55 protein-coding genes and 1 riboswitch (1 of these 56 running past the window's edge) are annotated in these 57671 nt (G+C 50.0%); of the genes, 21 read left to right on the forward strand and 34 right to left on the reverse strand.

Features of this window, described 5'->3' with window-relative positions; all coding sequences use genetic code 11:
- Together Q0V82_RS01205 and Q0V82_RS01210 are read left to right on the forward strand one after the other, a co-directional pair.
- Positions 1–2506, forward strand: a 2506-nt coding sequence (locus Q0V82_RS01205; protein ID WP_297572017.1) for a pilus assembly protein, incomplete at its 5' end; no start/stop codon positions are given.
- A 1-nt stretch (position 2507) separates the two neighbouring features.
- Entirely contained in the window at positions 2508–2930 is a 423-nt protein-coding gene (locus Q0V82_RS01210) for a type IV pilin protein (RefSeq protein WP_297572019.1), read from the forward strand.
- Positions 2931–2979: 49 nt separating this feature from the next.
- Here the strand turns inward: Q0V82_RS01210 and Q0V82_RS01215 are convergent, their stop codons facing one another.
- Positions 2980–4125, reverse strand: coding sequence for a patatin-like phospholipase family protein (locus tag Q0V82_RS01215; RefSeq protein ID WP_297572021.1), 1146 nt, complete (start codon positions 4123–4125; stop codon positions 2980–2982).
- Positions 4126–4432: 307 nt separating this feature from the next.
- Between Q0V82_RS01215 and Q0V82_RS01220 the strand changes: the two genes are divergently transcribed.
- Positions 4433–5119, forward strand: coding sequence for a thermonuclease family protein (locus Q0V82_RS01220; RefSeq protein WP_297572023.1), 687 nt, complete (start codon positions 4433–4435; stop codon positions 5117–5119).
- Positions 5120–5554: 435 nt separating this feature from the next.
- Here Q0V82_RS01220 and Q0V82_RS01225 read toward each other — a convergent pair whose 3' ends face one another.
- Positions 5555–7822: an alkaline phosphatase gene (locus Q0V82_RS01225; RefSeq protein WP_297572025.1), complete on the reverse strand. Its 2268-nt coding sequence runs from the start codon at positions 7820–7822 to the stop codon at positions 5555–5557.
- 357 nt (positions 7823–8179) lie between these two features.
- Here Q0V82_RS01225 and fumC point away from each other — a divergent pair, with 357 nt between their 5' ends.
- The gene (gene fumC, locus Q0V82_RS01230) at positions 8180–9574 is read left to right on the forward strand and encodes a class II fumarate hydratase (protein ID WP_297572027.1); all 1395 of its coding nucleotides are present in this window, start codon (positions 8180–8182) and stop codon (positions 9572–9574) included.
- Between the two features lie 277 nt (positions 9575–9851).
- Here the strand turns inward: fumC and Q0V82_RS01235 are convergent, their stop codons facing one another.
- From Q0V82_RS01235 to Q0V82_RS01275, 9 genes are all read right to left on the reverse strand, one after another.
- On the reverse strand, positions 9852–9992 hold the full coding sequence (locus Q0V82_RS01235) for a hypothetical protein (RefSeq protein ID WP_297572029.1): 141 nt from the start codon (positions 9990–9992) through the stop codon (positions 9852–9854).
- 141 nt (positions 9993–10133) lie between these two features.
- Positions 10134–11375: a DEAD/DEAH box helicase gene (locus tag Q0V82_RS01240; RefSeq protein WP_297572031.1), complete on the reverse strand. Its 1242-nt coding sequence runs from the start codon at positions 11373–11375 to the stop codon at positions 10134–10136.
- Positions 11376–11928: 553 nt separating this feature from the next.
- The gene (locus Q0V82_RS01245; protein ID WP_297572033.1) at positions 11929–13248 is read right to left on the reverse strand and encodes a hemolysin family protein; all 1320 of its coding nucleotides are present in this window, start codon (positions 13246–13248) and stop codon (positions 11929–11931) included.
- Between the two features lie 107 nt (positions 13249–13355).
- Complete coding sequence (locus Q0V82_RS01250) at positions 13356–14036, reverse strand: Fe2+-dependent dioxygenase (protein WP_173533568.1); 681 nt, start codon at positions 14034–14036, stop codon at positions 13356–13358.
- 548 nt (positions 14037–14584) lie between these two features.
- Positions 14585–16801, reverse strand: coding sequence for a TonB-dependent siderophore receptor (locus tag Q0V82_RS01255; protein WP_297572036.1), 2217 nt, complete (start codon positions 16799–16801; stop codon positions 14585–14587).
- 171 nt (positions 16802–16972) lie between these two features.
- Positions 16973–17392 (reverse strand): biopolymer transporter ExbD, encoded by a 420-nt coding sequence (locus tag Q0V82_RS01260; protein WP_297572038.1) that lies wholly within the window; start codon positions 17390–17392, stop codon positions 16973–16975.
- 88 nt (positions 17393–17480) lie between these two features.
- A complete protein-coding gene (locus tag Q0V82_RS01265; RefSeq protein ID WP_297572040.1) occupies positions 17481–18143 on the reverse strand; it encodes a MotA/TolQ/ExbB proton channel family protein in 663 nt (220 codons plus the stop codon).
- Positions 18144–18148: 5 nt separating this feature from the next.
- On the reverse strand, positions 18149–18862 hold the full coding sequence (locus Q0V82_RS01270; protein WP_297572042.1) for an energy transducer TonB: 714 nt from the start codon (positions 18860–18862) through the stop codon (positions 18149–18151).
- 499 nt (positions 18863–19361) lie between these two features.
- Positions 19362–19568: a hypothetical protein gene (locus Q0V82_RS01275; RefSeq protein WP_226763615.1), complete on the reverse strand. Its 207-nt coding sequence runs from the start codon at positions 19566–19568 to the stop codon at positions 19362–19364.
- 277 nt (positions 19569–19845) lie between these two features.
- Between Q0V82_RS01275 and purB the strand changes: the two genes are divergently transcribed.
- From purB to Q0V82_RS01300, 5 genes are all read left to right on the forward strand, one after another.
- Positions 19846–21216: an adenylosuccinate lyase gene (purB, locus tag Q0V82_RS01280; RefSeq protein WP_297572044.1), complete on the forward strand. Its 1371-nt coding sequence runs from the start codon at positions 19846–19848 to the stop codon at positions 21214–21216.
- Between the two features lie 66 nt (positions 21217–21282).
- Positions 21283–22734, forward strand: a complete 1452-nt coding sequence (locus Q0V82_RS01285) for a YdgA family protein (RefSeq protein WP_297572046.1) — start codon at positions 21283–21285, stop codon at positions 22732–22734.
- 274 nt (positions 22735–23008) lie between these two features.
- A complete protein-coding gene (earP, locus tag Q0V82_RS01290) occupies positions 23009–24145 on the forward strand; it encodes an elongation factor P maturation arginine rhamnosyltransferase EarP (RefSeq protein WP_297572048.1) in 1137 nt (378 codons plus the stop codon).
- A gap of 161 nt (positions 24146–24306) precedes the next feature.
- Positions 24307–24870: an elongation factor P gene (locus Q0V82_RS01295; RefSeq protein WP_297572163.1), complete on the forward strand. Its 564-nt coding sequence runs from the start codon at positions 24307–24309 to the stop codon at positions 24868–24870.
- A gap of 160 nt (positions 24871–25030) precedes the next feature.
- Entirely contained in the window at positions 25031–25489 is a 459-nt protein-coding gene (locus Q0V82_RS01300) for a DoxX family protein (protein WP_297572050.1), read from the forward strand.
- Positions 25490–25597: 108 nt separating this feature from the next.
- Here the strand turns inward: Q0V82_RS01300 and yiaY are convergent, their stop codons facing one another.
- From yiaY to Q0V82_RS01320, 4 genes are all read right to left on the reverse strand, one after another.
- A complete protein-coding gene (gene yiaY, locus Q0V82_RS01305; RefSeq protein WP_297572051.1) occupies positions 25598–26749 on the reverse strand; it encodes an L-threonine dehydrogenase in 1152 nt (383 codons plus the stop codon).
- 240 nt (positions 26750–26989) lie between these two features.
- A complete protein-coding gene (locus Q0V82_RS01310; RefSeq protein ID WP_297572053.1) occupies positions 26990–27493 on the reverse strand; it encodes an aromatic acid exporter family protein in 504 nt (167 codons plus the stop codon).
- Positions 27494–27599: 106 nt separating this feature from the next.
- Positions 27600–28400 (reverse strand): MOSC domain-containing protein, encoded by an 801-nt coding sequence (locus Q0V82_RS01315; RefSeq protein ID WP_297572055.1) that lies wholly within the window; start codon positions 28398–28400, stop codon positions 27600–27602.
- A complete protein-coding gene (locus Q0V82_RS01320) occupies positions 28397–30733 on the reverse strand; it encodes a DNA internalization-related competence protein ComEC/Rec2 (protein WP_297572056.1) in 2337 nt (778 codons plus the stop codon). Before Q0V82_RS01320 ends, Q0V82_RS01315 begins: the two co-directional genes overlap by 4 nt.
- A gap of 75 nt (positions 30734–30808) precedes the next feature.
- Between Q0V82_RS01320 and Q0V82_RS01325 the strand changes: the two genes are divergently transcribed.
- The gene (locus Q0V82_RS01325) at positions 30809–31990 is read left to right on the forward strand and encodes a UbiH/UbiF family hydroxylase (protein ID WP_297572058.1); all 1182 of its coding nucleotides are present in this window, start codon (positions 30809–30811) and stop codon (positions 31988–31990) included.
- A 50-nt stretch (positions 31991–32040) separates the two neighbouring features.
- Positions 32041–32769, forward strand: a complete 729-nt coding sequence (locus tag Q0V82_RS01330; RefSeq protein ID WP_297572060.1) for a DsbC family protein — start codon at positions 32041–32043, stop codon at positions 32767–32769.
- An 82-nt stretch (positions 32770–32851) separates the two neighbouring features.
- Here the strand turns inward: Q0V82_RS01330 and bioH are convergent, their stop codons facing one another.
- From bioH to bioF, 3 genes are all read right to left on the reverse strand, one after another.
- Positions 32852–33649, reverse strand: a complete 798-nt coding sequence (bioH, locus tag Q0V82_RS01335; protein WP_297572062.1) for a pimeloyl-ACP methyl ester esterase BioH — start codon at positions 33647–33649, stop codon at positions 32852–32854.
- A gap of 266 nt (positions 33650–33915) precedes the next feature.
- The gene (locus tag Q0V82_RS01340) at positions 33916–34770 is read right to left on the reverse strand and encodes a Rossmann-like and DUF2520 domain-containing protein (protein WP_297572064.1); all 855 of its coding nucleotides are present in this window, start codon (positions 34768–34770) and stop codon (positions 33916–33918) included.
- A 16-nt stretch (positions 34771–34786) separates the two neighbouring features.
- The gene (gene bioF / locus Q0V82_RS01345) at positions 34787–36007 is read right to left on the reverse strand and encodes an 8-amino-7-oxononanoate synthase (RefSeq protein WP_297572066.1); all 1221 of its coding nucleotides are present in this window, start codon (positions 36005–36007) and stop codon (positions 34787–34789) included.
- Positions 36008–36292: 285 nt separating this feature from the next.
- Here bioF and Q0V82_RS01350 point away from each other — a divergent pair, with 285 nt between their 5' ends.
- Positions 36293–37567, forward strand: coding sequence for a nitronate monooxygenase (locus tag Q0V82_RS01350; RefSeq protein ID WP_297572068.1), 1275 nt, complete (start codon positions 36293–36295; stop codon positions 37565–37567).
- Positions 37568–37651: 84 nt separating this feature from the next.
- On the opposite strand, the gene dapA is transcribed toward Q0V82_RS01350, so the two are convergent.
- Entirely contained in the window at positions 37652–38515 is an 864-nt protein-coding gene (gene dapA, locus Q0V82_RS01355; protein WP_297572069.1) for a 4-hydroxy-tetrahydrodipicolinate synthase, read from the reverse strand.
- A gap of 82 nt (positions 38516–38597) precedes the next feature.
- Positions 38598–38820: riboswitch (Lysine riboswitch) on the reverse strand.
- 96 nt (positions 38821–38916) lie between these two features.
- On the opposite strand from dapA, the gene Q0V82_RS01360 reads away from it, so the two are divergent.
- Positions 38917–39897 (forward strand): type II secretion system F family protein, encoded by a 981-nt coding sequence (locus Q0V82_RS01360; protein WP_297572071.1) that lies wholly within the window; start codon positions 38917–38919, stop codon positions 39895–39897.
- An 83-nt stretch (positions 39898–39980) separates the two neighbouring features.
- On the opposite strand, the gene Q0V82_RS01365 is transcribed toward Q0V82_RS01360, so the two are convergent.
- Together Q0V82_RS01365 and Q0V82_RS01370 are read right to left on the reverse strand one after the other, a co-directional pair.
- Complete coding sequence (locus Q0V82_RS01365) at positions 39981–40295, reverse strand: AzlD domain-containing protein (RefSeq protein ID WP_297572072.1); 315 nt, start codon at positions 40293–40295, stop codon at positions 39981–39983.
- Positions 40295–41020, reverse strand: a complete 726-nt coding sequence (locus Q0V82_RS01370) for an AzlC family ABC transporter permease (protein ID WP_297572073.1) — start codon at positions 41018–41020, stop codon at positions 40295–40297. Before Q0V82_RS01370 ends, Q0V82_RS01365 begins: the two co-directional genes overlap by 1 nt.
- A 115-nt stretch (positions 41021–41135) precedes the next feature.
- Here Q0V82_RS01370 and Q0V82_RS01375 point away from each other — a divergent pair, with 115 nt between their 5' ends.
- The 4 genes from Q0V82_RS01375 to Q0V82_RS01390 are packed head-to-tail and all read left to right on the forward strand — an operon-like array spanning position 41136 to position 44042.
- Entirely contained in the window at positions 41136–41684 is a 549-nt protein-coding gene (locus tag Q0V82_RS01375; protein ID WP_297572075.1) for a chorismate lyase, read from the forward strand.
- The gene (gene ubiA, locus Q0V82_RS01380; RefSeq protein ID WP_297572076.1) at positions 41684–42568 is read left to right on the forward strand and encodes a 4-hydroxybenzoate octaprenyltransferase; all 885 of its coding nucleotides are present in this window, start codon (positions 41684–41686) and stop codon (positions 42566–42568) included. Before Q0V82_RS01375 ends, ubiA begins: the two co-directional genes overlap by 1 nt.
- Positions 42565–43392: a hypothetical protein gene (locus Q0V82_RS01385; protein WP_297572078.1), complete on the forward strand. Its 828-nt coding sequence runs from the start codon at positions 42565–42567 to the stop codon at positions 43390–43392. The genes ubiA and Q0V82_RS01385 overlap by 4 nt, the downstream gene beginning before the upstream one ends.
- Positions 43393–43394: 2 nt before the next feature.
- Positions 43395–44042: a glutathione S-transferase N-terminal domain-containing protein gene (locus Q0V82_RS01390; protein WP_297572079.1), complete on the forward strand. Its 648-nt coding sequence runs from the start codon at positions 43395–43397 to the stop codon at positions 44040–44042.
- A 144-nt stretch (positions 44043–44186) separates the two neighbouring features.
- On the opposite strand, the gene Q0V82_RS01395 is transcribed toward Q0V82_RS01390, so the two are convergent.
- Entirely contained in the window at positions 44187–45725 is a 1539-nt protein-coding gene (locus Q0V82_RS01395) for a S41 family peptidase (RefSeq protein WP_297572080.1), read from the reverse strand.
- A gap of 206 nt (positions 45726–45931) precedes the next feature.
- Complete coding sequence (locus tag Q0V82_RS01400) at positions 45932–47467, reverse strand: S41 family peptidase (RefSeq protein ID WP_297572081.1); 1536 nt, start codon at positions 47465–47467, stop codon at positions 45932–45934.
- Positions 47468–47827: 360 nt separating this feature from the next.
- On the opposite strand from Q0V82_RS01400, the gene Q0V82_RS01405 reads away from it, so the two are divergent.
- Complete coding sequence (locus Q0V82_RS01405; RefSeq protein WP_297572082.1) at positions 47828–48556, forward strand: YebC/PmpR family DNA-binding transcriptional regulator; 729 nt, start codon at positions 47828–47830, stop codon at positions 48554–48556.
- A 296-nt stretch (positions 48557–48852) separates the two neighbouring features.
- Here Q0V82_RS01405 and Q0V82_RS01410 read toward each other — a convergent pair whose 3' ends face one another.
- Positions 48853–49416: a DUF4339 domain-containing protein gene (locus Q0V82_RS01410; RefSeq protein WP_297572083.1), complete on the reverse strand. Its 564-nt coding sequence runs from the start codon at positions 49414–49416 to the stop codon at positions 48853–48855.
- A 353-nt stretch (positions 49417–49769) separates the two neighbouring features.
- Positions 49770–49913 (reverse strand): hypothetical protein, encoded by a 144-nt coding sequence (locus Q0V82_RS01415; RefSeq protein ID WP_173533534.1) that lies wholly within the window; start codon positions 49911–49913, stop codon positions 49770–49772.
- A gap of 151 nt (positions 49914–50064) precedes the next feature.
- Between Q0V82_RS01415 and rph the strand changes: the two genes are divergently transcribed.
- Together rph and Q0V82_RS01425 are read left to right on the forward strand one after the other, a co-directional pair.
- On the forward strand, positions 50065–50781 hold the full coding sequence (gene rph, locus Q0V82_RS01420) for a ribonuclease PH (protein WP_226763587.1): 717 nt from the start codon (positions 50065–50067) through the stop codon (positions 50779–50781).
- Between the two features lie 202 nt (positions 50782–50983).
- A complete protein-coding gene (locus Q0V82_RS01425; protein WP_297572084.1) occupies positions 50984–51430 on the forward strand; it encodes a YkgJ family cysteine cluster protein in 447 nt (148 codons plus the stop codon).
- A 34-nt stretch (positions 51431–51464) separates the two neighbouring features.
- Here Q0V82_RS01425 and Q0V82_RS01430 read toward each other — a convergent pair whose 3' ends face one another.
- From Q0V82_RS01430 to cyaY, 5 genes are all read right to left on the reverse strand, one after another.
- A complete protein-coding gene (locus Q0V82_RS01430; RefSeq protein WP_297572085.1) occupies positions 51465–52067 on the reverse strand; it encodes a hypothetical protein in 603 nt (200 codons plus the stop codon).
- 44 nt (positions 52068–52111) lie between these two features.
- Positions 52112–52516 carry an FKBP-type peptidyl-prolyl cis-trans isomerase gene (locus Q0V82_RS01435; protein ID WP_297572086.1) on the reverse strand — a complete coding sequence of 135 codons (405 nt, stop codon included), beginning with the start codon at positions 52514–52516 and terminating at the stop codon, positions 52112–52114.
- Positions 52517–52695: 179 nt separating this feature from the next.
- Complete coding sequence (locus tag Q0V82_RS01440) at positions 52696–54138, reverse strand: M48 family metalloprotease (RefSeq protein WP_297572087.1); 1443 nt, start codon at positions 54136–54138, stop codon at positions 52696–52698.
- Positions 54139–54175: 37 nt separating this feature from the next.
- Positions 54176–54610, reverse strand: a complete 435-nt coding sequence (locus Q0V82_RS01445) for a YqaA family protein (RefSeq protein ID WP_374758516.1) — start codon at positions 54608–54610, stop codon at positions 54176–54178.
- Positions 54582–54896 carry an iron donor protein CyaY gene (cyaY, locus tag Q0V82_RS01450; RefSeq protein ID WP_297572090.1) on the reverse strand — a complete coding sequence of 105 codons (315 nt, stop codon included), beginning with the start codon at positions 54894–54896 and terminating at the stop codon, positions 54582–54584. The genes Q0V82_RS01445 and cyaY overlap by 29 nt, the downstream gene beginning before the upstream one ends.
- Positions 54897–54989: 93 nt before the next feature.
- Between cyaY and Q0V82_RS16545 the strand changes: the two genes are divergently transcribed.
- Positions 54990–55157: a lipoprotein gene (locus Q0V82_RS16545; protein ID WP_374758512.1), complete on the forward strand. Its 168-nt coding sequence runs from the start codon at positions 54990–54992 to the stop codon at positions 55155–55157.
- 117 nt (positions 55158–55274) lie between these two features.
- On the opposite strand, the gene Q0V82_RS01460 is transcribed toward Q0V82_RS16545, so the two are convergent.
- From Q0V82_RS01460 to Q0V82_RS01475, 4 genes are all read right to left on the reverse strand, one after another.
- Positions 55275–55928, reverse strand: coding sequence for a Crp/Fnr family transcriptional regulator (locus tag Q0V82_RS01460; protein ID WP_226763579.1), 654 nt, complete (start codon positions 55926–55928; stop codon positions 55275–55277).
- Positions 55929–56081: 153 nt separating this feature from the next.
- Positions 56082–56735, reverse strand: coding sequence for a Crp/Fnr family transcriptional regulator (locus Q0V82_RS01465; RefSeq protein ID WP_297572093.1), 654 nt, complete (start codon positions 56733–56735; stop codon positions 56082–56084).
- Between the two features lie 10 nt (positions 56736–56745).
- Positions 56746–57177 carry a hypothetical protein gene (locus tag Q0V82_RS01470; RefSeq protein ID WP_297572094.1) on the reverse strand — a complete coding sequence of 144 codons (432 nt, stop codon included), beginning with the start codon at positions 57175–57177 and terminating at the stop codon, positions 56746–56748.
- 46 nt (positions 57178–57223) lie between these two features.
- On the reverse strand, positions 57224–57671 hold the 3' end of the coding sequence (locus tag Q0V82_RS01475) for a Tim44 domain-containing protein (protein WP_297572095.1). 482 nt of this gene lie beyond the right edge of the window; only the last 448 of its 930 coding nucleotides appear in the window; its start codon lies beyond the right edge, outside the window; it ends in the stop codon at positions 57224–57226.

A 57671-nucleotide genomic window follows, 5' to 3' on the forward strand; every position in this document is an offset into this window, starting at 1 on the left:
GGCAATCCGCTACTTTAAAAACCTCGGCAATGTGGCGAGTTATTCCACTTTATCCGGCAATAGCAATCAAAAATATGAGCAAGCCGATGGCTTTCCGGTGATTACCCGCTGGGATGATCCGATTAAATACTGGTGCCAAAAAAACGTTATTTTAGGGATTGGTGACGTCAATACACACCGAGACAAAAACTTGCCTGGTAGCAGCAATAGCAGCGGTGAGCCTGCCATGCCAAGCGAAGTGAGTGATGACAAAACCATTAATGTCGTGACCGCAACGAAAAAAATAGCGGATTTAGAAGGCATTAACATAAATGCTAATGCGCAATTTACTGGTCGCGACAACTCGGCGTTTATCGCCGGTTTAGCCTATGACGCCCACACCGTGGATATGCGGCCCGAAGGCAGCACCAGCAGTAGCGAGCTACTCAAACGCATTAAAGGCAAACAAACCCTATCAACGTATTGGGTTGATGTGCGTGAAGGTGGCTCTTTGGCCAACCGCAGCAGCAATCAATATTGGTTGGCGAGTAAATACGGCGGTTTTAAAGTCCCTAACGACTTTAAACCCTACGATAGTCAAACCACCAGCATTGCCGATGCGCTGTGGTACACCACCAAAGACATCTTATCGACAGGCGACAAGCGCCCGGATAATTTCTTTGTCGCCAGTGATGCGCAAAATATGGTCTCGGGCCTGACTAAAGCCTTTGCCAGTATCAGCGCGGAGCGAACCAGTTCGGCCGCTGCGCTCACTTCGTCGAGTAATAAAATTGAGCCCGGCGTAGCGGTATTTCAAACCACGTTTTCTAGCTCTAGCTGGAGCGGTGATTTAAGCGCTTACGCCATCAATCAAACCACGCAAAAACCAGAAACCACGCCGTTATGGAGCGCCGTTGCCGCGCTACCTAAGCCAGCGGATCGTAAAATTTATTTTAATAAAACCCCACAAGCGGCCTCAGGCAAGACTGAATTCAAATCTGGCGCCAGCGGTTTAGATTCAAATATATTTACTGCCAATATCGTCAATTATTTGCGCGGTGATCGTAGCCAAGAAGGTACGGATGGATTGCGAATACGCACGAGTGCACTGGGTGATATTGTTAATTCAGCGCCAGTGTATGTCGGCAGCCCGAATCCTCGCTTGTATCCCAAAGAAGCCGGTTATGCACAATTTGCTACCGACAAAGCCAATCGCACGCCGATGGTGTATGTCGGCGGCAACGATGGCATGTTGCACGGGTTTAACGCCAAAACCGGCGTTGAAGTGTTTGCGTTTATTCCCAATGCCGTACTCAATCAGCAGCTGGCCAACACGGCCTCACCTGATTACAGCCACCAATACTTTGTCGACGGCGAAATCACCGTGGCCGATGTGTATGTCGGTAGTCGTTGGAAAACCATCTTAGTCGCCAGCCTAGGCCGAGGCGGGCGCGCGACTTTTGCGCTAGACGTGACCGACCCCAACAATATGTTGCCAATGTGGGAAAACAATCCGCAACGGGCACCAAGCATTGGCCAAGTACTGGGTAAACCCGTGATTGCGCAATTGGCCAAAGGCAGTTGGAGCGCCATCATGGGCAACGGCCTTAACAGTACTGGCGACAAAGCCCAATTGATGATGATTGATATCGAGAGCGGTGATGCCAAATTTGTCGACACCGGCATTGCAGGCAATAACGGCCTGTCTGCCGCCGATGTGTGGGATACCAATAGCGATGGGATTCATGACACCGCCTACGCCGGCGATCAACTGGGTAATCTGTGGAAGTTTAATCTGACAAAAAACAACCCCACTGCCATCAAGCTGTTTAGCGCCACCAGTAGCTCCGGCGCCCAAGCGATTAGCGCTGCGCCAATTGCCGTCGTGAACCCCAAAACCAAAGTACGCTGGGTGTTTTTTGGCACCGGCCGTTTTTTAAATACCAATGACTTAAGCAATAAAGACGTGCAAAGTTGGTATGGCATTATCGATAGCAATCAAGCGGTGGAGCGCAGTAGCTTGATGGTGCGAAGAATCCTCAAAGATGGCTCGACCACCAATGGCTCGATTCGCGTGATGTCCACGCCCAGCGCCAATGATATGCAAGGCAAATCGGGCTGGGTGATTGATTTTAAAGGCTCGGGCGTGGCGATTGAAGGCGAGCGAATGTTGCTGCCGAATCAAATTCGCGGCAATACTTTGATCGGCACCAGCCGGATTCCAGACGGGAGCGATCCTTGCTTACCCGAAGGTCGCGGCTACACCATGGCCATCGATCCATTTAGCGGCGCGAGTTTAGAGCAAGGATTTTTTGACCTTAATGGCGATGGCAAAGTCGACGAAAAAGACCAGATTGACGGCGCGTATGCCAGCGGTGTTGGCTTTGACAGCAGCCCCAATGCGCCCATTTTTGTGGGTGACGGCATGATTTCCAGCTTAGAAAACGCTGGCACTTCACACATTAAAACCCAAGGCAAATTAGGGCGCATCGTTCGCACCTCTTGGCGTGAAATTTTAGGAGTTTAAGTTGAAAATCAAATCCCCGCGCCGCGCTGTGCATGGCTTTACGCTGATTGAAATGATGATTGTGGTGGCCATTATTGGTATTTTGGCCGCCATCGCCTATCCCTCTTACACGCAATACGTGGTGCGCAGCCATCGTGCGGCCGCTAAAGCGTGTCTTTCTGAGCAAGCGCAATTGATGGAGCGCTATTACACCACGCATATGAATTACACCGGCGCATCCCCAACGCTGGCTTGCCAAACGGAGAGCGGCATGGCAACGCGCTATCAATTTACGACTAATATTGCCAGCGCACGCCGCTACACCGTCACCGCCACCCCGCTTGGTACGCAATTGAGCCAAGACACGCAATGCGGCGCGCTCAGCATCGATTCTCAAGGTGGTAAAACCGCCAGCGGTAGCGGCGGCGCAGCCGCTTGCTGGTAAAAAAAACGGCGCTGCAAATCAGCGCCGTTTTTTTATCTTGCCTGCCCGCTCAAACTGGGCACAAGGTCTGCATCTCTTCACCGCGTAACGTATGCACGGCCGTGCCAAAATGCGCCGGTTTCACATGCTGCGTCCACGGCGACTTGGCCAAGGCGTTTTGCATATCGGCATAACCGGCATTGCGCCGCTCTAAAATCGACGGTCGAGAAAATTCAGCATCGGAATCGGCAATCTGCTCACCGCTAGGCTGATACACCAAGTGCACAATATCAAAGTGGGCATTGCCATTGTGCGCGCTCAGATTCAAATCATCGCTCACCGCACTAATATCGACATTAGCGCCTTGCGAGACATGATGCATCGCGCGGCGATGATTATGTTGCTTGGCCAAGGTATCAATATGCTGCCGAGTTCGGCTGGCGTATTGAATCTGTTTTTGTCGCCACGCCACACTCTCCATATTGCGCGGTGCTGGGCCGTGTGCATCCCATAAATCAATCATAAACACCAAAGTGTTGCCATCAAGCTCACTTTGAAAAATCGCGTCCAATGGCGTATTAGACACACAGCCGCCATCCCAATACAGCTCACCATCGACCTCAGTGGCCGGAAAGCCTGGTGGCAATGAGCCACTGGCTAAAACATGCTCGGGGCCGATGGTTTGCCGATGATTATCAAAAAAAACCAAGTCGCCGGTGGTGACCTTGGTCGCGCCCAACACCAATTGCGCGCCTTGATGATTGATCAAATCAAAATTAGCCAAACGCTGCAATGTGGCCCGCATTGGCGATGTATCGCAAAAACTGGCGGTCTCGGGCGACATATCATTCAGTAACAAAGGGCTAGGAAAGCGTGGCTGCCAAAAATTGGGCTGGCCCATGGTGACCGCTTCCATAAAGCTCAATTTGTTATACATTCGCCGCCAATCGCCCTGCAAATATTCGCCACTCATATTTTTACGCGAAATATCCGACCATAAGGCTTCAAGCTGGCTTAAACGATCTTCAGGGGTATTGCCCGCTAAGATGCAGGCATTAATGGCCCCGATCGAGATACCCGCAAAAAAATCCGGTTCTAAGCCAGCCTCATGCAAAGCTTGATACGCGCCAATATGATAAGCCCCTAAGGCGCCACCGCCTTGTAGCACCAAGGCAATTCGCGGTTTTTGAGATGATTTTTTTTCTGCCACAGCCATCAATCGCTCCTTAATCCAATAATCAGCAAACCGGTTTTATCTTTTGCATTAGGATAATCACGCTATTGCAAAAAACATTGCTGCGCCGCAGCAAATAAAGCCTAGTCGATGAATGGCGCGTTGGCATTATTTTTAATGATCAGTTTCACACTGCGCTATTGATCAAGATCCTGAAAGTATTTAATTCAAAAACTTACAACTATCTGTACAATCCCTCGCACAAAACTGGTCTGCCAAAGTAAAACCACGCGACAAAAAACCTTTGTCGATCGACACCCTATTTGATTCATCCTGCCAAGGCCTCAAAATGCTGCGTTTTTTTCTAGTTTTATTACTCATGACCTCGGCACACGCCGAAACCCTGAGCGGCCAAATTATTGGCATTAACGATGGCGACACCGCCACACTACTCACTACTGACAGAAAGCCAGTCAAAATCCGCCTGTGGCAAATCGACGCGCCCGAACGAGACCAAGCTTTTGGCGAAAAATCCAAACAATCTTTGTCGGATTTAATTTATCGAAAAGACGTCACCGTGCAGGTCGACACCCAAGATCAATATGGTCGCAGCGTCGGCAAAGTGTTTGTTGGTGGGATGGATGTCAATCTGGAGCAAATCAAACGCGGCATGGCTTGGTTTTATACCCAATACGGTAGCGATGAAAAATACCGCGCAGCCGAGAAACAAGCCAAGGCGGCTAAATATGGCTTGTGGATCGACCCTGCAGCTGAAGCGCCATGGCAATGGCGCGCCAGTGGTAAAACCAGCCGCCCAACCGCAGTTAACCCACCGGCCTCCAACCTACCTGCACCAAGCAAAACGGCCACCAGCAACCCACCCGCCATCGTCAGTAATTACCGCTGTGACGGCCGACAACTCTGCTCACAAATGAGCTCTTGCGCAGAAGCGATGTATTTCATCAAAAACTGCCCCAATGTCAAAATGGACGGCAATAACGACGGCATTCCTTGCGAAAAACAATGGTGTAAATAAACGCGATTCATTGCAGCGTTAAACATCCAAAATCCAACGCAGAGGCGCAGAGACGCGGAGGAAACCAGAGCAAAAACATCAGCAAATCACGGCTTAAATCGTGTTTGCTAAGTTCTGATTTGGCCTTTCTCCATGCCTCTGCGTCTCTGCGTCAAAAGGTTTTTCTAAAATTCAACGCAGAGACGCAGAGCAAACCAAGCAAAACATCAGCAAAACATGGTTTAAATCATCGTGTTTGCTCCATTCTGATTTGGCCTTTCTCCGTGCCTCTGCGTCTCTGCGTCAAAAGGTTTTATTGCGTTTAGGGTTTGATCTGATTTGGTTTTTCTCTGCGCCTCTGCGTCTCTGCGTCAAAAAGGTTTTGATCAGTGCGACATGACCATCGATTGATTCTCATGCCGCAACTCAATTTACTGAACAAACAGCGCCCAGCCATTAATTGACTTTCACCTCAAGCACTCCTGATTGAATCGACAATTGCGTGTCTTTCATAATCACCGGGCTAGGAACTTGGCCGTTTTGCAAGGGGTTGATTTTGCGGAAGGTGCATTGCAATTGCGTCGGCGTTAGTTTCACCAGCGCGTAGCCTTGTGCATCGGTATCGGCGTAACGAATCCACGGATTATTTACCGGCGCAGCACCCGTTGCTGGGTTGGCAAATGGATTCAAAAACGGCGTAACTTGGCTGGCGGGGATCTGCGCCGCAGTGATGCCGCCGCCGATTTTTTGCGCAATATTTTGCGCAATAAAACCCGCCAGCGTTTGCGCGGCGATGGATTTTTTAGTCGCCGCCAAATTGGCAATCAGCGCGGCAATGGTTTGCCCAAGTTGCCCGCCCAGTAAATCATTAAAGGTATTCACCTCGCTGCGACTTAGCCCGGCAGTGGCGACAAAAGCTTGTGCTGGCACGATTTTAGCGTTGATGGCCCCCGCCACGGCGGCGCTCACTTGGCTGGTATTACTTAAATCGCTCACCCCGGCTTGCTGCGCGATGCCGACGCTGAGCATTTGAATCGCGATCTGCTCGGCTCCCGCTTCACTACTAAACACCAAAGCCTGTGCACTCGCCAAAGCCGGGTCACGCACGGCACTGGCAAAATAATGGTAGAACGAATCGCTACTCATTCCCGCCGTCACCAAATCGATCAATGCTGGCGTATTGGGCGGCGTAGCGCTGTAGTCAGCATGCGCTACACCGGCGTAAAAACTATGAATATCACCGGTAATGGCCACCACATTTTTGATTTGATTTTGGCGAATAAATTGCAGCAAATCGCTGCGCTCGGCATTAAATCCGTCCCACTGATCGGCGTTAAGGAGCAAGTCTTGCTGCAAAGCGCTCGGTACGCCCGGCAAATTGCGTGCGTCTAAGCGCATTTTGAGCAAAGACACTTCATTGCCCCACACTTTCCACTGCGCTTTGGAATTTTTAAGCGTGCTTTTCCACCATTCGCGCTGGGTTTTACCCAAAATCGACACCAGCGCCAACTCATCGCCCTGCGCTTTACCGATGGCCATTTTTTGCGCTTCTACCGCACTTAATTGCTGGCTAGGCACTAAATAACGACTACCAATACTGCTGCCTACTGCCGCCTCGGGCAAGATATGGTCGGCGCGGTAGAGTCGCTCGTCGGTCATCACCAAATGCATCAGCTGGCCAAATTGGAAATCGCGATACAGTCGCACGGTATGAAAACCACTGGCATTGGCGTCAAACACGATATCGGCCGGCATAAACTCATACCATGCTTGATTGGCCGAGCGGCGACGCGTCGTTTCGTGCTTGTTATCACCGCCGCGCTGTGGATCGTAAGTCCCATTGTCGTACGTGGTCGCGTCGCCCCAGCAATCATCGGAAAACTCATGATCATCCCAGATGGCAATCATCGCAAAGCGCGCATGCACTTGCTGCAAACGTGCATCGCTGCGGTATTGCTTATACAGCGCGCGGTAATCGGCCAAAGTCAGCGCATAGCGCGCACCGCTATTGCCCGCTTTAAACGCACCATCGGGCAATTTTAAAGCGCCATGCCGAGCTTCAACCTGACCGGTTTGAAAGTCTTCACCAATGGTTTCATAAATATAATCACCAAGATGCACGATAAAATCGAGATCCTCAGTCAACAATTGGCTAAAGCCACCCCAGTGATGAATGCTCCAATCCTGACAAGACAAAAACGCAAACTGCAATTGCGCCAAATCAGCATTGGCTGCCGCTGCAGTTTTAAAGCGCCCCACCATCGAGCGCGAACCATTCACAATAAACTGATACCCATAGTAGGTATTGCCCGCTAGACCTGTTAATTTATGGCGTACGCTATGATCCCACTCCGAGAGCGCCGCGAGCGTCACATTAGCAACCACTTTACCCGTTAACACCCCTTCGCTACCGGTCAAACCCGCTGGATCGCCCTCGGTCACCAATAACTGAATCGTGCTATTCATTGCCGCACCTTGGCTGGCAATCGGGTCGACATTGCGCGGCAAAACGCGAGTCCATAAGACGATGCTGTCGCTGCGCGGATCGCCTGCCGCAATGCCTTGCGGAAATTGATACTGCAAAGGATTAGGGCTCGCACTTGGGCTAGGGCTCTCCGTTGGCCCTAAAGCCGAATCAGTGCCACCACAAGCAGTGAGCAACAGCGGGCTAGCAGCGCTGGCAGTCATAAAGCCAGCAAGACGAATAAATTGACGGCGATCCACGGTTTTCTCCCAGAAAGAGCGCCATCCTCCTCGCCTTGTATTGCAGAAATATAAACGGTCGTTTTATTTTTGAATTTGTTGTAAGCGTGTCAAACCGCACCGCCTTTAATTTCAGCCCGCAGGTTCAAATAGTAAGCGCCTTATTCAATCCCAGCCAATCAAAATAAATGCAGGTATTTAGCTGTAGGGTATTTGGTAATTGGCCTAGATGCTAATACCTAGGGTTTGTTGACGTTTGGTTTGCCGCCACGTTTAAGCCGCTTATCGACGCACTGGTCAAGTCCAATTGGGTGTTCACACGGCAACGCTGGCTCGCTTGCGCTATACCAAATGATCGACTCGCTATAGGGCAAGATCATGAGCAACTACCGCATTGAAACCGATTCCTTTGGCGCCATTGAAGTGCCAGAGTCGGCATTATGGGGCGCGCAAACGCAGCGCTCTTTATTGCATTTTCATATCTCAAACGAGACGATGCCGACTGAATTAATGCAGGCTTTGGCGCGGGTGAAACGCGCCTGCGCGGCGAGCAATCAAGCGCTGGGTTTGCTCGATGGCAATAAGGCCAACGCGATTATTGCGGCGGCCGATGAGGTGCTGGCAGGGCAACACGCAGCGGCGTTTCCGCTCTTGGTTTGGCAAACAGGCTCAGGCACGCAAAGCAATATGAATATGAATGAAGTGCTCGCCAATCGAGCGTCTGAATTACTCGGTGGCTCGCGCGGCGCGGCGCGATTATTACACCCCAATGACGACGTGAATCTTGGGCAATCGAGTAATGATATTTTTCCCACCGCGATGCACGTTGCCGCCGCGCAAGGGATTCAAGACGAGTTATTACCTAGTTTAAGCCGGCTGATTGACAGCCTTCACAGCAAAGCGGCTGAGTTTGCCGACATTATCAAAATCGGCCGCACGCATTTGCAAGACGCAACGCCGATCACGCTCGGGCAAGAAATATCCGGCTGGTATAGCCAACTGGAGCACGCCGAACACATGCTCAAACTCAGTTTGCCGGCCTTATGCCAATTGGCCGTTGGCGGCACGGCCGTCGGCACGGGCCTCAATACGCATCCACAATTTGGCGCGCGCGTTGCGGCCGAATTAGCGCTGCAAACCGGTTTACCCTTTGAAAGCGCGAGTAATAAATTTGCCGCTTTAGCTGGCCACGATGCAATGGTTAGCGCGCATGGCGCGATGAAAACCTTGGCCACGGCCTTAATTAAAATCGCCAATGATATTCGCTGGTTAGCATCGGGCCCGCGCTGTGGCTTGGGCGAATTACGCCTACCTGAAAACGAACCGGGCAGCTCAATCATGCCCGGCAAAGTCAATCCTACCCAATGCGAAGCGATGACGATGCTGTGCTGCCAAGTAATGGGCAATGATGTCGCCATCAGCATCGGGGCGGCGTCGGGCAATTTTGAACTCAATGTCTTTAAACCATTAATTGCCTATAATTTTTTGCAAAGTCTGCGCCTATTACGCGATGGTATGGCGAGCCTCACGACGCATTGTATTGTCGGCATCGCTGTAGAGCGCGAGCATATTGCCGCACTGCTTGAACAATCCTTAATGCTGGTTACCGCGCTCAGCCCACATCTGGGCTACGATCAATCCGCCGAAATCGCCAAATACGCCCTGAAACAAAACTGCACTTTAAAACAAGCTGCGCTGGATTTAGGTCTATTAACTGCAGAGCAATTTGATACTTGGGTCAATGCCAAAGCGATGACGCATCATAGTGCCTAGTTCCGCCTTTAAAATGCCCATCCAGCGGTCATGCCATTCATTTCAATTCAAAAAATTAGAACCTCCGGCTAGGGTCTATTGACGTTTGGTTTCCCGCAGCGCTGGCGTCTTACGACTAAGCTACGCGCTTCGTGCCTGTACCTCAGGCCAAAATACGCGCAAACACGGTTGGCAAGCCAAACGTCAACAGACCCTAGTAAACAATAAAAAAGAGCACCCGAAGGTGCCCTGTGGTTAATTTAAGACGCGGTGCGTTTGAGTGCGCAGTAATGCCAGATTACTTGCCCTGTGAACCGGCATATTTGCTTGCTAGATCGGCTTGTTCAGCGCCCGAAAGTCCCATGTGATTCATATCACCTGCACGTACGGCGCTCATCGCAAAAGTAAACGCCAAGGCCAGCATTAAGAGGGTTTTCATCGTCCTACTCCTGTTTCGATTAATCCGGATTTAGCTATAGCGTCTACTGATTTGAAATCGGGCTAAATAGCGCTCAACGGTGCGATTTAATTGGACTATCGGTAGTTTAATCTTAAGCTGAAAAGCCCTCTCGCCCTACTGTCAATTTGAGTCTGGCTCATGCCCTTCTTGCTGCGCTCTGGCGGCAGCGGCACGTAATTTATCTTTTTTACTCATTCGAGCGCCTTTAATACCGCCCTCAGCTGAGCCAGCAACGGCTGATTCTTGCGCAATAAAACCGACGACTTGCTCGCGTGCAAGCCGCATTTCAAGGCGTTTTTCGAGCAATCTAAAATGCGCTTCACTGTGCGGCGTCACCAAGCTAATCGCCACCCCACTGCCACCCGCACGCGCAGTGCGGCCAATGCGATGGGTGTAATCGGCGGGCGAGCGCGGTAAGTCAAAATTAATCACGCAAGGCAAGTCGTCAATATCAATCCCACGCCCCGCTAAATCGGTCGCCACCACCACTTGTAAATTACTGGATTTAAATTCGGCCAAGACTTGGCTGCGCCGACCTTGGCTAAATTCACCATGAAATGGCGCGGCTTTAATTCCGGCACTGGCTAAATAGCGCGCCAATTGTTCGGCGATATTTTTTGATGCAACAAACACCAAGGCGCGCTCATCCCCACAACCTAAAATCAACTGCACCAATAAATCAGCACGCCGCGCTTCATCCACCACGATGGCGCGCTGCAAAATATCCGGGCGATTTTCAGCGTTGTTTTCAATGATAATGCGTGTGGGCTGCTGCAAAATCGCATCGGCCAGCGCATTGACATTGCTTGGAAAGGTCGCCGAGAATAATAAATTTTGTCTCTGGCTGGGTAGCAAGGCCAAAATACGATTGATTTCTTCGCTAAAGCCCATATCCAGCAAGCGATCGGCTTCATCGAGCACCAGCATGCTAAAGACTTCAGGCTTAATCGCATTTTGCCCAATCAAATCGAGCAAGCGCCCCGGTGTGGCGACCAAAACATCGGCCCGGCCGCGCAATTGCATCATTTGTGGATTGATCGACACGCCACCAAATACCGCCACCACTTTAATCGGCGTCGCTAGCATTTGTACCAGCGATTTGATTTCTTGCCCCACTTGCATCGCCAACTCACGCGTTGGCACCAAAATCAATACCTTACGCCCAGCGCCTTGCACCAATTGCAATAAAGGCAAAGCAAAAGCCGCGGTTTTACCCGATCCGGTCGCCGCCTGCGCCAGCACGTCCTCGCCGCGTAAAATAGCCGGAATGGCCGCAGCTTGAATCGGCGTAGGCTGAAGGAATTTTTTTTTGCTGGCAGCAAGGGTCAGAGCGGGCGATAAACCCAAAACGCTAAAGGGCATAGCAGGCCTTAATCAAAGAATGTGTCGTGCATGATACCAAGTGAGGGCAGCACTGGCCGAAAAACATCGCGGTTTAGCTTTGCCAACGGCAAAACCAAACCATGAATCACCCCGATTACAGCGACAAAAATGCCGTTACGTAAATTACGTAACGGCATTAATCACTTACCAACTCATGCTGCAGCATTTAAATGCTGCACTTCAAAATAGGTAAAAAAAAGGTAATGTTCAGATTTGGTGTTGATGCTGTGCCACGCTCGTCGAGTTGGGGCTTAAAATCCCGTCCAAGCGCACCGAGTGCGAAAGGGAGACAAACGGTTTTATCGTTTGGCTCACGACAATCGAGGGCACAGCGGAGCTGGGCGCGCCCGGGGCGCCTTTCTTTCCCCCTCTTTCTTTGGCGAGTCAAAGAAAGAGGGTCCCCGTCGCGGACTGCGACTGTAAAATAATGTGCCGCAGGCACTTAAAATCATCAACACGTAATCTGAACATCGCAAAAAAAAGTATGTATATCTATGCAGGTTTTGACCTACAAGCTAAACATAGCGATACCCTAGCCATCACTGTTTTTGCTGATCACGTCAATCGGCGTTGCTGGTTTTTCGGTGGCAAGAATTTTATCGATGCGGCGACCATCCATATCCACCACTTCAAACTGCCAGTTTTCCCATTGCGCAATATCACCGGTTCTGGGCATTTGCCCCAATAGCAGCATCACCAAACCGCTTAAGGTGTGATAACTGCCTTTTTCTTCATCCGGTACCGTCGGCAAGGCCAAGCGATCTTTAAGCTCTGGAATCGGAATCAAACCATCGAGCAACCACGAGCCATCGACCCGCTGCACCGCCCAAGCATCACTGCTGTCGTCGGTAGTAAATTCACCGGTCAATACTTCAAGTACGTCTTGCAATGTGACCAAGCCTTGCACTTCGCCGTATTCATCGATCAAAAAGACCATTTCAACGCCGGAAGTGCGCATTTGGTCGAGCAGTTCTAAACCGCTCAGCGTTTCGGGTACAAACACGCAAGGCTGTAAATTACTGGATAAATCAATCGACTCGCCTTTAAGCATTTTTTGCAAAATGTCTTTGGCGCTTAAAATCCCGAGCAAATTATCTAGCCCATTTTGGCATACCGGAAAGCGTGAATAACGCGCTTGCGACACAATCGCCATATTTTGTGCCACCGTGTTGTCTAAATCGAGCACCACCATTTCTGAGCGTGGCACCATCAAGGACGCCACTTTTCTGTCGTCTAAGCGCAGCACATTTTTCATCATGGTGTGCTCGTGCTCTTCGATTAAACCGGCCGCCGAGCCTTCGTGCAGCACGGCATCGATTTCATCTTGCGTGACGCTTTGTTGGGTACTTTGATCGGCCCCCAGCAAGCTCAACACGCCTTTGGTTGAGCCAGTGAGTAAGCGCACAAAGGGGCGTGAAATCAACGCTAAAACCTGAATCGGCCGGGCGATTAAGCAGGCGATTTTTTCTGGGCTGATTTGTCCGAGTCGTTTTGGGACTAATTCACCAAACACGATCGAGAAATACGTCACCGACATCACCACCAACACCGTGGCAATTGTGGAACTGAGTTCAGGGCGCAAACCCGATTGGATCAGCCACAGGGCAAACGGCTCGGCCAGCACTGATTCACCGACAATACCGCTTAAAACCCCAATTGAGGTGATACCAATTTGCACCGTAGACATGAATTTAGTTGGTTCATCGGCCAGCTTTAAAGCCGCTGCAGCGCCTTTATTTCCTGCTTCTGCCATTTTACTCAGCCGCGCTTTGCGCGAGCTCACCAAGGCCAACTCCGACATGGCAAATAGGCCATTGAGCAAAATCAGCCCCAGCAGTAAGAACACTTCCATGAATCAATCCAAATTATAAATAATCTGTATAGATGCGGCTAAGACCAAAAAATTCAATCTAATCGCGACCGTTTAGCGTGGTATTTTTAACAGCCAGTCCGGTTTTATTAAATATCACCCCATTTTCGTAACAAATTATGATAAATCCCGGTCATTGAAATCGCCGTTTCCGTGTCGCCCATATCTTGACGTAACTGACGAATATTGCGATCCAAATCAAACAATAAGCCGCGTTCAGTACCGTCTTTAATCATGCTTTGCAGCCACATAAACGACGCCACCCGATGGCCTCGGGTAATTGGCTCAACGCGGTGCAAACTACTCGACGGATACAGCACCATATCGCCGGCTGCAAGTTTGACTTCGTGTACGCCGTAGGTGTCTTCAATCACCAATTCACCGCCATCGTATTCATCTGGCTCAGAAAAAAACAAGGTTGCCGATAAGTCCGAACGCACCCATTCACCGGTGTCGGTAATGCGGCGCATGGCATTATCAACGTGCATACCAAAACCCATGCCTTCGCCATAACGATTAAATAACGGCGGAAAAATTCGCTTGGGCAAAGCGGCAGAAAAAAACAAATCATTTTTAGCCAGCGCCGCCAAAATCACCGCCCGCACCGCCACCGCATTGGCTTCATCGTTGGCCAATTGCTGATTGTTTTTGACTTTGGCCGACTGACTACCAGCGGTAATTCGCCCGTCCAACCAATCGGCTTGATCTAGCCGTTCACGGCAGGCTTTGACGGTCGCCAAATCAAGTACTGCGGGGATGTGTAACAACATACAAAACTCCAGATTTCAAATTTCAAACATCAAGCAAAAACACAACCAGACTCGCCATATCTTTGCCATTTAGTGGCCATGTTCAGATTTGGTGTTGATGGTTTTAAGTGCCTGCGGCACGGGTGTTTACAGTCGCAGTCCGCGACGGGGACCCCAACTCTTTGTCCGCCAAAGAGTTGGGGGAAAAGAAAGGCGACCCGAGCGCGCCCAGCTCCGCTGTGCCCTCGATCGTCGTGAGCCAAACGATATAGCTGTTTGTCTCTCTCCTCACTCGGTGCGCTTAGACGGGTTTTTAAGCCCCAGCTCGACGAGCGCGGCACAGCATCAACACCTAATCTGGACATGCCCCATTTAATATAGGTATGTAAATCTAAGGCATGCTATTCAATACCGCTATGGCAATACCCAAGCAATAAAACTCAGATTGCTTGTCAATGGCTTGAAGTGCCTACGGCACGGCATCAACCCAAAGTCTGAACACAAACTAAAAACAGCAACAGCAAAGCCCGGCATTCAGGATGGGGACTTTGCTGTCTTGGTTTTACGACTTAATTAAACTTATAGCTGGCGCTCAAACGGGCAGAACGCTTAGTGCCCGGTAGAGTGAAGCCTTGATACAAACCTTCGTAATGGTCGGTATCAAATAAGTTGTACACATTGAGCTGCACGCTCACATCACGATGACTCCATTCGGCCATCGCATCCCAACGCACATAGCCCGGCAGGTTCACGATATTGTCCAAATTGGTGTAGCGCTTGCCCATGGCGTTAAAGCCGCCACCAACTTTCCAATTGCCGTCGATTTGATACGTGGTCCACAAATTGGCGGTATAGCGCGGCGCATTGTCCGGCATATTGCCTTCTTGGTATTTGCGTTGTGGATTGGTAATCTCGGCAATCACCGGATCCATCAACGCCACACCGGCAAAGATTTGCCAATCGGCGCTCAACTGCCCTGCGGCTTCTAGCTCAATCCCGTCGGTATAACGGCGACCCGACAGCAAATACGGCTTCACGACACCGGGCTCGATATCGGTTTGGCGTTCATTGGTTTTTTCGGTACGGAAAATCGCCGTGCGCAAGGCCAAACGACCGTCGTACAAATTAAACTTGGCGCCAATTTCGTAGTTGGCGTTTTTTTCTGGATCGGTCAGCGCGCTCTTTGGATCGGTTGAATACGCCTCAGCCGATGGATTAAACGACGTGCCGTACGACACATAATACGATTGCACCGCAGTCGGCTGATAAATCAAGCCAGTGCGCCAGCTCCATACATTATCAGTGCGGCCAGTATTGGGCGCAGCGGGCAGTTTGGTGAAGGATTCATTGGTGGTTTCAGCTTTGAAATGATCGTAACGCGCGCCGAGTAAAACTTTCCAATGCGGGGTTAAATCAATCATGTCTTGCAAGTAGAACGCCACCGTATCGGCGGTTGAATGCGCGGCCACGGTATTGACCGGTGCGCTGCAATTGGGCGCGCCGCCTAAACTTGGATTACCCACGGTGGTCGACGGCATAATGCAAGGTCTTAAACCAGCATCATTGGGTTTAGCTGTTCCGGTTAAATCTAATTGCATGCGGCCGGTGCTGGTGAGTTTTTCGCGCGTTAACTCCATCCCTGCCAAAATGCTGTGGCGGATAGTGCCGGTTTCTACATCCCACAACACATCGGTTTGATTGGAGATAATTTCTTGATCGCGCATCCGTAATTTACGACCACGAGTGACCTTAGTGCTGTCGCTTAAAGCGTCGGAAGGCTTGGCAAATTGCAAGCCGGGTGCGCTAGCGCGTAAATCAAGCTGGTATTTACCCAAACGCGTGCCGTTTTTTAGCAATAAATTAGGGGTAATTTGATGCTGAAAATTCAAGCTCAGCATATCGGCCACGGTGTCTTCTGAATCAAAGTCGCGTAGACCATAAAACTGATCGACATTGCCAATCGGTTGATCAGTACCATGAATCGACGCACTCTTACGGTAATACGGCACGCCATAATCGGGCACGTTGTTTTCTTCGTAATGCAAATACATCACGCTCAGTTGGGTCGGCTCGCCAATGCCAAAGGTCACCGTCGGCGCGACGCCCCAACGATTCATTTCTGCGCCATCGCGGAAACTATCGGCTTTTTGCCCCATCACATTCAAGCGAATCGCGGTGTTGTCGTTAATGGCTTTATTAAAGTCGCCCTCGGCGCGGTAATAGGCATCGGTTCCCAAGGTGGTGGTCACTTGGTTTAAATCGCCTTTAAAGGCTTTTTTACTCACTTGATTGACGACGCCGCCGGTTGAACCACGGCCAAATAACATCGACGCTGGGCCGCGTAATACTTCGACTGAATCAATAAAAAAGGTGTCGCGGTTGTATTGCGCCGCATCGCGGAAACTATCGAGATACAAATCATTGGAAGCGCCAAAGCCACGAATGCGAATCCCATCGCCACTGGCGCCGCCTTCAGCGGCATTAAAGGTCACGCCGACGGCATTACGCAGCGCTTCTTTGACTGTATTGGCATCTTGATCGTGCATTAATTCTTGGGTGATGGTGGTCACCGATTGCGGAACATCAAGGGTATCTTGCTGCATACGGCCAACACTCACGGTTGGCGCGTTATACGTGTTAGAAGTGCCATTTTGACTGGCTTCAGCACTCACTTCAACCGGCGCTAATACCGCCTCATTGGCATGAACGCCGCCGGCAACGGCGCTGAACAACGCTGCTGCTGCGGGGAATTTGGCAAAATGCCGAATACCTGATTTATCTCGCATGAGTATCTCTATTAATCAATTTTTGAACAAAAAAAAGGCGGGGTTAACCGCCAAAACGAGGGTAAGTGTTGGTGTAACAGCCGATGCTCAACGCCCTGACTCGCGCCTATTTAGCGCCAGCAAGCACGCGGCAACTGACCTTTACGCAATAACTTCAGTTAACAGGACAAATCAGCCTCCTTGCCCATTGGTCATCAAGCCGATTTTGCTTAAACCGGCGCGCTGCGCTGCCGCCATGGTTTGCGCGATTCGCTCGTATTGCACGGTTTTATCGGCATATAAATGCACTTCAGTTTGCGGATCGGCTTTAAAAACGGCGGCCAATTTAGCGTCCAACTGCGCGGCATTGAGCACGGATTGTTCATCAAGCAAGCTGCCATCGGCTTTCAGCGTTAAACGCAGCGGCGTTTTAACCACCTGCTGCACGCTGGCCGTGGCCTTCGGTAGCTCGACTTTGACGGCATGCGTCATCACTGGCGCGGTGACAATAAACACCACCAACAGCACCAGCATCACATCCACCAACGGCGTGGTATTGATTTCTGCCATTGGCGCGGCATCTTGCTGCCCAAAACTACCAAATCCCATCATCCACTCCTTTATTCTTCGCCAGCGCGGGCTCAAATCCGCAGGATTGAAACCCGCAGCACCCGCGTCTTAATCTGTTCAGTCCGCTCAATCAGTTCACTTCGCTTAATAATTGCGCGTGCAAATCATGGGTAAAACCATCGAGCTCTTGGCCAAAGCGGCGATTGGCACGAATAAACGCGTTGTACGCCACCACCGCCGGAATCGCCACCGCCAAACCGGCCGCTGTCGCCACCAAAGCTTCGCCAATCGGGCCTGCCACCGTGGCGAGTGACGCATTGCCGCTGGCAGCAATGCCGACCAAGGCGTTATAAATGCCCCACACGGTGCCGAATAAACCAATAAAAGGCGCCACCGAACCGGTGGTGGCCAGCCAAGTTAAACCACGTTCCATCTTGGCGGTTTCTTGGCTTAAACCAGTACGCAATTGCCGCACCAAATAATCATCGAGTGACACCGCTTTGGCCAAACCACGGCCTTCGTGTGCGCGGTAATGCTGCAAACCAGCAGCGCCCGTTGTCGCCAATTTTGCTGCTGGCGATTGATTGCTGGCCGCCAGATTAAGCGCAACTTGCCAATCGCTGGCCTCCCAAAATTGGCTCATAAAACGCTGCTGATGCCGCTTCATTACCCATAGCAAGCGTGAGCGCGCCACGATCACCACCCAACTGACAATCGACATCAACACCAACAAACCAAATACCGACTGCAAAATCGGGTCGCCCGAATGCAAAACCAAAGACAAATCCATCATCAACCTCAAGACTTTTTAATAGAAAAATGCACCGGCACAATCACCGTACCCGCTACCGCATCTTGGCCGCGCTTGGCCGGAACAAAACGCCATTGCGTCACGGTGTTCTGCGCCACCCGATCTAAGCGCGGATAACCACTGCTTTGCTGCAAACTCACCGCTTCGGCACTGCCCGTGGCACTCACTTGCACCCTGAGCATCACCACGCCTTTTTCACCTAAGGCCAAAGACTGGGGTGGGTATGGCGGTTTGGGATTGTTTAAATAATTGGCGTGAAAGCTCGGTTCAGTCACGCTATCGACCACCTCCGCGCTTTGCCCACGCGCCCCGGCGCTCGATGGCAGCGCCGGACTCGCCACTTGCGCCGTCTCCGCCGCTTGGCTGTCAGTAGCTGGCGTGGATTTTTCGGCGGCCGCCACCGTCATGGTGGCGCTACGCTCTGGCGTTGGCGCAACACGGCTAGGTTTAGCCACCGCCATCGGCGTTTTTACTGCGGTTTTAGGGGTGGCTTTTTTCACCACCGTCGGCTCAGCCTTGGCTTGAACGACCGGCGCAGGCTTGATCATCACTGGCGCAGGCGCGCCCTGACTGAGCGGCACAGCTTGCAGCATGATCGGCTCTGGCAAGCGGCTACTACTGGGAGCACTCATCACCCCGTGCAGCAAACCCGCATGCGCCAACACCACCAGACATAAAGAGTATTTGTTATCGAGAATCATTCTCGTATGTTATCAAGAAGCATTCTCATTAGCAATATGCCATAGCATTTATCTTGTTGCATACAACAATGGTGATTTAATTTAACTTGCCGTGGGCGTCATTTAACACCCGAAACAACACGTTGACGTTGCGATGGTTTGCGATGGGATGGGATGGGATGGGTATAGCCCTGCTCCATTTAACAACAATGGGTGTGCAGGCTATACCCATATATTAGGCAATGTTCAGATTTGGTGTTGATGCTGTGCCACGCTCGTCGGTCTGGGGCTTAAAACCCGTCCAAGCGCACCGAGTGAGGAGGGAGACAAACAGTTGTATCGTTTGGCTCACGATCGACCGAGGGAACAGCGGAGCTGGGCGCGCTCGGGTCGCCTTTCTTTGCTTACTTTCTTTGGCGACGCAAAGAAAGTAAGTCCCCGTCGCGGATTGCGACTGTAAAGCAAGGGTGCCGCAGGCACTTAAAAAACGATCAACACGTAATCTGAACATGGCCATAAATTAAGGCAATTGGCGCGTAGGGACTGCGGCGTCTGGCGGCGTTTGCGCCAGATTAGACGAAAAATGAAACACCATGGCATTGGCAAACATGGCATCAAAGCCTTTGGCAATCATCGTCTGCACCAAGGTTTGGGCCTGACAACCGCGCGCCAGATTCTCAACAATCCATTGCTGCCATTCGGGGCTTAAATGGGTATAGCTCGACATTGACTCTCTCCATAGGTTTTATCACGGCCAGCTCGAACGGCCAGCGCGTCACACAACAAAGACTTACAAACAAATCCAGATTATTTCAACAAAGCATTAAATCTGTAAGACAAACGCATTATTCATGCGAATGTTCACCCTGTCACGAATCCATTATTTGCTGTGCAAACCACCCACAAAATAGCTGTCGCTGCGCACCGCACGGCTGTGAGCGAATCAAGCCACTGTGTTAGAATCGGCGCTTTGATAGACCAAGACCTACGGACGGGTTGGCATAATGGAACTTTCAGCACTCACCGCACTTTCACCACTTGATGGTCGCTACGAAAAACAATTGACCGATTTACGCGCTCATTTTAGCGAATACGCATTGATCAAAAACCGCGTCACGGTTGAAGTGGCTTGGCTCAAAGCCCTCGCCAGCGACGCTGCGCTTGAAGATATCAAGCCTTTTTCTGCGGCCACCATTGCTGAACTGGACGCAGTCGTCAGTCAATTCAATACCGAACACGCACTCGAAGTCAAAACGATCGAGCGCACCACCAACCACGACGTTAAAGCGGTTGAATACTGGTTAAAAGAGCGCCTATCGGGCAACGCCGAAGTCTCGGCGGCCAGTGAATTTATTCACTTTGCCTGCACTTCAGAAGACATCAACAATCTATCGCACGCCTTGATGCTCAAAGGCGCACGTGAAAGCGTGATGCTGCCTAAATTGTCAGAAATCATCACCAAGCTTAAAGAATTAGCTCACGAGCTCGCTGATGCACCAATGATGAGCCGCACCCACGGTCAACCGGCAACGCCGACGACGATGGGTAAAGAAATGGCCAACGTAGCGTTTCGTTTAGAGCGCCAATTGTCGCGCATTAGCGAGGTTGAATTACTCGGTAAGCTCAACGGCGCTGTCGGCAACTACAATGCACACTTGTCGGCTTACCCAGATTTTGATTGGGAAGGCTTTTGCTGCCGCTTTGTCCAAAGCCTAGGGATTAACTTTAATCCCTACACCATTCAAATCGAGCCGCACGATTATATGAGCGAGTTGTTTGATGATTTCGCCCGTGTCAACACCATCTTGGTCGATATGAACCGCGACATCTGGGGTTATATTTCTCTGGGCTTCTTTAAGCAACGCGTTAACAAGAACGAAGTCGGTTCTTCGACCATGCCGCACAAAGTTAATCCAATCGACTTTGAAAACTCCGAAGGTAACCTCGGGATGGCCAACGCGGTGTTGTTCCATTTAAGCCAAAAATTACCGGTTTCACGCTGGCAGCGTGACCTGACTGATTCGACCGTATTGCGTAATATGGGCGTAGGTATGGGTTACACTTTGCTAGGCTACGTCGCGGCACTCAAAGGCTTGAATAAATTAATGGCCAATCGCGATGCGATGGCTTTTGATTTAAACAACAACTGGGAAGTATTGGCCGAGCCAATCCAAACCGTGATGCGCCGCTACGGAGTGCCTAATCCATACGAGCAACTCAAAGAGTTAACGCGTGGCAAAACGGGCATTACCAAAGAAGCGCTGGCGGTGTTTATTGACGGTCTAGCGATCCCACAAGACGCCAAAGATCGCCTTAAAGTGCTGACGCCAGCCACCTATCTGGGTACGGCTGAGGAACTTGCCCGTCGTATTTAAGTCTGTTGCAGCATAGAGTTCGGGCAGCTCTGCCCGACTCTTTTTACCGTATTTAAGGAACTCACAGTGAAACGTAAAGTTGTTTTGGCCAGTAGCCTCACCTTCGCCGCGCTTGCCATCGCCTACGTCGGGGGTAGCTATTACGCTGGCCAAGCCGTAGAACAGACCATGCAAAAGCAACATGCTTGGCTGGCTAACTTACCGTATTTTATTGTGAAATCGCACAGCTATCAGCGCGGTTGGTTTAGCTCGACTGAAACCACCACCTTGCAAGTGCGCCCTGAACTGTATCGTTTTATGCTGGAAAAAGAAGGCGAACCACTGCAAACCTTTGCGGTGACGTATACCAATCACATCCAGCATGGCCCACTGCCTTTACTTAGCCAATTTAATTTCATGCCGTATAAGGCCGCTGTGAGCACACAATTTGTGTTTGCGCCCGATACCCAGAAATTTTTAAGCAAATTTTTTGGCGAACAACAGCCGATTAAAATCGAAAATCGCATCAGCTTTAACGACGATGGGATTGTGAATTTATCCATTCCCGCGTTTGAATACGAAGAAGCCCTTTCTGGCATTAAAGCGCACTGGGAAGGCCTGACGGCCAGCCTCGATTACGGTGGTGACTTTAACCGTGTCACGCTGATTGCCAATGCGCCAGGACTGAAAGGCGAGGCTAAAAACAAAGGCCAGTTTGCCCTGAAAGACTTTCGCTTCAAGCTGCAACAAGTGCGTGGCACCAGCGGTTTAATGATTGGCAGCACCACCGCCCAAATCGGCCAACTGGATCTAAACCTCACCGAAGGCACGCCGTTTAAGCTCAAGCTCGATCAATTGACTTACGCCGGTGACATCAAAGAAGCCGGTGAATTTATCAATGCCAGCGCCAAGATCGACCTCAAAACCTTAACGCTGGATCAGCAGCCCTACGGCCCTGCGGTATTGATCGCCGAGGCCAACCATTTGCACGGCAAAACTTTGGCTAAAATTGGTGACGAGCTCACCTTATTGCAAAAACAAAATCTCGATCGTGACCAACTCACGGCCGCGCTGACTAATCTGGCGAAAACCCAAGGTCTGCCTTTATTGCAAAACAATCCGCAATTGGCGATTAAAAAATTCGAAGTCAAACTCCCCGATGGCGCGCTGCGCTTTACTGGTGAAGTCGGTCTGAATGGCTTTGTCGCTGCCGACCTAGACAAACCAGTCGACTTGGTCAATAAAATCAACGCCAAAGCCGATTTTTCTGTGCCGCGTAAAGTCGTTGAAACCATGGCACTATGGCAAGCACGCAATGTCTTTGGCGGCGCAGATAGCCAAGTAAATATGGCCGATTTGGATTTTCTGGCGGGGCAATTTGTTGAAGGACAAATCAATAAGCTGGCCGAACAAAACCTGATTCGCGTCGATGGCCAATTACTGGCCGCCACCGCTTCACTGAATAAAGGGGCCTTTATTCTCAACGGCATTAAAGTGCCGCTGCCATGGGCCACACCGGCCAACGCAGAGGCCGAATAAATCCCGGCGGCAATTTAAAAACAAGGCCTCCTACGAGGCTAATGCCGTTCACTTAAGCCAAGTGAGCGGCATTTTTTTCCTGTTACTTTTGACGCAAAGGCGCAGAGAAAATCAATTGCAAAACCCTGAATTTCCTCCGCGTCTCTGCGCCTCTGCGTCAGGTTTTCAGGGTTTGTCGTTAAGTGAGCTGTATTTCTCCTACGAGGCCTTGTTTGTTTTAAACCCTGCGCAAGCGATGCTCTGCATCAAAACCCATCGATCACAAGGAAAACCCATGCCAACTTGGAGCATTTTTTGTCGCGTGGTCGACAATTTTGGTGATATTGGCGTGTGTTGGCGTCTAGCTCGGCAACTGGCCAACGAGCATCACCTTACCGTTACTTTATGGGTCGACGATCTGGCGAGCTTTGCCCAAATTCGCCCAGAAATTGAGCCCGATTTAGCACAGCAAACGCTCGATGCGGTGACCATTAAACATTGGCCCACGCAATGGCGCGATACCCCACCGGCTAGCGACGTGGTCATCGAAGCCTTTGGCTGCGATTTACCCAGCGCTTACCTCGCGCAAATGCAGCAATGGCCAACGAAGCCAATTTGGCTGAATTTAGAATACTTAAGCGCCGAAGATTGGGTGGCCGGCTGCCACGGTCTGCCATCACCGCAAATGGGTTTAAATAAATACTTTTTCTTTCCCGGCTTTAGCCAGAACACCGGTGGACTGCTCGCCGAGCGTGCCCTGCTCACTCGGCGTGCACAATGGCGTGATAGCGATAGTCAGCAAAAGCGCCGTCAATTGGCACCGCTTTTGCCCGCCGAAAGTGCCGACACCCGCTTTATTTCTTTATTTGCCTACGAAAACCCAGCCCTTATCGACTGGCTCAGCGCGCTAAAAGACAGCCCAAACCCGATTCATTTGTTTATTCCAACCGGCAAGGTATTGCCACAGATCGCACAGCTACTGAATCAGCCAGCGCTATACGTCGGGCAAGTTTATCAATACGGTGCGTGCCATCTGGCCATATTACCCATGCTCAGCCAAGACGATTACGACCGACTCTTATGGAGCTGCGATTTAAATTTTGTTCGCGGCGAAGATAGCTTTGTTCGCGCCCAATGGGCGGGCATCCCGATGGTATGGCAAATTTATCCGCAAAGTGAAAATACACATTTAGACAAACTGGCCGCTTTTTTGGCGCTGTATACCGCCGACTTACCGACTCAGAGTGCCGCAGCATTAACCGCGTTTTATCAGTGCTGGAACCAAGGTGGCGACGTTGCTGCCTGTTGGTCAGCCTATTGCCAACAACGGGCCATCTTGCAAAAACACGCCAAAAACTGGGCTTTTCGACTCGCCGAACAAGGAGATCTTGCGACTAATCTGGTCAAGTTCACCCAATCCAAGTTAAAATAGTCGATTGTGTCGAGCGTGTTTTAAAAGTACGTGGCTCGATTGATGTTTTTGGCCGTAGCAAAGCCAAGCATCAACGGATGCTCTGGTTCACACCGACAAAATCGCCGCACTCTTAAAACCCGTTCTATTTAATCTGCTTTTAGGTATGTAAAAAAATGGCAATCAAAACTGCTCAAGAAGTTCGCGCTGGTAATGTGATTTTAGTTGATGGTCAACCTTGGGTTGTGCAAAAAACTGAATACAGCAAATCAGGCCGTAACTCATCGGTTGTTAAAGTTAAAGCCAAAGGTTTGTTATCAAACCAAGGCTCTGAAGTCGTCTACCGCGCCGATGACAAACTCGACGTTGTGACTTTAGAAAAACTGGACTGCACGTATTCTTATTTTGCTGATCCAATGTTTATTTTCATGGACGCAGAATTTAACCAACACGACGTTGAAGCCGACAATCTTGGCGACACCCGTGGCTTGATCGTTGACGGCATGGAAGACCAATGCCAAGTGACTTTCTACGAAGGCAAAGCCATCTCTGTTGAATTGCCAACCGTGGTTGTTCGCGAAGTGGAATACACCGAGCCAGCAGTTCGTGGCGATACATCAGGTAAAGTCATGAAGCCAGCAAAACTCAAAGGCACTGACTTTGAATTGCCAGTGGCGGCCTTTATCGAAATCGGCGACAAAATCGAGATCGACACGCGCACTAACGAATTCAAAAAACGCGCTTAATTGCTCGTAATACTGCAAAAGCCACCGTTCGCGGTGGCTTTTTTTATTTTGATAAAAAACTCACTTAATTATTCCCCGTTCCCGCCAAATACAGCCATCCAAGTAAGAAATTCAGCAGTTCACCGACTACAGTACAATCCATTGACCAAGGTGAAGCAAAATGCGACAAAAATGCATCCCTGCGCTGATTCAAGCCAAAATACTCGACGCCTTAGCCCCAGTTGCCGATTTTTTACTGCGGTTATATCTGTGTAAAGTGTTCTTTTTTTCTGGTTTAACTAAAATTCAAGACTGGAATACCACGCTATTTTTATTTACCGATGAATATCATGTGCCGCTATTGTCCCCCACTCTGGCCGCCATATTTGGCACGGCTGCTGAGCTGATTTTGCCGATCACTTTACTCATCGGTTTATTCACTCGCTGGTCGGCACTGGGCTTATTGCTCGTCAATGGTATGGCGGTGGTGGCGTATTTTCATGTGCTCAAAACGATGCCATCGGCACTGCAAGACCATTTGGAATGGGGCTTAATGCTGCTGGTTTTAGTCGCGATACCGACGCGGCGCTGGGGTTTAGATTGCGTATTACTTCGCGCAAAAAAATCGCCAAATATTTAAAAGTTAAATTTTCAGCGCAAAAAAAACGCCACAACGATGTGGCGTTTTTTTATGTCCTTCCTTGGAAACGCCACAGCAATCTGGCGTTTTTTACGGCCTTCCTAGGTGTTACATCGCTGCGCGATAAATTTCGCAAACTTCTTCAAATGTAGGTTGTTTTGGATTGGTCAAACCACACGCGTCTTTTAATGCATTGGTCGCCAATGTTGGAATGTCTTCAAGCTTGGCCCCCAATTGCGCGACGCCCGTTGGAATACCCACATCAACCGACAGTTTGCGAATCGCCGCCAAGCAAACCTCAGCGGCAGCGTCGTCACTTAAGCCATCCACCTTCTCACCCATCGCCCGTGCCACATCGCCCAAACGTTTGGCACACACTGGCTTGTTATACGCTTGCACATGTGGCAACAAGATGGCATTACAAACACCATGCGGCAAATCATAAAAACCACCCAATTGATGCGCCATTGCATGCACATAACCCAGCGACGCATTATTAAATGCCATCCCCGCCAAAAATTGGGCATACGCCATTTGTTCACGCGCCGCAATATCATCGCCATGGTGCACCGCTTGACGCAATGATAGGCTGACGATCTCAACGGCTTTGAGCGCACAGGCATCAGTAATCGGTGTGGCAGCGGTCGATACATACGCTTCTACCGCGTGCGTTAAGGCATCCATCCCCGTGGCGGCGGTTAAACCTGCGGGCTTCAGTAGCATCAACTCAGGATCATTCACCGACAAAATCGGCGTAGTGTGCTTATCCACAATGGCCATTTTTACATGTCGCGCTTCGTCGGTAATAATGCAAAACCGCGTCATTTCACTGGCGGTACCGGCTGTGGTGTTAATCGCAATTAAAGGCAATTGGGGTTTTGCCGAGCGATCTAGCCCTTCGTAATCTTTAATCTCACCGCCATTGACCGCAACCAGTGCAATCCCTTTGGCACAATCGTGCGGTGAACCACCACCAACTGAAATCACGCAGTCACAGCCATTGGCTTGCAGCATGGCCAAACCAGTCGCCACATTGGCCGTAGTTGGATTAGGGTGAACGCCATCAAACACCACGCTGGCAACGCCTTCTTGGTCTAATAAATCAGTCACTGTCTTAACCACACCGATTTGAACTAGCGGTAAATCCGTCACAATCAGCGCTTTTTTAAAGCCATAACTTTGAATTGTTTTCGCCGCATCGCGTAAGCAACCAGCACCCATTAAATTCACACTCGGGATAAAAAAAGCAGTCGTTGTCATGATCAATACCTCGATTCGCAGTAGAACTACAATGCATTTAGCCTACTCCGAATGCCGGTGTAATTAATTGACTTATATCAGAACCAACACCCACAAACCACCTCGTAAGCAATATCCGCAACAGGTGTAAAACACTGCGTTTATCTCACTCTATCGAGGTACTTGCTGTGTTTTTTAAATCGAGCAACGCCCGCTTAGCCTGAGCAAAGCACGCATTGATGGATCGCTTAGCGCCGGCGTTTATTTTTCACTTTTAGCATCTGCATCCGTTGGCCACAACACAATCGCCGCCATCGATAAAGCAATGCCAATCATCGATTCGCTAAACCGCAAGATTGAATTTAAATAGGGATTGAGCGATGGATGCATACTGGCCATCACCATGGTGATGCACACGGTAATCGATGCCAAACGGGCGTTATCGGGAATATGCAGCATTTCACACAATAAAACCGTGGCAAAAATCGTCGCGCCCATACCTAACCAACTAAACGGGAAAAACTGAAAATACAGCGCACTCATGCTGGCCCCAATCAAGGTGCCTAAAGTGCGCATCCACGCCGATTTAATCGTGGCTTTTTGCGTCGCCTGCAACACCACAATCGATGAAATTGCCGCCCACAAGCCACCAATTCCGGCCGACTCACCCTGAAAAAACTGCGTAAAATGCACGCCCAAATAAAATGACGAGACAGTAACAATCGCCACCTGTAGCGCGATATGTAGTGATCGACGTTCAATCATGACGAAGTTCCCTATTATTTTGCCGGCAACCGCGATGGTTTCATGCGGGTATCATCGTTTGATAGCAAGGCGTGATAACAATACAAGCAAGCTTTAGCTTAATGACTTAAGCCTTGTAACTCAGCACTTCAACCGGCAAACCCAGTTGTAATGCGCCGCTTTGCACCACCCGTGCATTCTGGCCAAACACCACCGCAGCGCCGATTTTTCTAAACTTAGCCAAACTACGAAGCGGTTCTGAATCTTTGGTGCGCTCGGCCGTCTCTGGGTCCAGCGTCGTCATCAAGCAGCGCTCACACGGTTTAGCTAGCTCAATCTCTACCTCGCCAATCCGAATCCGCTGCCAAGTATCCTCAGCAAATGGCGCGCTATTGGCGATGACCAAATTAGGCCGAAAACGCAGCATCGATAACTCACGGCCAACGCGCGCATTGAGCGCTTGCAAAGAGCCTTCACCAATAATTAATAAGGGATAGGTATCGACAAAACTAATGGCCACATCCGGATGATTTTTTAAGCGTCGGTGCGGCTCTAAACCGAGCCACATCAGATGTACGCTTTGATTTAAATACGCTGACAACCACGCATCGGCATCGAGAGCGCCACGCCGCGCTAAAAATTCGGTTTCCCAAACATCAGCCTGATGCAGTTCATTAAACTGCGCCAGCGCGACAAATAAATCGGCCATGCCCGGCGCTTTGAGCCACAGGCCATCGGGCGTGACCTCAGCACAAATCAATAAAATCCGTGGCTCGGTGCGCGCAGTGATTTGCACGCCCGCCGAATTGGCTATCATCCATTCTCGATCTTGTGGCAAGCCACGCACGTCGAGCTGGCTTTGGCTCAGCGCTTGAGCACGGCATGATTTAAGGGGGTAGCGGTATAAAGCAGAAAGCAGCATCGTCATGGCGAAATTCCAACAGCCGTTTTTGGATCAGAATAAGTCGCAGTGTACCAATATCGCGGCGCGATGGCGCGTTGCTCTTGTAGCTTAATCAGTTCGCCGACAGTAAATTGTAATGATCCAGACTGATCGGTCCGCAATATGCTTGCCCCTGCGGCGGCATAGCGCGCCAACACCTCGGGATGCGGATGGCGAAATTGATTCATAAATCCAGCAGAAAACACCGCGTATTGTGGTTGCAAGGCTTGAATAAACGCATCCGATGAAGCGCTTTTACTGCCGTGATGCGGCGCAATCACAATCTCGGTGCTCGCTAAACCCGCCGCCAGCAACTCCCCTTCTTCAAGACGACTAATATCAGCGGGAATCAAAGCACTATGCCAGCGATTATAAATCCGCAATACACAGCCGCGCGCATTGTCATTGTTAGCGGCATAGTTGGGGTGCAACCACAAGACCTCAAAATCAACCCCATCCCAGTGCCAACGCTGCCCGGTTTGGCAGCGCTGCTGGGCGACTTTACTACTTAAGATCGGCTGATTGTCTGGCAGACTATGCAAAATCAAAGCAATTGGAAAAGCCAAACGATCGCCCTGCCCCAGCAAAATCGGCGCGCCGCCAATATGATCGTTGTCGTTATGCGATAGCAATAAAGTATCCAGCTGCGTGATGCCCGCCTGACGCAACACCGGCAAAATCACGCGCTCGGCGTTGGCCTCGCGCCCGGTATCAAATAGCAAAGCGTGCTGCTGCGTTTGCACCAACACACTCAAGCCTTGCTCCACGTCGAGCACCTGTAATTTAAACTGCCCGTCGTCCAGCTTGGGCTGCGGCATAAAAAACAAGGGCAAAAGCATCACCCAGCCCAGCCAGCGCGCCGGAATACCTCGGGGTAATAGCAGCAAAGCCACACCCAACATGGCCACTGGCAATATACCTATAGGGGGAGAGCTGATCTCTAGCGCCGGCCACGGCCAAGTCAAGATCCATTGCAATCCGCGATCTAAGATTGCAAACAAGCCCTCAGCCCAGCGCAACAGCGTTCCCGTTGGGTCGAGTAAACCCAATAAAGCCAAAGGCGTAATCAAGACACTGACCAAAGGAATCGCCAAAGCATTGGCCAGCGGCGACATCAAAGGCACCTGCCCAAACACCAGCACCAAAATCGGTAACGACGCCAACGTCGCCGCCCACTGCGTGCTCAACCACAAACGCCACGCCGGTAGCCGACCAATGCGATTGGCCCCCACCCAAATCAAATACGCCACCGCCAAAAACGACAGCCAAAAACCCACCGAGAGCACGGCAAAAGGATCAAACAGCAACACCACCGCCAAAGCACTGGCCCAAATCGCGCTGATCGCCATCGGCCTGGCTCGCCACAAGCACACGGCGCCGACCAACAACATTAATACGGTGCGCTGCGTTGGCACACTCATTCCCGCCAACACGCTATACAGCAAGGCGATCAACACGCCGGCAATTAAAGCCGCCCGCTGCGCGGCCAGCCTTTGCGTTAAATACGCACTGCGCCGCCAGCCATACAGCACCAGCGCCATGCCCATCGCCGCCAGCATCGTAATGTGTAGCCCCGAAATACTGATTAAATGCGTAATGCCCGTCAGCGCAAATCGTTGCCACTGTGGCTTGGGAATCGCGGCTTGATCGCCTATCGTGAGCGCAATAATCACGCCTTGGTACGGTGCATCCTGTAAAGCGTGCTCAATGCGTTCGCGCAGCGCGGCGCGAACTCGCAGCACTGCCGCTTGAGCCGAAAAGCCAGCTAAACGTTCGGCCGACTTCATGCTGGCAATCGCGGCAATATTTTGCTGTAAAAACCACGCTTCTAAATCAAAGCCCGCTGAATTGACGACGCCATGAACTGGCTTGAGTTTGAGCTGCAAGCGCCAACGCTCACCAGCGCCAAAAGGCCCGCCTTTGGCGTTGACCTGAATTTTATCAACCTGCCACGCTCGCTTGGGATCAGCATCGGGCGTAAAAATAAAGCGCGGCCCGTAGCGCGAATCTTGCGGTAAATCAGCAATAAAACCCGACATCCACAGCGTTTGACCGACTAAATCGGCCGGAATGCGCTGCGCCATCCGCAGTTGTGCCCGCCAATTAGCCCAAGCAAAACCCAAACTCAAGGCCAAAACCAGCAGCACCAGCCATTGCCAAGCCGTCTGTTGATTGCGTCGATTCAAATAAAAAAGTAAGCCCAGCGCCAGCAAAGCAATCGCCAACGCCCAGCCCAGAGCAGGTAAAGCAGCTTGCTGCTGTAATGCAATGATCCCAAGCACCCAGCCGAAAATAAACAGTAAATAGCGACTTAGCATCCATCTAGCTTAGGCAATCGAGTGCTGACTAACCCAAGAAATCACCTTGCACGAATCATTCACAATGTTAAACTCATGCGCATGAAAAATTTCGATGCCGATATCATTATCGTGGGTGGTGGTTTAGTCGGTGCCGCTTTGGCGCTGGCACTCAAAAAAACCTCGCTCTCGGTGATCTTGCTCGAAGGCCGTGCGCCTTGCCTAGATTTTGACCTCTCCACATGGGATCAAAGAGTCTATGCCATTAGCCGTGCGAGTCGTCAGCTCCTCACGCAGATTGGGGCTTGGCAGCGCATTCGCCCAGAACGTTTATCACCGATTTGCGCCATGAAAATCCGCGGTGACGCCGTCGATGCCGTATTGGAATTTAACGCCCTAGAAAGCGGCGTTGACGAGCTGGCCTTTATCGTTGAAAACCGCGAATTACAACGCGCGCTGTGGTTGGCGCTAGCTGACTGCAGCCATGTTGACATCATCACGCCAGCCAGCGCGCAATCGCTATCAATCGATCTGGATGCCGCCACGCTCACCTTGGCCGACCAGCGCCAACTCCGCGCGCGTTTAGTCGTTGGCGCAGATGGCGCGCAATCTTGGGTACGCGGGCAAGCGGGCATCCAAGCCAGCAGCAAACCCTATGCGCAATTTGGCGTTGTTGCCAATTTTGCCATTGAAAAACCCCACTACGGCTGCGCACAACAATGGTTTAAAACCGACGGAATTTTGGCGTGGCTGCCGCTCGCCCAGCAACAGATGTCGATGGTTTGGTCGTGTGATACCGAGCTTAAAAATGAATTACTCAATTTAAGCCCCAGCCAACTGGCGGCCAAAGTGGCTCAAGCGGGCAATGCCTCACTGGGCGAGCTGACTTTAATTACCCCACCCGCTGCGTTTGAGCTAAAACTCAATCAGATTACGCACTGCGTCAAACCGCGTTTAGCTTTGGTTGGCGATGCGGCACATACGGTGCACCCTTTAGCCGGGCAAGGCGTTAATTTAGGTTTTGGTGATGTCGCCGAACTGGCTGACTTATTAACAACAACACACCCGGAACGAATCGGCGATTATTTAGTCCTAAGGCGCTATGAGCGCGCCCGCCGCGAGCCGGTACGATTAATGCAAACCGTTTGTGATGGATTGCAGCAGCTCTTTAATAATCACCATCCCGTTTTAATGCGTTTACGTAATTTTGGGCTGGGCTTTACCAATGCTTTACCATGGCTCAAACGACAATTAATTCGCCACGCCATGGATTCATAAACACTGCTGATCGCTGCTTTGCAGCAACTCACCTGACTGAAGGATGACTCATGAAACACCTAAGCCGTACTCTGATTGCCGCAGGCATGATCGCACTCACCGCATGCAGCGCCCAAGCGGACGCGCCACCGAAAGAATTAAAAGCCAATTTGGCCAAAAAAATTGGTCAACCGGTTGATTCGGTCAGCGAAACGCCAATTAAAGGCCTGTATGAAGTGGTCTTAAATAAGCGCCAGATTGTGTATTCCGACGCCAAAGGTGAATTTGTTGTCGTTGGCGATATGGTCAATGTTGCGACCAAAAAAAGCCTGACTGAAGCGCGCATGGCTGAACTCAATAAAGCCGACTTCAGCAAATTACCACTGGCGGATGCCATCAAAGAAGTCCGTGGCAATGGTAGCCGTAAATTAGTGGTGTTCTCTGACCCCGATTGCCCATTTTGCAAACGCCTTGAAACAGACAGTTTAGCCGGCATTGAAAACATCACGATTTACACTTTCTTGATGCCACTGGCTGGCTTGCATCCAGATGCAGCGCGCAAATCGGAGCTCATCTGGTGCAGCGAAAACCCACAAAAAGCTTGGCGCGAATTCATGCACAACGGTAACTTGCCAACCGGCGGTAAAACCAAGTGTGACAACCCCATCGCGCGCAGTGTCAAACTCGGCGAATCACTCGGCATTAACGGCACGCCAGCGCTAATTTTTGCTGACGGCCAAATCGTTTCGGGCGCGATTCCAAAAGACGCCATCGAAAAAATCCTCGCGACACAAAAATAATCACCCCATGCAAAAAAGCCTCGATTTCTTAAGCAAGAAATCGAGGCTTTTTTTATTCCTCATCGTCATTCCAACCGCACGATTAATTCGCCGCTAAAAAAGCCTTTTGCGCAGTTAAAAACTCCGCTCGATGCGATAAAAACGGCGCATGTGCTGCGCCTTGATGAATTGTTAACGTCACATCATTCAATTGACTAGCCAGCCAATGGGCGACGGCGACGGGAGTTAAGGTATCTCGATCACCATATTGCAGCTGCACTGGGCAATCAATTTGGCTGATCTGCGCGCGTAAATCCGTATCGCGCAAAATGGCTAAGCCCTCACTCAACGCGGTTAAACTGGGCTCACCGTGCTTGAATAAATCAGCGAGTAATTCCTTAGTCACCGCGCGGGCGCTGGCGTCTCCCATTGCTTGTAAGCTAATAAAACGCTTGAGTGTACCTTGCCAATCTTGTTGCAACTGCTCGGCAAACTGCGCCAATACCGTGGCTGGCATTGCGCTGGCCCAATCGGTTTGCTGCATAAAGCACGGACTGGATGCGATAAGGCTCAAGGACTTCACTTTTTTCGGCTGACTGATCGCCCACGCGGCCGCCACTGCGCCGCCCAAAGACCAGCCAATCACTTGCACCGGCCAAGGAAACGCCGCATCCACAGCCGCCACCATCGCTGGCAAACTTAATGCCCCATTCGCTGGCGACGCACCATGGCCGGGCAAATCGACTAAATGCACGCAATAATCTTGCGCCAAAGCATCAGCAATCGAATTCCATACCGTGCTATTCATTGCCCAACCATGCAACAACACCACATCAGGCCCTTGGCCCCGCGTTTCAATCCACATTCCATTATTCCCAGTCAATCGATTTAGGGCTGACATATAGCCCACCATACCAAGGCGATGTTCAGATTACGTGTTGATCGTGATTAAAACTTCGCGGCATTCCCTCGATGGGAGAGGCGTAGGGTGATACGCCAACGTGCAGCTCAACACCCCCATCCCAACCTTCCCCCGTCGAGGTCGATCAGCTCAAGCACTGGTGATATAAGCGATCAACATCAAACCTGAACAAAACTCATGCCAAATGGGTATCTAGATGCAGCGCTTTAATTTCATAGCCTGCAATCATATACCCACCCAACACATCATGACTCATGTAAATATTGCGCCAACGCTTGCCGCTGCTGCGGGTTTAAGCGCTCACCGGCTAGGCAGAGCGTGTGTTGCCCCAAAACTTGATACAAGGATCGGTACTGGTGCGGTAAAACCGCCAAGTGCTGCGCCACGGTCGCCGCATCGCCGCGCACAATCGGCCCAGTCAGTGCTGCAGCAGGGCCGATGGCGACGATATTATTTAAGGTTTGCTGCATCAGCCCCAACACCAAGCGCTGCGCCATCTCTGGCGCGACACCCGCTTGATTGGCCGTTTGCAGCGACACCTCGGCCAAAGTCACCAAATAATTAGCCGCCATGGTGAGTGCGGCGTGATACGCCGTTTTACCGCCAGCTTGTAAAGCAAAAGGCACCCCGCCCACAGCACTCACCCACGCTTGCAAGCGCTCACACGCGAGCGCATCACCTTCAATCGCGCACAGCGTGCCGGCAAAGCTCGCTACTGCTCGCGCTGGATCGGCAAAAGAAAACGCTGGATGCACGCTTGCCAGCGCCGCGCCTTGCGCGCGAAGTGGCGCTAGCAATTGCGCGTCTAAAGCGCCGCTGGCATGAAACACCACATTACCCGCAGCAATCACCCCAGCCTGAGCCAGCGCACTCGCCACCGCAGCAATCGCCGAATCGGGCACCGCAAGCAACCATAAATCGGCGGCGGGCAACGCCGATAGCGTGGTTACCGCCTGCCCTGCGCCGATAAAATCCAGCGCCTTGTGCGCCGCTGGCGTTCGCGCTAATACACCAGCAATCTGATATTGCCCCGACAATTGCGCCAAACGCGCCATCGATTGCCCCAAGCGGCCAGGGCCGATGAGATTGAGTTTGAGCATAAAAACGCCTTAATCCTTAATCTATTTCGCTTAAATCGATACCATCGGAATCGGTCGCAGGCGTTAAATCGGCCGCAGGCAACGCCGCCAAAATCAGCAATAACTGCTCACATAAGGCCGCGACTTCTTCGTGCGTATGCGCAGCACTGAGCACCACCCGCAAACGCGGCGTGGCCACCGTTGGTGGGCGAATCGCCGCCACCCAAAATCCAGCAGCAAATAAAGCCGCCGAAACTTGCACTGAAATTTCACTACTGGGCAAAATAATCGGCTGAATCGCCGTGCTGGATGGCAATAAAGTGCAAGCACTCGCCAAGCGCTGGCGGAAATACACAATATGCTGCTGCAAACGCTCACGCCGCGCCACATCGTGCGCAATCAAATCCAAGCTGGCATGCATCGCCGCAGCAATTAATGGCGGCGCAGCCGTGGTATAGATATACGGCTTGGCGGTATTGACCAGATAGTCAATCACTACCTGCTCTGCAGCAATATACGCCCCGGCAACACCAGCCGCCTTACCCAACGTCGCCATATAAATAATCCGTGGCGACGATAAACCCAGCTCGGCCAAAGTACCGCGCCCATGCCCTAATACGCCAAAGCCATGCGCGTCATCCACATACAGCAGCGCGTCGTATTGATCGGCCAATTTCAGCATTTCGGCCAGCGGCGCAATATCGCCATCCATGCTAAATACCGCGTCAACCACAATCATTTTGCGTGCAGCTTTCGATGCGGCTAGTTGCCGCGCTAAAGCGCTCAGATCACCATGCGCGAAGCGCTTTACGTCGGCGCGCGACAACACCATCGCATCATTGAGCGAGGCATGATTGAGCTTATCGGCAAAAATCGCATCGCCACGCGACATCAAACCGGTAATCACCGCCAAATTGGCCATATAACCAGTCGACAAGGTGATCGCCGCCGGTTTATTCGCCCACGCCGCCAAGCGCTCTTCAAGCTGCTGCTCAACGGCAAAATGCCCGGCGACCAAATGCGAAGCGCCACTACCGACGCCCCAACGCGCAGCGCCCGCTTGGGCGGCGGCGATCAATTGCGGGTGGTTGGCCAAGCCTAAATAATCATTGCTACAAAAATTGCACAACAGCCGATCTGCCACCGTGACATGCGCGCCTTGCGGCGAAGTCAGCACCCGGCGCGATCGATATAAATGCGCTGATTTTCGCTCGGCGAGCTCGTCTGCTAGTTGTGAAAACCAGTGCAACTGCGTCATAGCAGCTCCTTTTTTATCCAAGAGTGCATTCTAATGGATTTAAATTTGATTTTGGATTCACCGCGTAAAGCCAACACAAACTGACAGTTTGCGAAAAAATATATCGTAGATAACTGTAATTATTGAAAGAAACTCGCGACGCAGCATGCGCACTTTGGCAAATTCTTGCGTATTGTCATCATTGACACAAGCCAAAAACCCCTTTTACACGTTATCATTCGCCATTGAAAAATTTTACTCATCATTGAGCTGGCCTTAAAACCAGCTTAAGAATGGAACGATCTAATGAAGCGTGTTGATGATTTTCGTCTGAAATTTGGTAAAGAAGAATATGTGCCGATTATGATCGGTGGCATGGGTGTGGATATCTCCACTGCCGACTTAGCACTAGAAGCTTGCCGTCTTGGCGGCATCGGGCATATCTCCGACGCGATGATTAATACCGTCACCGATCGTCGCTACAACACAAAATACGTCAAAGACAAACTCAAGCAATACAAGTTTAATGTCGCCAATAGCGACAAAGCCGTGGTGCAATTCGATTTGGAACAGCTGGCCAACGCCACCCGTTTACACGTTGAAGCCACCATGGCGCGTAAGCAAGGCAATGGCATGATCTTCATCAACTGTATGGAAAAGTTGACGATGAACGGCCCAAAAGAAACTTTACGCGTGCGTATGAATGCCGCGCTCGACGCCGGCATCGACGGCATCACCTTAGCCGCCGGTTTGCATTTGGGCTCTTTTGCGCTGATTGAAAACCATCCGCGTTTTCATACTGCCAAGCTCGGGATTATTGTTTCATCGGTGCGGGCACTGCAGCTGTTTATCAAAAAATCAGCCCGTACCGGTCGCCTACCTGATTTTGTCGTGGTTGAAGGCCCATTAGCTGGCGGCCATTTAGGCTTTGGCATGGATTGGGCTGACTTTAAGCTAGAAGACATCGTGGCCGACGTGCTCGCTTGGGTGCAAAAAGAAGGCTACGAGAATATGCCGGTGCTGCCAGCCGGTGGTATTTTCACGGGTTCTGATGCGGTGAAATTCTTAGAAATGGGCGCGGGCGGCGTACAAGTGGCCACCCGCTTTACCGTGACCAAAGAATGCGGTCTGCCGGACAATGTCAAACAAGAATACTTTAAAGCCGACGAAGATCTGATCGAAGTGAATCAGATTTCACCAACAGGCTACCCAATGCGGATGTTGAAAAACACCCCCGCCATTGGTTCTGGCATTCGCCCCAATTGTGAAGCGTATGGTTACTTGCTCGATGCCAACGGCAGCTGCTCTTACATTCAGGCGTATAACAAAGTCATCGAAGAAAATCCAAACGCGAAAAAGATTTCTGAAATTCACGTTTATGAAAAAACTTGCTTATGCACGCACATGCGTAATTTTGATTGCTGGACTTGCGGCCACTACACTTACCGCCTCAAAGACACCAGTAATCAATTGGCTGACGGCCGCTATCAATTGCTCACTGCTGAGCACGTGTTTAAAGACTATCAATTTAGCACCGACAACCAAGTGGCCCTGCCCGAGTTGGATGAGTCTGCGGTCTAAGTTCATCGTTAGCATCAAAAAAAACCGCCATCATGGCGGTTTTTTTTGGTTCTATCTTTGTCTGTCACGATTCATCGTTCGCGTTTAAGCCGCCGCCCATTGCAAATCCGCCGCCAATAACGGCGCAAGCGAGGCTAAATCCTCAGCGCACAATGGCAAACGCAATACATTACTGGCAATGCGCTGCTGATAATGCATTAACGCCTTAGTCGGAATCGGGCTTGGCGCGACAAATAAGCTCTCTGCCGTCTCGCGCAATACCGCACCAATGGCTTCGCCTGCCAAGCCTTTAGCCACAATATCGGCCACCTGCTGCGGCCAAACATTACTCGCCACCGAGACTAAACCGGCCGCGCCCAATAAGGCATGCTCGGCAAACCACACATCGTCACCCGAGTACCAAGCAATTTGCGGAAACGCCGATTTAAGCTCAGCAAAGCGCAGTGGATTGCCGCCAGACTCTTTCACCGCCCAAAAATTCGGATGGCCAATTAAAGCAGCAATCGCCGCTTCGGCCAAAGCCACGCCCGAGCGCGATGGAATGTTATACAACATGCACGGTTTGCTCACCGCATCGAGCAAGGCTTTAAACCAGCGCTGCTGACCTTGCGCGCCGGGCTTGGCATAAATTGGCGTGACCAATAAATACGCTGACACCGGCTGCGTTTCGCAAAAAGCCAACCAATCTAATTGACTCGCCAAATCCAAACCACCCACGCCCACCATCAGCGGCGCATTCAGTTGCAAACGACAGGCATGCTCGATAATCGCTTGGCGCTCGGCCAAGCTCAGATTCGCGCCTTCGCCGGTTGAACCGAGCAAAGTAATACCATTGCCGACTGCAGCTTGCTCGTGCAATAAGCGCGTTAACGCCGCAAAATCAACGCAGCCGTCGGCTTGCATCGGCGTAATCAGTGCGGTCCAAAGTGGGGTCTGGGTAATAGTCATGGTGATCTCCAATAAAAGACGCTTGGAGAGAGGAAAAGTGCGGCAATGATGCGCTGGCAACACGCCAGCTGACAATGAAATCATCACCAAGAGCACTCCAGTAATCGATGATTACTGACAGTTCAGAGGATTCAGCCGCTGTAACCAGCAATTGGAGATTCAAGGCCCCAATCACTTCGGCCTTGCTCCCCCTAATACCACCGATGGTGCAGCGTGGTTCAATTGGGGTAAGCCAACTGCGCTAGCGCACACAGAGCTTGATCTCTGCGGTAGTACGACCTGGGCAAGGCGCCTCTCTTGTCGTTCAAGAGCGTCTATTGCAACTCAAGCCAGTCTGATTGTCAACTACCTGACAGGCATCACAGTCGCATTTTTAAGCTCAATCAGCAATACTTCAGCCTATGAGCTCATTTTCGCCACTACCGCATGCAGTTCGGGCTGATTTATTCAGCCAATTGGCCGTGCTCGAGCGCGCCGGCTTACCGACGGAGCATGCTTTAACCAGCCTAAATCTAGCGCCGCGCTATCTGCCGCAGTTAGCCGCGATGCGTAAAGCCTTGGCGCGTGGCAAAACCATTGCCCAAGCGGGCGTGCAGGCAGGACTATTTAATCCACTGGACGCGGCACTCATCGCGGCGTCTTGCCATGCCGGCAGCCCTGCCCTGCTCTATAGCCGTCTAGCCGAGCAATCGGCACTCATCGCCCGTTTAACCCAACAAGTTCGCGCCAAATTAGCGATGCCCGCCCTCACCCTATTGCTGGCGCTACTGATTAATCCACTACCCGCATTGATAATGGGGTCGCTCAGTTTATCCGGCTATGCTCTGGGGGTTATTACGCCGCTGCTCTTGATTTACTTGATGTATCGGCTTGGAAGATTGGTACTGCAATCGTTTGAGTGCAATACCTCAGCAACGCTGGTAAAAGCCCTGCTGCAAACACCGCTATTGGGCGCTTGGTATTTACGCAGCAAGCAACATGATTTTATCGCCAGTTTGGCGCTACTGCTGCACGCTGGCGTGTCGATGTTTGAAGCCATTCCCATTGCACAATCGACGTTGAACTGCGCGTATTTGCAACAGCAAACTCAGCCATTATTACGGCAATTAAAGCGCGGCCAAACGCTCACCGCGGCTTTCAGCGCCGTGCCATGGTTGGCCGATCCACGGTTGGTCGCGATGGTAGAAACAGGCGAAGCCAGCGGCACACTGCCCGACATGCTGCAACGCGTTGCCAATCAACAGAGTGCCGATCTAGCCCACAGCGCCACGCAATTGGCGGCATGGCTGCCGCGCCTCATTTATGTGCTGATCGCCGGCTGGATAGCGTGGGGCATTTTGACCAGCGGCGCCATGCTGCCGCAAGTACCAGCTGATTTATAAAGACGATGACTGCAATTTTTCAGATTAAGGCTTAATGGCGCGCGCATCGAGCTGCGACTTAACGCTATCCGCAAACGCCAACGCTAAAGTAAACGCAAGGCGTAATACACGGCCATACCCAGCACAATCCCCAACATGAGTTTTTTGCTGCGCCACACGATCAAACCGGTGGCAATACATCCGCCCAATTGCGGGCTGAATGCTTGCCAATGTCCTTGGGGCATAAAAATTTCTGGGGTAATAATCGCCGTTAATACCGCCACCGGCACATAGCTTGCCGCTTGGCGTAGCACCGGCGGAAAGCGCTCGCCCACACCGGGTAGAAAAAAAGACACCCGCAAACCATAAGTGACCAAGGCCATGCCAAGCAGCAAACCGATTGTAGTAAGTATATCCATCAAGCCTTTTCCTTAAATCGCATTGCCGCCCATACCCCAAGCAATACTGCCAATAGCAGGCCTAATTTATACGGCAAACCATGCGCCAATAGCGCCGTAGTCCCAGCCACTACCGCGCACAGCACTTGTGCGCGCGACACCAGCATTGGCACCACAATGCCGGTAAAGGTCGCCACCATCGCAAACTCAAGCCCCCAATATTGCAACTGCGCAATGTTGTTGCCCAACACAATGCCGATACCGGTAAATACAACCCACGTGCTGAAATTGACCAAACCTGAGCCCAACATCACCGAATCCAGTGGCAGCATTTTGCGGCTGGCCGCGCTTTGCACCACGGCAAAAGTTTCGTCAGTTAAGAAAAAAGCCAAGCCCGCGCGCCGCCAAAATGGCAGATGGGCAAATGGCAGTTGCAAGGTGGCGCTATACAGCGCATGGCGCAAATTGATAATCAGCGTGGTAAAAATAATCACCGGCAGCGCTGCGCCGACAGCCAGTAAGCTCAGCGCTAAAAACTGGCTAGATCCGGCGTAAACCAATACCGACATCGCCATGGTTGCCCATGGCGATAAACCCGCTGGCCCCGCCAAGGTACCAAAAATCAGGCCAAACGGGGCCACGCCCATTTGCAAAGGCAAGGTATCGAGCACGCCGATTTTGAAAGCTTGTTTTGAATTTTGCATCGCAACATCATAGGGTAACTCAATATTACTGACAATATTCATCAGCAAAAACCAAGCTAAAAAACAGCGCTTTAGCCGCAAACGCGATGCCGGCGCGGCAAGCGCACTGGGCTTTTGTGGCATAATCGCCCAGATTCGATGAACAAACCCCAACCCTATGCCGCATACCGCTTTTTGGCACACGCCCTTGGCCTTAGCGCCGTGGTCGTTGCGACCTTGGTTGAGCGAACGTGGCTCATTAACTCAACGCTTAATCGCGCATTTTCCGCAATTAAACGTGCGCGTTTTACAACAAGGTTTTCGCCGCCCTCACCCAGATGAAACGCAAATTTTGCAGCTACCGCGCGCTAGCCACGTCGCGACGCGCGAAGTCTTGCTCTGCAGCCAAGACCGCCCCTTGGTGTTCGCTCACAGCATTACCTGCCGCGACAATTTGCACGCGGGCTTGCATTTATTTGAGCGCTCCGGCAGCCGCCCTTTAGGCGCGCTATTGTTTGCCGATCCGTGCATTCGTCGCTCGGCCCTGGCGTGGTGTCAGCTCAGCCCGCGCCATCCTTTATGGCAAAAAGCCCAAGCCGCCGTCGGCGGGCAAGCCGCAACTTTATGGGCGCGGCGCTCGGTGTTTTATTCTGGCGCGGCGCAGCTATTGGTCACCGAAGTTTTTTTAAGCGATTTTCTTTTGCCTTCACCTTGCGAACCCATTTAATGCCAACGCCCTATTTCAAACCGCAGCGCTGGTCGGCGTATATTCGTTTAGCCCGTATGGATAAGCCCATCGGCACTTTATTACTGCTCTGGCCTACACTTTGGGGCTTATGGATCGCCGCGCAAGGTCGGCCCGATTGGTCTTTATTATTGATTTTTTGCCTTGGCACTTGGCTAATGCGCTCTAGTGGCTGCGTGATGAATGATTGGGCTGATCGTGATTTTGATGGCCATGTTGAACGCACCCAAAATCGGCCTTTAGCCACTGGAGAAATCAAGCCCAAAGCCGCGCTGTATTTTGCCGCTGGCCTGGCTTTACTGGCCTTATTGGTGGCACTGCCGCTGAACCACTTGGCTTTATTACTCACTATTCCAGCGGTTTTTTTGGCCGGATCTTACCCCTTTACCAAGCGCTTTTTAGCCATACCGCAAGCGTATTTAGGCATTGCGTTTAGTTTTGGCATTCCAATGGCGTTTGCCGCGCAAACGGGCAGCGTGCCCTTGATCGCTTGGGCGCTGGTCGCCGCCAATCTACTTTGGACTGTGGCTTACGATACCGAATACGCCATGGTCGATAAGCCGGATGATCTCAAAATCGGCATCAAAACCTCGGCCATTACCTTTGGCCGCTTTGACGTGGCCGCGGTGATGCTGTGCTTTGGCGCATTTATTCTGTGCATGCTGGGTATTGGCTATGCCACTGGCCGTGGGGTGATTTATTTTGCCGGTTTAGCCGTGGTGATGCTGGCCGTTATTGATCAATATCGGCGGATTCGTGGTCGACAGCGCGACGCCTGCTTTGCGGCTTTTTTAGCCAATAATCGCATCGGTGCGCTGATTTTTGCCGCCTTAGTACTCGATTACGCTTGGCCGATTCCATTATGAAAATCCCCCCGCTCACCACAATAGAGCAAGGCGGTTTAATGCGGCGGATTTCAGATTTAGAATCGGGCTCGGCGCGGCAATGGTATTGGTTAGAAATCGCGCAAAATTACCCGCACGATGCAGCCAGCAATAAAGAAAAAATCTTAGGTATTGCCCTACAGGTTTTTGGCATTAATGCCTGCCAAGCCATACTGCAAAGATTCGGTCTAACAGGCTTGGCGCTCTACCAAGCCGCCAGCGATGCTTTTTGGCGCTTGCTGCAACATAAAACCAATGACGCGATCTTAATTATTGGCGGGGTATTGGCCCTGCTCATCGGCTTTAATCGGCTCCCTGCCAGCCAGCAATTGGCCGCGTGGTGCTTGGCCATCGGCGGCGCAACTTGGCAAATCATTCGCATTTTTCGCAGCCCAGCACCCGCGCCAAGCAGCGAAGCACTCGGCGCGGAAGACAGCTTAGGTTTGCAAGGCCTACTCATCACCGCGGGCGTCACGCCGGCGGTATCGAGCACTTTAATCAAAGGGTTGATTCAAGCGCCACACCAATTTTTAGCGCCGTTGCTGGTCAACCTGCCCGATCTCGCTCCAGCAACTGAGCCCAGCCGCGCGCAACAATACGCTTGCAGTGCGCTACCGTGGCTCGTCATCGGTACGAGCAGTAGCGCCATCATCGGCGCATTGCCGCCGATTTGGGGCGGCATCTGTGTGTTATTGCTGCTACTGATTGTGGCGTGGTGCCTGCACCGCGCAGTGAAACCTCTGGCTTTATTGGCTTTGAGCTGGCTCAGTTGCGGCCTATTGGCGCAACTCACCCACTGGATTTAAGCATGTCAAATTCACCGATTTTGTATTCATTTCGCCGCTGCCCCTACGCAATGCGCGCCCGCTGGGCGATTTGGCATTGCCAACTCAGCGTTGAAATCCGTGAAGTGGTATTGCGCGATAAACCAACTGCACTATGGGCGGTATCGCCCAAAGGCACGGTGCCGGCGCTCTGTCTGCCGGATGGCCAAGTCATGACCGAGAGCTTAGAGATTATGCTGTGGGCGCTGGGCCAAGATCATACTTGGCATCCCAGCGACTTGGCGGCTAAGCAAATGGCTTTAATCTTGCAGCACGATACTAAGTTTAAGCCCCTGCTCGATGCCTATAAATACCCCGAGCGGCATCTGGCACTCAGCCACCAGCAGCATCAAGAAAATGCGATGTATTGGCTGGAAACCAATATCTGCAATAGGCTAGCAGCACATACCTATTTGATCGACGCCGAATTTCGCCTAAGCGACGCCGCCATTGCGCCGTTTATTCGGCAATTTGCTGCGGTGGATCGGGCTTGGTTTGTAGAGCACGCCAATCCACTACTGCAGCAGTGGCTAGCACGTGTATTGCAGGATGATTTTTTTGCCGCTGGGATGCAAAAATATCCGCGCTGGCAAGCGGGTGATGCCCCACGCTATTTTCCTGCGAAGCAATAGACGCGGTGCTGTTTGTTTGGCGGATTGCGTTTATGTGGATTTTAGCCAAAAGCAATGTAAAAAACGCGCCGCAGCGTCATGCTACGCACAACTTTTTCGCGTCGTGTCGGGCCCAAAATCGCTCAAGCGGGCTAAGCGCTACGCTTATTTCGGCCATCCCAAGTATTGATTTTTATTCATTTCTGGTTGGGCAATATACGCCGTTGGATCGGTAGTCGCAGCACCAGCGGCACCGAGCGCAGCCCCCGCCGCCACAGAGCGATTGAGCGCAATCGGCGGCTTACACGAATTGGGGTTGCTGCGCCGAAATAAAGCCGCAGCCAGCAGGCCTTCGTTTATATCGCCCAAAGGCCGGCTAAAATCATCATTGGCGGTGCATTGCGGCGCAAAACCAGCGGTAAAATCACCAAACCCTTTGGCATTACTGCCGGTAAATTCAATCGGAAAATAAGAAATCCCGCAATTGGATTGGCCAATAAAACCATAGGGCTTGCCGCAGGTGGTTTTACCAATGATTTGCACATCAACGTCAATCCCGCGCAAACCATTAATAATTGCTTCACTGGCTGAACAGGTGTTTTCTGTGGCTAAAATAAACACCTGCTTTAAATTCAAATTAGGCAATAACTGCCCCGCCATTCCCGATTGCGATGATTGCGCCGTGGCATAAAAAGGGATGGCATTGACTGCCGTTTGCGCGGGGCGTTGATCACTAAATTGCAAACGATCAAACACCCGATTTTGAATTTGATTCGGCCCGGCAATCATATACGCCAATTCACTGGCAATATATAAATAACCGCCGCTGTTATAGCGTAAATCTAAAATTAATGATTGAACATTATTGTTTTTAAATAAATTAATCGCATCAATTAATGGTTTTTCAGCGCTGCTGATATGCGAATTAAACACCAAATACCCCACTGGCCCACTGGCGGTATTGATAATCTGTGCCGGTAATACCGGCATGGTTTTGGTGCTATCGGCCACAACATTCAAACTCAATACACTCGCACCGCGCTGAAACACCATCGTGTGTGCGCTCGCCGCTTTGGGATACAGCGCAGCATTCACCGCCGCTTGATTACTGGCCGTACCGTCAGCAGGTAGGCCATCAATGGTTTTTAATTGATCCCCACGTAACACGCCCACTAGCGCCGCTTGCGAACCGGGTGACACATACGCCACCGTCATTTGCCACGGCGCGCTGCTGCGACTGTAATGCCATTCAATGCCATAATTTAAAACGGCACCGCTTTCTAAAAAACTCAGCCAATCGCGCGTTAAGGCCGTAAAACTAAATTGATCTTTTTTTACCCCTGCAGCGGTTAAATAAGGCGATTTTAATGCCTCAAAATAAGTATCCAGCGATAAATACGGATTAGATTCCTGACTAAACTGCGCCAAAGCCGGATTAACATTCGGTATTTCTGAATACCATAAATATTTCTCCTGCATATTGGCTTTTAACCATGCTTTTTCGTCATTCAAAGTACCGGTGGTGCTAAACGCGGTATCGTCAAACCGATAGGGATTATTAGGAGAGCATTTTTGCGCAATTGCCGTACCCGGAGTGGGCGTTGGGCTCGGTGTAGTCGATGTTGAACCACCACCGCCACCGCCGCCACAAGCAGTGAGCAAGAAAACCAGCCCGCAAGGCACAAACCCACTATTAAATTTCATTTGGCTTTCACCGATGGAAATACATACTCCATGCTAGTGGCCATGCGACAAAAAACAAGCGACGTCAGTTAAAATCCCCCTAGGGTCTGTTGACGTTGGGTTTACTAGCTGAGTTTGCGCGGACCTTGGCCAGAGACAAAGCAGGAAGCGCGCATAAAAAAAACGCCAAGACTTCACAGTCTTGGCGTTTTTTAGTATTGGCTAGCTTAACGAACAGTCCAATATTTATTGTTTTGCATTTCAGGTTTGATCACCAAGCCTTGCGCAGCGCCCTGCCCGATTCGAGCCGTACCGGAATAAGCCATCGCTGCAGCGGGTTTACATAAATTTGGATTGGCTTGACGATAAATCGCAGCGGCAAGTAGACCTTCGCTGGTGTCGCCTAACTGCTTAGTAAAATCATCATTAGCGCTGCACTGCGGTGCAAAGCCATCGGCAAAATCACCCATGCCTTTGTCATTTACGCCTTTAAATTCAATCGGGAAATAAGAAATACCGCAATTGGACTTAGCAATATAGCCATAAGGTTTTCCGCAAGTGGTATTGCCAATAATTTGGACATCAATATCAATACCGCGCAAGCCATTAATAATCGATTCACTCGCCGAGCAAGTATTACCCGATGCCAAGATATAAACCCGTTTTAGATTTAAAGTCGGTAAGAATTGGCTTTTACTAGTGGAATTATAAAACGGTATCACACCATTGGCGGTATCGACAGGGCGTTTATCATTGTATTGCAAATGCTCAAATACTTTATTTTGCGTTGCTCTTTCCCCTGCAATCATATAGGCCAATTCGCTGGCAATATATAAATAACCGCCGCCGTTATAACGTAAATCCAAAATTAACTCGCTGACATTATTGTCTTTAAAATTTTGTACCGCATTAATTAAAGGCTGCTCTGCCGTTGAAATGTGGCTATTAAATATTAAATACCCGGTTTTTTTGCCGGCGACCTCAATGACTTTATTCATCGGCACCGGTGAAATCGTGATGTCAGTTGCAGCCAGCGTCGCCGTCTTAACGCTACCAGCGCGATCAAAAGTAAATTGATGCGCCGCGCTATTGCTTGGATATAACAAGGCACTCAAACCCGCAACGCTAAAATCGCCAGCTATGCCATCAACTGACTTTAAAACATCACCACGAACAATGCCTGCACGATCCGCTGGCGAATTGGGCTCAACATAAGCCACTCGAATCACCAACGGCGCTTTGTCACCGGTGGCATGCCATTGAATACCATATTCAAGCACCTTACCTGAGTCGACATAACCATTCCAAGCAAGCGTACTTTCAATAAAACTAAATTTGTCGACTTTAGCTCCGGAATTCGTCAGCAGCGGTGTTTTAAGAGCTTGAAAATAAGCGGATAAAGAGCCAAACACTTGAGATTCATTACTATATGCAGGTGCGGCAGCATCCACCTTTGGCATGTCTTTATACCAAAGGTAATTTTTGCTCATATTGTCTTTGAGCCAAGCTTTTTCATCATTCAAAGTGCCGCTAGTACTCAATGGCGTATCGTCAAAGCGATAAGGATTATTCACGGAGCATTTTTGCGCCACCACCGCCGTGCTTGGCGCAGGTGTGACTGCTGGCTTATTACCCAAATCGGTTTGTGGACCATCAAAAATCCCAGGGCCATCACCGCCACCACCACAAGCACTTAATAACGCAGTCAAACCCATTGCTGAACAACGCAACGCCCATTTTTGCCCCTGATTAACACGCATCATATTCTCTTTTAAATGTAATTTTGAAAGATGCTAGACGCACAAACAAAAAACATCAAGCTGACTAAACAAGAAATAAATAATAAAACGCTGATATATAAATTAAAACCCTAGTGCGTTAACTCCAAGGCAAATGCCCACTTTAAGCGACTAAATGCCGACAACGGTTGGCAATATCCAATGCAGCTTCACTGCAATCAGCGTCGCATAAAGACGACACTGCCACTTTATCCAAGGCAATACCGCGCAATAAACTCTGCGCCCAATCAAATGGCGAGCAATGACCGTCTGCGGATATTTTTTGCCATCGACGACCGTGCTAGAATATCGTCCTATCGACTCAATGAAAAATACAGGTGCAGCATGGCAGGTCATAGCAAGTGGGCAAATATTCAACACCGCAAGGGCCGTCAAGACGCCAAGCGCGGCCAAGTTTTCACCAAATTGATCAAAGAAATCACCGTTGCCGCCAAAATGGGCGGTGGCGATGTCTTGATGAATCCTCGTTTGCGTTTAGCGATTGATAAAGCCAAAGCGCAATCGATGCCAAAAGACAATATCGAAAACGCCGTCAAACGCGGCTCAGGCTCGCTTGACGGTGTGGATTATTTAGAGACCCGTTACGAAGGCTACGGTTTGAATGGCGCGGCGGTGATGGTGGATTGTCTGACTGACAATAAAGTACGTACCGTGGCTGACGTTCGTCATGCTTTTGCCAAATACGGCGGCAATATGGGTTCGGACGGCTGCGTGTCGTTCCAATTTAAACATTGCGGTTATTTGATTTTTGCGCCGGGTACGGATGAAGATGCGTTAATGGAAGCGGCACTCGAAGCCGGTGCAGACGACGTTGCCACCAATGACGACGGCTCAATCGAAGTGATCACCCCACCTTACGATTTTGTCACCATCAAAGAAACCCTCGAAGCCGCCGGTTTTAAAGCCGAAATGGGCGAATCAACGATGAAACCGCAAGGCGAGACTGAGCTTGAAGGCGATGATGCGATCAAAATGCAAAAATTGATCGACGCGCTCGAAAGCTTGGATGATGTGCAAGAGGTATATACCACGGCGGTATTTGACGAAGAGTAAACTTCGTTTGAGTCCATCAACAAAAACCGCCATGATTTTGGCGGTTTTTTTCAAATGTAGGGTGTATTCAACGCACAACGGTAATACGCCAGATGATGGGATTATTCATGCGGCGTAATAAATGCCTTCGGCGATTACGCCCTACTCGCTGTAGGTACGATTAGCGAAGCGTAATCGTACGCATGTACTCATCCCTCCGATTTCGCTTCGCTCTATCGGAGCTACGGTGCTAGGTGGAGCGAAGCGATAAATATCACAGATCAAAACGAATGAAGCACCCAAAATATTTAATCAATTTAAGCCAATAGTGTAAATAAGAAGCTAACAATCCATGTAATAAAATAAGCTAAATTATGATTAAGATTTTTTGCTCGTTGATATAGATAAACAGGAACTAACCAAGCCATTCCTTTAAATTTATCAGTATTATGACCGGCTTTTCTTAGTTTATTCTCATCAGAGTATGACAATACCACATTAAGTACTAAAGTAACGAACCAGTATTTACCACTCTCTACGGCAACACTGGCAGCATATTCATTTTTATGAATTGCACCTGCTATAAAATACTCTAATAACATTCCTAGAATTGGAGCAAATGCAAGTACCCAGACTAACGTATTATTTACATGATCACCAGAGAGTGGAGGTGGAGACGAACGCTCAAGATAAGTTCGTAGCTCTGTATTTTCAATTTTCAACCAATCAGGATAACCTTTCTTCCAAACTGCAGATCCATAAGAAATTTTTTCTGACTTAATAAAATTAATTATTTCCTCCTCAGAAATTGGTCCATTTCGTTGGCCATCTTCTTCATAAAACCAAGACACATCACTAATAACTTGCTCATTATTTGACATCGAAACCTCACTTTTAAGATTTAAATTTTAATAACTTAATCTTGGCAATTACTTATGTTCAGGTCAATAACTCGATGACTAACACTAGAAATTGTGTCATATTTACGTCATTTTTTAGCACTTAAAAAGTAAGCAGAATAGTAAATTAAATACAAACATCCTATAATTTGCTTTCAAAAATTGCAATAAAATAAATTTTTGATTGCTACTAAATTTAGTACCGCGCGGCTAGATTTCAATGCACGAATCAACCCTAAGCCGCATCATCGTAGGGTGTCAATGAGTGTAACGAATTGCACCATGACACAATCCAACGGTGCAATTCGCGCAGCTTTTGACACAACTCATCCCGCTCAGCGAAACAAGAAATAATAAATCACATAAAACCAGCTCAAAAAGCCGTGAATAATCGCCCATAGAATGGAGTGATTGGCGCTCCATGAGAGGGCGACGGCGATGAGGGTGCCCAGACTAAATCCACCGATAACGTTTTTCATTTTGGCTCACTCCATTGATTGATGATCGTAAGCCATGATAGCCCAATCCAGTTGGCTGTCATACTGCGCCAAAATGCACGCGATGCGTCAGCGCCCAAGTAACGCGCTGCGGTATACTGGTGCGCAATTTAATCAGTCATTAGGAAATCCCATGCGCCCTTCACAACGCCAGCCGAACGAGCTGCGCACCGTCACTTTAACCCGCAACTACACTTGCCACGCCGAAGGCAGTGTATTGATTGAGTTTGGTAATACCAAAGTGCTGTGTACCGCCAGCGTCGAAGAAAAAGTACCGCCGTTTTTAAAAGGCAAAGGCGAAGGCTGGGTGACGGCAGAATACGGCATGTTGCCACGTTCCACCGGTAGCCGGATGCGCCGTGAGGCCGCAAGCGGTAAGCAAAGCGGTCGCACCCAAGAAATCCAGCGCCTGATCGGTCGCTCATTGCGCGCGGTGGTCGACCTAAAAGCTTTGGGTGAGCGCCAAATTACGATTGATTGCGATGTGATTCAAGCCGATGGCGGCACGCGCACGGCAAGTATTACTGGTGCATTTGTCGCGTTGACTGATGCGATCAATGGCTTAATAGCCGAGGGTAAATTAGCCTCAAGCCCGATTCGTGAATCGGTAGCAGCAATTTCAGTGGGGATTGTTGGCACAACGCCGGTGCTCGATTTGGATTACATCGAAGATTCGGGCTGCGAGACCGATATGAATGTAGTGATGACGGCGGCAGGTCAGTTTATCGAAATCCAAGGCACGGCCGAAGGTGAGGCTTTTAGCCGCGCGGAAATGAATGCATTACTGGATTTGGCCGAACTGGGCATCCAGCAATTAATCGAAAAACAAAACGCAGCACTCGCCGCTTAATATTTGCTTTGTTTTTGCTGTTGCCCTGCGTTGACGATACGCAGGCAACAGCTAGAGCTAGAGCTAGAGCTAGAACATTGCAGTGATCTCGCTGCTGTGCAATTGCTAACTTATCCAACAACACGAAACGCTCATGACGATAGTATAATCAGCAACACCACAGCGATTGAGCGCTGGATGGTTATACCCTGATAAAGCCCCCATGAAGATCCAAGATCAACAAATCAAAATACCGCAAGAAGATGGCCGAATTTTTGTCGATATGCCTGATGGCGATGGCCATGTTTGCGCCAGCTGCGGTGCGTGTTGCAATCATTTTCGGGTCTCGTTTTATGCCGGAGAAGTCGCAGGTAGTTTTACCGATCATGCGCTGGCCGTTCCCAGCGATAAAATCATTATGATCACGCCGGTGTATGCCGCAATGAAAGGCACCAATCAGAAAGAGGCGCGCTGTATTAGCTTTAAAGGGACGGTGGGGCAAAGCAGCCATTGCAGCATCTACAGCCAGCGCTCAAGTACTTGCCGCGAATTTTATGTGTATGACGAAGCCGGTCAACCTAATCCGGCCTGCCAAACCGCCAGAGCAGCGCATCAATTAATGCCATTACCGACGCTGCCGGTCGCAAAAAAACAAACTGCCGAGGCTTAGCTCGGCAGTTTTTTAGGCTTTTATGGATTGCTGTTTATTTCAGCAATTTACTTTGTAGGGCAGTAATTTCACTCGGCAATTGAATCGCTTCGCCTGCAGAAGCATGATTTTTCAATTGACCATTCACTATTTGCCCTGCAGCTAGCTTGCGATTGGTGGTGTCAATCAGCAACCAAGTGGCTTGATCTGGCTTATCACTGAGTAAATACAATACTTTGTCTTCTTTAAGCACGGCACCGGCTAACGCCGCTTTAAACGCTGCTGCTTGCTCACCGAGCAAGGTATTTAGCTGCGTATCAATCGGACTCACTGCAGTAAATAAGCCGATTTCATTCGGCGTTTTGCCCGCCAATGCATTTAAACCCGTCCAATTCACATTCGATGGCATGGCTTGGCTAATTAAACTACCGGCTTTATCTTTAATCGCGCCACTCACTTGACTGGCATTGATGCCAAATGGCGCTAACGCGTCACTGGCTTCACCCACGGTTTGGTCAATCACTGCGTTGGCTTGATTTTTAATTTCTTGCCCAACGATGGCACCCACCGATGAAGCGGCTTGCTGCGCCAATTGCGCGCCTTGATCACAAGCACCTAAACCTAAAACCAAGGCGACGGGAAGAACAAATTTGAACATAGCAACTCCAATGATTTCAAATGTCGACACGTCGCCGACACTGATTATTTAATTTCTAAAACTTCTACTTCAAAAATCAAGGTGGCATTGGCTGGAATCACGCCAGCAATACCACGGCTACCGTAGGCCAATTGTGGCGGGCAAACTAATTTAGCTTTGCCGCCCACTTTGATTTTTTGTACGCCTTCAGTCCAGCACGGAACGACACCACTCAAAGGAAACGTTGCTGGTTTGCCGCGTTTATACGAGCTATCAAATTCAGTGCCATTTTCTAAAGTGCCACGATAATGCACGCTCACCGTATCGCTGGCTTTGGGCGCTGGGCCAGTACCGGCTTTTAAAGTGGTGATTTGAATGCCACTGGGCGTGGTTTCAACTGCTGCCGGTGTAGCCGCCTGCGCAGCGAGGGCACTGGCAAGTAAGACTGTGGCAGCAAGAAAATGTTTCATACTAAATCCTTTTTTATTTAAATTAAGCCCATCGAGCCAAACTCGATGGTGCATCGTAGCAGTTGTGTACCTTGGTACTCTTTTTTAGGCATTGCAGTCGATTTTCTTGATCTATCAAAATCAACACGCCCTGCGCTTGACGACGATGGCTTTAAACTCGCGCGGCGACGACAAACCGATTATTTTTTCTTTCGTGCATCTTGCTGCTCTTGGCGCAATTGATTGAGCCTTGCTTCAATCCCAGAGAGCAGGTAAAAATCATTGCCGGGCTGCTTTAGTGCCAATTCAAACTGTTCAAATGCAGCAGTATATTCTTGCAGCCTAACGTAGTATTCGCCTTGCGACTGATACTGCCGCATTAAATCGCCTTGCTTGGCATACATCTTCGCCTGCCTTTGGTATAGCCAAGCATCTGAAGGATAAAACTCCAAAGCATCATTCAAACTCGATTTTGCTTCAGCAAATTGACCACTGGCAATATAAGCATCAATCAAGCCATAGAGTAATGCGCGGTTGGCCGGAAAAGCCTGCACCGCATCACTCATGATTTGTACTGCTTCAGCATTTTTACCTTGCCCCAATTTAATATTGCCAGCCAAAAAGGCCAACATTGGGTGATTTTTAGCTTTAGATAAACTGGCTTTTGCCGTTTGCAGTGACTGCCATGCCAAATCGTATTGCTGTAATAAATAATATGAATACGCCAAACCATAGTGCTGGGCAGTTTCATTGGCGTAACGTTTTTCTTGAAGAATGCCTTGGTAATAAGGCACCCCATCACGTCCGCCCATTTGCATCGCCCGTGATTTTTCTCGAATCAATAAGAATTCGAGGCTATCGGGCACCGCTTTAAATTTGATTTCCCCCAAGCGCGCTTGAGCATCAGAAATACGCTTAAATGTCACAGGGTGAGTGCGCAAAAAATCAGGCGCGTTGTTTTCATACAATCGATTATGTTTTTGCAAGCGCTCAAAAAACACCACCATGGCACTGGGATCGTAGCCAGATTTTTTTAGGGTTTGCATGCCGATGCGATCGGCTTCTTGTTCAAACGAATAGGTAAAATCAAGCTGTCTTTGCACTGCAACCCCCGTGCCCGCAGCAATCGCAGCCACCGCAGCATCCCCTCGCCCCGCTTGCGACGCCAATAAAGCCACTGCAATCGATGCCAATGAAATCCACGGGCTCGATTTGGTGCCATCAATTAAACGCGCAATATGTCGCTGGCTAACGTGAGCAATTTCATGCGCCAACACGCTGGCGACTTCGGACTCATGCTGTGCTTGCACCAATAAGCCAGTATGCACGCCAACAAAACCACCGGGCATGGCAAACGCATTCACGCTGGCATCGAGTAAAGGGAAAAAAGTAAATTGGGGTTGGCTAATTTCTGCTGCGTCAGTCAGGCGATAACCGACTTGATTTAGATAGGCGACGATTTCAGGGTCTTCGAGCATTGCGCCGCTACGGCGAATTTGCCGCATCGCATTCTCACCAATTTCACGCTCTTGTTGCGTACTCAAACCTTGCTGCGAAATATCGCCAAAATCTGGCATCTCGCCGGCTTGAAGTGGTGTTATGCCGCAAGCGGCGATCAACAAAGCAATTATTTTTTGTTTCACTACGCCCTACTTCTTAATGACTGCCAGAGCCAACGATTTAAACTGAAAACCACTGCAGCATCAATGCATAAATGACTAAATAGCGCAGTACTTTACCCAGAGCCAAGTACAGCAAGACTGGACGCCAAGGCCAACGTAGCCATCCGGCAACACCACACAAAGCATCGCCCATCAAAGGCACCCACGACAGCAATAAACTAGCGGGCCCTAATCGTTGTAAGTGCGGCAACCACTTGGAGTCAGGTGCCTTGGGCAAGCGCCGACCTAAATACACCGTCAGCAAACCACCGAGAATATTGCCCAAAGAAGCCATTGCCACGGCCAACCAGCCTAAATCCGGCTTAAAATGCAAAGCGGCCACTAAAGCCGCTTCTGAATTGCCCGGTAAGATGGTGGCCGATAAAAAAGCCGTCATAAATAAACCGGCCAACCATACACACAACTCAATCAAAAACGAATGCCTCACCGGCATGCGCACTAATTGCCGCCGCAACATCATTGAATAACTCGCCTTCGCCCCGCGTATTGCGCCATTGCCCATCGGATAAGCGATAGTGATAGCCACCAGAACGCGCCGCCAGCCAGATTTCTTGATTGGCCGCATGGCGATTCACTATCACTTTGCTGGCGTCCTCAAATTCAATTTCCAAAACATTGCCGGTGCATAGCGTATCAACATCAAAGTCTACCTTATCGAGTGCGATTTCAATTTGGCGAAAAATGGCATCACTTACCGTTAAAAATTCTGATTCAGTCATTACTTATTCCTTCCACCATTCATGTTGCAGACCACCCTTGATGAAGGTTGGGCGTGCTAAAATAAGCATTCTACCACCTACAGCCAAGCTACTATGCGCGTCCTCATTGCCTTTTTACTGACTGCTTTTTTTCTAACTGCCTGCGGGTTTAAAGGCCCCTTGTATTTACCAAAAACAAGCAATGCAACGACCAGTAGCAACAACATATTGATTGCCAGCAGCGCCGCATCGTCAGCCAGCGCAGTGAATCCGCAGCAATAGCGCCAAAATTTGAACTCGCATTCAATCATTTTAAAATGCATGCAGTTACAATTTTACGGTGTATTTTCAAGCATAAAAAAAACGATCCGAAGATCGCTTTTTTATCGCGCTATCAAATCAAAAACGCTCAGGCAGTTTTTGAATAATGATGATTTTTTTGTTTTCTAAGCGGATATAGCCGCCAAAAACCAATTCTTTTAAAATTCGCGCAATCATTTCACGTGATGAACCAACACGGTCGGCAATGGCTTGCTGGGTTAATGGCTGAGAAATCATTTCCTGCCCATCGACGGTTTCTAGCATGGATTCAAATAATGCCCGCACTCGGCCATACACATCAAGCAATGCTAAGTTTTTCATGGTGGTCGATAACGTTCGCACCATGCGCGCTAAGTTCAGAATCACCACATCTTTCACTTGCGGCTCACGATTGAGTGCTTCGCGAAACTCTTGCTTAGAAAACATCAAAAACGTGCAGTTTTCTTCGCATTGCACTGACCAACCGCGTGGTTCGTCATCAAGCAAAGAAATCTCACCCATCGCATCACCCGGTTCTGCGATCAAAAAGACAAATTCCTTGCCTTGATTGTCACTACTAAAATAACGAGTTTGCCCTTCAAGCAAGACATACATGCCTTCTGCAGGATCACCTTCGCGAAAAACAAAAGCCCCTTTGGGCATGCTACGTTTCACGCCAACTTGAACCATATATTCAAGTTGTTCCTCAGAAAAACCTTGTAACAACGGTACATTTTGTAAAATAGATAGCATAAAAGCCTTGTAAATGACGCATATCGCGCCTTATCAAATCAGCATCAGTGTAAAAGAATTTCAGCCAGTTACTTTTTTTACTCAATGGCAAAAAACAATACAGTTAAAACGGGTTAAATCAGTTTAACTACAAATACTTAAATTATTTATAAATTAAAATTGCTCGGGTAATTTTTTTAAAATCATCAATCGCTTACGGCCAGTCTCTACATAGCCACCCGCCACCAATTCACGCATAATTTTGGCAATCATCTCGCGCGAAGCGCCGACACGATCAGCAATATCTTGCTGGCTCATTTGTTCATCAATCAATAAACCTTCGTCAGTCGGTTGAGCCAAACGCTCGAACAAAACTCGAATTCGTCCATAAACATCTTTTAAAGCAAAATCTCGGACCATATTAGTTAAAGAAAAAATAATTTTCATCGCACTATTAAGCATTTGGTCTTTCAATTCTGGCGTGGTCAGCAATAAACTCATAAAGTCTGTTTTATGAATGCTCATCACCACGCAATCGGTTTCGGCTTCAGCACAAATCGATCGACGCTCATCACAAAACAAAGCCAATTCGCCAAAAGAAATACCGGGCTCTGCAACGTGATAAACAAATTCACGACCACTATCGTTACTTGAATAAAGCTTTAAACGCCCCTCTAGCAAGACATACATGCATTCAACCACATCATTTTCATAAAATAAGATAGAACCTTTCGCAACATTTCGCAAAATACCTAAGGATTCAACCCGTGCGAGTTCTTCATCTGTTAACGAACAAAATAATTGTGTTTGTGCCAATATTGAACGCATTCATCATCCATTAATGTTTTGCAGCTTTTTCAGTTGCTGATGCTTCAGCGGCTTGTGAAGCCGTTGTTGGTGAATCAAGGTCGGCGATGGGCGACAATGAACCTGTTTTTACATCTGGTGGTGGTGCAACTTCATTTATTTTTTTTGACTGCATATATTCATTCATTTCTTTCCAGCCAGCAAAAATGTCTGCTTTAGCCACTTTACTATTACGCCGAAAACAATCCTCTAAAGAACGACCACTATGCCGACATGATGCACCAATCGCTTTGCCATTGGCTTTTTGTTTATTGAGCATTTCTAGCATTTGATCACAGCCGCTGAGCATCAAAATCATCGGAAAAATCAATACTAGGGTTTTTACTGACTTCATAAGCAAGGACCTGTAATTTTCAGTCAAGCCAAATTGTATGTGAAAAAGCCCATCACGTCGCAAAGACATAACGGGCTGGCCTACTTAATTGAGCATTTTACGATAAATAGGATACTTAGGCTTGCTGAATCCCAGCTAATAACCAACGTGGATCACCATCGATCGGGCGAACAAAGTGCCAGATTTCACGGAATGCCACAGGTGCCGCATGCAAACTTTCACTCACAGTACCAGAGAACTCAACGCTGGCGACCATACGGCCTCCTTCATTGACCGCTTCAAGCACCTGCAAATTCAATTCAGGGAATTCAGCGACATCTGAATTGCTGCCAATTTCATTTTTTAAATCGGCAAATAGCTCTGGCGTCATATAACGGCGCATTTCTTCTGCTTGCGACGGTGAATTTAGCGATTGCATATGCATAAAACTAGCACGCGCTTGGCGTAAAAATGCCGCCACTTCAGTACCATCGGGCAAACGTGTGATTGGTGCTGCGCTTAATGGTGCAGCCCCACCCCATGCCGACGTTGGTGCTGCCGCGCCTTCGCCAATACGGAACATA

The sequence above is a fragment of the uncultured Deefgea sp. genome, assembly GCF_947072475.1.
In the GTDB taxonomy this organism is placed as follows: Bacteria; Pseudomonadota; Gammaproteobacteria; order Burkholderiales; family Chitinibacteraceae; genus Deefgea.

Coding starts and splice junctions, on each gene's coding strand:
- Q0V82_RS01215 (WP_297572021.1), bottom strand. CDS start 4,125: ATGGCTGTGGCAGAAAAAAAATCATCTCAAAAACCGCGAATTGCCTTG.
- Q0V82_RS01395 (WP_297572080.1), bottom strand. CDS start 45,725: ATGAAATTTAATAGTGGGTTTGTGCCTTGCGGGCTGGTTTTCTTGCTC.
- Q0V82_RS01310 (WP_297572053.1), bottom strand. CDS start 27,493: ATGATTGAACGTCGATCACTACATATCGCGCTACAGGTGGCGATTGTT.
- Q0V82_RS01320 (WP_297572056.1), bottom strand. CDS start 30,733: ATGCTAAGTCGCTATTTACTGTTTATTTTCGGCTGGGTGCTTGGGATC.
- Q0V82_RS01245 (WP_297572033.1), bottom strand. CDS start 13,248: ATGGAAGTGTTCTTACTGCTGGGGCTGATTTTGCTCAATGGCCTATTT.
- Q0V82_RS01275 (WP_226763615.1), bottom strand. CDS start 19,568: ATGTCGAGCTATACCCATTTAAGCCCCGAATGGCAGCAATGGATTGTT.
- yiaY (WP_297572051.1), bottom strand. CDS start 26,749: ATGACAACGACTGCTTTTTTTATCCCGAGTGTGAATTTAATGGGTGCT.
- Q0V82_RS01465 (WP_297572093.1), bottom strand. CDS start 56,735: ATGCGTTCAATATTGGCACAAACACAATTATTTTGTTCGTTAACAGAT.
- Q0V82_RS01470 (WP_297572094.1), bottom strand. CDS start 57,177: ATGTCTTTGCGACGTGATGGGCTTTTTCACATACAATTTGGCTTGACT.
- Q0V82_RS16545 (WP_374758512.1), top strand. CDS start 54,990: ATGCGCGTCCTCATTGCCTTTTTACTGACTGCTTTTTTTCTAACTGCC.
- fumC (WP_297572027.1), top strand. CDS start 8,180: ATGAGCAACTACCGCATTGAAACCGATTCCTTTGGCGCCATTGAAGTG.
- Q0V82_RS01390 (WP_297572079.1), top strand. CDS start 43,395: ATGTCAAATTCACCGATTTTGTATTCATTTCGCCGCTGCCCCTACGCA.
- bioF (WP_297572066.1), bottom strand. CDS start 36,007: ATGACGCAGTTGCACTGGTTTTCACAACTAGCAGACGAGCTCGCCGAG.
- Q0V82_RS01375 (WP_297572075.1), top strand. CDS start 41,136: ATGCCGCATACCGCTTTTTGGCACACGCCCTTGGCCTTAGCGCCGTGG.
- cyaY (WP_297572090.1), bottom strand. CDS start 54,896: ATGACTGAATCAGAATTTTTAACGGTAAGTGATGCCATTTTTCGCCAA.
- rph (WP_226763587.1), top strand. CDS start 50,065: ATGCGCCCTTCACAACGCCAGCCGAACGAGCTGCGCACCGTCACTTTA.
- Q0V82_RS01315 (WP_297572055.1), bottom strand. CDS start 28,400: ATGACGATGCTGCTTTCTGCTTTATACCGCTACCCCCTTAAATCATGC.
- Q0V82_RS01365 (WP_297572072.1), bottom strand. CDS start 40,295: ATGGATATACTTACTACAATCGGTTTGCTGCTTGGCATGGCCTTGGTC.
- Q0V82_RS01325 (WP_297572058.1), top strand. CDS start 30,809: ATGCGCATGAAAAATTTCGATGCCGATATCATTATCGTGGGTGGTGGT.
- Q0V82_RS01445 (WP_374758516.1), bottom strand. CDS start 54,610: ATGCCGGTGAGGCATTCGTTTTTGATTGAGTTGTGTGTATGGTTGGCC.
- Q0V82_RS01250 (WP_173533568.1), bottom strand. CDS start 14,036: ATGTTGTTACACATCCCCGCAGTACTTGATTTGGCGACCGTCAAAGCC.
- Q0V82_RS01235 (WP_297572029.1), bottom strand. CDS start 9,992: ATGAAAACCCTCTTAATGCTGGCCTTGGCGTTTACTTTTGCGATGAGC.
- dapA (WP_297572069.1), bottom strand. CDS start 38,515: ATGACTATTACCCAGACCCCACTTTGGACCGCACTGATTACGCCGATG.
- Q0V82_RS01370 (WP_297572073.1), bottom strand. CDS start 41,020: ATGAATATTGTCAGTAATATTGAGTTACCCTATGATGTTGCGATGCAA.
- Q0V82_RS01265 (WP_297572040.1), bottom strand. CDS start 18,143: ATGATGGATTTGTCTTTGGTTTTGCATTCGGGCGACCCGATTTTGCAG.
- Q0V82_RS01340 (WP_297572064.1), bottom strand. CDS start 34,770: ATGCTCAAACTCAATCTCATCGGCCCTGGCCGCTTGGGGCAATCGATG.
- Q0V82_RS01415 (WP_173533534.1), bottom strand. CDS start 49,913: ATGAAAAACGTTATCGGTGGATTTAGTCTGGGCACCCTCATCGCCGTC.
- Q0V82_RS01240 (WP_297572031.1), bottom strand. CDS start 11,375: ATGCCCTTTAGCGTTTTGGGTTTATCGCCCGCTCTGACCCTTGCTGCC.
- Q0V82_RS01435 (WP_297572086.1), bottom strand. CDS start 52,516: ATGAAACATTTTCTTGCTGCCACAGTCTTACTTGCCAGTGCCCTCGCT.
- Q0V82_RS01300 (WP_297572050.1), top strand. CDS start 25,031: ATGCGACAAAAATGCATCCCTGCGCTGATTCAAGCCAAAATACTCGAC.
- Q0V82_RS01430 (WP_297572085.1), bottom strand. CDS start 52,067: ATGTTCAAATTTGTTCTTCCCGTCGCCTTGGTTTTAGGTTTAGGTGCT.
- Q0V82_RS01410 (WP_297572083.1), bottom strand. CDS start 49,416: ATGTCAAATAATGAGCAAGTTATTAGTGATGTGTCTTGGTTTTATGAA.
- purB (WP_297572044.1), top strand. CDS start 19,846: ATGGAACTTTCAGCACTCACCGCACTTTCACCACTTGATGGTCGCTAC.
- Q0V82_RS01385 (WP_297572078.1), top strand. CDS start 42,565: ATGAAAATCCCCCCGCTCACCACAATAGAGCAAGGCGGTTTAATGCGG.
- Q0V82_RS01360 (WP_297572071.1), top strand. CDS start 38,917: ATGAGCTCATTTTCGCCACTACCGCATGCAGTTCGGGCTGATTTATTC.
- Q0V82_RS01270 (WP_297572042.1), bottom strand. CDS start 18,862: ATGATTCTCGATAACAAATACTCTTTATGTCTGGTGGTGTTGGCGCAT.
- Q0V82_RS01220 (WP_297572023.1), top strand. CDS start 4,433: ATGCTGCGTTTTTTTCTAGTTTTATTACTCATGACCTCGGCACACGCC.
- earP (WP_297572048.1), top strand. CDS start 23,009: ATGCCAACTTGGAGCATTTTTTGTCGCGTGGTCGACAATTTTGGTGAT.
- Q0V82_RS01460 (WP_226763579.1), bottom strand. CDS start 55,928: ATGCTATCTATTTTACAAAATGTACCGTTGTTACAAGGTTTTTCTGAG.
- bioH (WP_297572062.1), bottom strand. CDS start 33,649: ATGTCAGCCCTAAATCGATTGACTGGGAATAATGGAATGTGGATTGAA.
- Q0V82_RS01260 (WP_297572038.1), bottom strand. CDS start 17,392: ATGATGGGATTTGGTAGTTTTGGGCAGCAAGATGCCGCGCCAATGGCA.
- Q0V82_RS01330 (WP_297572060.1), top strand. CDS start 32,041: ATGAAACACCTAAGCCGTACTCTGATTGCCGCAGGCATGATCGCACTC.
- Q0V82_RS01405 (WP_297572082.1), top strand. CDS start 47,828: ATGGCAGGTCATAGCAAGTGGGCAAATATTCAACACCGCAAGGGCCGT.
- Q0V82_RS01350 (WP_297572068.1), top strand. CDS start 36,293: ATGAAGCGTGTTGATGATTTTCGTCTGAAATTTGGTAAAGAAGAATAT.
- Q0V82_RS01255 (WP_297572036.1), bottom strand. CDS start 16,801: ATGCGAGATAAATCAGGTATTCGGCATTTTGCCAAATTCCCCGCAGCA.
- Q0V82_RS01425 (WP_297572084.1), top strand. CDS start 50,984: ATGAAGATCCAAGATCAACAAATCAAAATACCGCAAGAAGATGGCCGA.
- ubiA (WP_297572076.1), top strand. CDS start 41,684: ATGCCAACGCCCTATTTCAAACCGCAGCGCTGGTCGGCGTATATTCGT.
- Q0V82_RS01400 (WP_297572081.1), bottom strand. CDS start 47,467: ATGATGCGTGTTAATCAGGGGCAAAAATGGGCGTTGCGTTGTTCAGCA.